General features: G+C 70.1%; 50 protein-coding genes and 4 pseudogenes (2 of these 54 cut by a window edge). 18 read left to right on the top strand and 36 right to left on the bottom strand.

From position 1 onward, the window contains the following. The 8 genes from lepB to proS form a co-directional block, all read right to left on the bottom strand. Positions 1 to 432, bottom strand: partial view of a signal peptidase I gene (lepB, locus tag AAFF41_RS33455; protein WP_343325106.1) — the 5' portion only. The gene continues 285 nt to the left of window position 1, outside the view; the window shows 432 of its 717 coding nt (coding positions 1-432); it begins with the start codon at positions 430 to 432; the stop codon falls past the left edge of the window. 45 nt (positions 433 to 477) lie between these two features. Further along, positions 478 to 828, bottom strand: a complete 351-nt coding sequence (gene rplS, locus AAFF41_RS33450; protein ID WP_054235359.1) for a 50S ribosomal protein L19 — start codon at positions 826 to 828, stop codon at positions 478 to 480. Between the two features lie 131 nt (positions 829 to 959). Further along, positions 960 to 1,781: a tRNA (guanosine(37)-N1)-methyltransferase TrmD gene (gene trmD / locus AAFF41_RS33445; RefSeq protein WP_319747224.1), complete on the bottom strand. Its 822-nt coding sequence runs from the start codon at positions 1,779 to 1,781 to the stop codon at positions 960 to 962. After that, positions 1,781 to 2,368 carry a ribosome maturation factor RimM gene (gene rimM / locus AAFF41_RS33440; RefSeq protein WP_319747222.1) on the bottom strand — a complete coding sequence of 196 codons (588 nt, stop codon included), beginning with the start codon at positions 2,366 to 2,368 and terminating at the stop codon, positions 1,781 to 1,783. Before rimM ends, trmD begins: the two co-directional genes overlap by 1 nt. A gap of 108 nt (positions 2,369 to 2,476) precedes the next feature. Further along, positions 2,477 to 2,716: an RNA-binding protein gene (locus tag AAFF41_RS33435; RefSeq protein ID WP_005479813.1), complete on the bottom strand. Its 240-nt coding sequence runs from the start codon at positions 2,714 to 2,716 to the stop codon at positions 2,477 to 2,479. Between the two features lie 2 nt (positions 2,717 to 2,718). Next, positions 2,719 to 3,147 carry a 30S ribosomal protein S16 gene (rpsP, locus tag AAFF41_RS33430; RefSeq protein ID WP_319747219.1) on the bottom strand — a complete coding sequence of 143 codons (429 nt, stop codon included), beginning with the start codon at positions 3,145 to 3,147 and terminating at the stop codon, positions 2,719 to 2,721. Between the two features lie 308 nt (positions 3,148 to 3,455). Next, positions 3,456 to 4,052, bottom strand: coding sequence for a hypothetical protein (locus AAFF41_RS33425; RefSeq protein WP_054235363.1), 597 nt, complete (start codon positions 4,050 to 4,052; stop codon positions 3,456 to 3,458). 251 nt (positions 4,053 to 4,303) lie between these two features. Then, positions 4,304 to 5,719 (bottom strand): proline--tRNA ligase, encoded by a 1,416-nt coding sequence (proS, locus tag AAFF41_RS33420; protein ID WP_319747218.1) that lies wholly within the window; start codon positions 5,717 to 5,719, stop codon positions 4,304 to 4,306. 198 nt (positions 5,720 to 5,917) lie between these two features. Between proS and AAFF41_RS33415 the strand changes: the two genes are divergently transcribed. Continuing rightward, on the top strand, positions 5,918 to 6,745 hold the full coding sequence (locus tag AAFF41_RS33415) for a class I SAM-dependent methyltransferase (protein WP_319747216.1): 828 nt from the start codon (positions 5,918 to 5,920) through the stop codon (positions 6,743 to 6,745). A gap of 169 nt (positions 6,746 to 6,914) precedes the next feature. Here AAFF41_RS33415 and ftsH read toward each other — a convergent pair whose 3' ends face one another. From ftsH to nsdA, 6 genes are all read right to left on the bottom strand, one after another. Then, positions 6,915 to 8,852: an ATP-dependent zinc metalloprotease FtsH gene (ftsH, locus tag AAFF41_RS33410; RefSeq protein ID WP_343325105.1), complete on the bottom strand. Its 1,938-nt coding sequence runs from the start codon at positions 8,850 to 8,852 to the stop codon at positions 6,915 to 6,917. A 150-nt stretch (positions 8,853 to 9,002) separates the two neighbouring features. Then, on the bottom strand, positions 9,003 to 10,556 hold the full coding sequence (gene ffh / locus AAFF41_RS33405; protein WP_054235367.1) for a signal recognition particle protein: 1,554 nt from the start codon (positions 10,554 to 10,556) through the stop codon (positions 9,003 to 9,005). A gap of 161 nt (positions 10,557 to 10,717) precedes the next feature. Next, positions 10,718 to 13,168 carry a [protein-PII] uridylyltransferase gene (locus tag AAFF41_RS33400; protein ID WP_319747209.1) on the bottom strand — a complete coding sequence of 817 codons (2,451 nt, stop codon included), beginning with the start codon at positions 13,166 to 13,168 and terminating at the stop codon, positions 10,718 to 10,720. 27 nt (positions 13,169 to 13,195) lie between these two features. Beyond that, positions 13,196 to 13,534 (bottom strand): P-II family nitrogen regulator, encoded by a 339-nt coding sequence (locus tag AAFF41_RS33395; RefSeq protein ID WP_054235369.1) that lies wholly within the window; start codon positions 13,532 to 13,534, stop codon positions 13,196 to 13,198. After that, on the bottom strand, positions 13,531 to 14,868 hold the full coding sequence (locus AAFF41_RS33390; RefSeq protein WP_319747206.1) for an ammonium transporter: 1,338 nt from the start codon (positions 14,866 to 14,868) through the stop codon (positions 13,531 to 13,533). The genes AAFF41_RS33395 and AAFF41_RS33390 overlap by 4 nt, the downstream gene beginning before the upstream one ends. Before the next feature lie 337 nt (positions 14,869 to 15,205). Continuing rightward, positions 15,206 to 16,681, bottom strand: coding sequence for a transcriptional repressor NsdA (nsdA, locus tag AAFF41_RS33385; RefSeq protein WP_319747203.1), 1,476 nt, complete (start codon positions 16,679 to 16,681; stop codon positions 15,206 to 15,208). 458 nt (positions 16,682 to 17,139) lie between these two features. Here nsdA and AAFF41_RS33380 point away from each other — a divergent pair, with 458 nt between their 5' ends. Beyond that, complete coding sequence (locus tag AAFF41_RS33380; RefSeq protein ID WP_319747200.1) at positions 17,140 to 17,802, top strand: bifunctional DNA primase/polymerase; 663 nt, start codon at positions 17,140 to 17,142, stop codon at positions 17,800 to 17,802. A 94-nt stretch (positions 17,803 to 17,896) separates the two neighbouring features. Here the strand turns inward: AAFF41_RS33380 and ftsY are convergent, their stop codons facing one another. Further along, positions 17,897 to 19,105, bottom strand: a complete 1,209-nt coding sequence (gene ftsY / locus AAFF41_RS33375) for a signal recognition particle-docking protein FtsY (RefSeq protein ID WP_343325104.1) — start codon at positions 19,103 to 19,105, stop codon at positions 17,897 to 17,899. 129 nt (positions 19,106 to 19,234) lie between these two features. Here ftsY and AAFF41_RS33370 point away from each other — a divergent pair, with 129 nt between their 5' ends. Together AAFF41_RS33370 and AAFF41_RS33365 are read left to right on the top strand one after the other, a co-directional pair. Further along, positions 19,235 to 20,704 carry a cytosine permease gene (locus AAFF41_RS33370; RefSeq protein WP_343325103.1) on the top strand — a complete coding sequence of 490 codons (1,470 nt, stop codon included), beginning with the start codon at positions 19,235 to 19,237 and terminating at the stop codon, positions 20,702 to 20,704. Positions 20,705 to 20,749: 45 nt separating this feature from the next. Beyond that, positions 20,750 to 21,721, top strand: coding sequence for an LLM class flavin-dependent oxidoreductase (locus AAFF41_RS33365; protein WP_319747192.1), 972 nt, complete (start codon positions 20,750 to 20,752; stop codon positions 21,719 to 21,721). 87 nt (positions 21,722 to 21,808) lie between these two features. Here the strand turns inward: AAFF41_RS33365 and AAFF41_RS33360 are convergent, their stop codons facing one another. The 4 genes and pseudogenes from AAFF41_RS33360 to AAFF41_RS33345 all read right to left on the bottom strand — a co-directional run bounded on the left by AAFF41_RS33360 (position 21,809) and on the right by AAFF41_RS33345 (position 28,314). Beyond that, positions 21,809 to 23,227 carry a sugar porter family MFS transporter gene (locus AAFF41_RS33360; protein WP_319747190.1) on the bottom strand — a complete coding sequence of 473 codons (1,419 nt, stop codon included), beginning with the start codon at positions 23,225 to 23,227 and terminating at the stop codon, positions 21,809 to 21,811. A gap of 253 nt (positions 23,228 to 23,480) precedes the next feature. Further along, positions 23,481 to 27,232, bottom strand: a pseudogene (locus AAFF41_RS33355) (AAA family ATPase). 214 nt (positions 27,233 to 27,446) lie between these two features. Then, positions 27,447 to 27,650 carry a hypothetical protein gene (locus tag AAFF41_RS33350; RefSeq protein ID WP_028802434.1) on the bottom strand — a complete coding sequence of 68 codons (204 nt, stop codon included), beginning with the start codon at positions 27,648 to 27,650 and terminating at the stop codon, positions 27,447 to 27,449. Between the two features lie 382 nt (positions 27,651 to 28,032). Beyond that, entirely contained in the window at positions 28,033 to 28,314 is a 282-nt protein-coding gene (locus AAFF41_RS33345; RefSeq protein WP_054235378.1) for an acylphosphatase, read from the bottom strand. A gap of 141 nt (positions 28,315 to 28,455) precedes the next feature. Between AAFF41_RS33345 and AAFF41_RS33340 the strand changes: the two genes are divergently transcribed. Further along, on the top strand, positions 28,456 to 29,451 hold the full coding sequence (locus AAFF41_RS33340) for a CAP domain-containing protein (protein WP_319747187.1): 996 nt from the start codon (positions 28,456 to 28,458) through the stop codon (positions 29,449 to 29,451). A gap of 20 nt (positions 29,452 to 29,471) precedes the next feature. Here the strand turns inward: AAFF41_RS33340 and AAFF41_RS52175 are convergent. Beyond that, a pseudogene (locus AAFF41_RS52175) lies at positions 29,472 to 29,660 on the bottom strand (site-specific integrase); the annotation flags it as partial. Between the two features lie 437 nt (positions 29,661 to 30,097). On the opposite strand from AAFF41_RS52175, the gene AAFF41_RS33330 reads away from it, so the two are divergent. The 3 genes from AAFF41_RS33330 to AAFF41_RS33320 all read left to right on the top strand — a co-directional run bounded on the left by AAFF41_RS33330 (position 30,098) and on the right by AAFF41_RS33320 (position 31,890). Continuing rightward, a complete protein-coding gene (locus tag AAFF41_RS33330) occupies positions 30,098 to 30,487 on the top strand; it encodes a hypothetical protein (protein WP_343325102.1) in 390 nt (129 codons plus the stop codon). Between the two features lie 224 nt (positions 30,488 to 30,711). Continuing rightward, on the top strand, positions 30,712 to 31,353 hold the full coding sequence (locus tag AAFF41_RS33325; RefSeq protein ID WP_343325101.1) for an SIMPL domain-containing protein: 642 nt from the start codon (positions 30,712 to 30,714) through the stop codon (positions 31,351 to 31,353). Positions 31,354 to 31,653: 300 nt separating this feature from the next. Continuing rightward, positions 31,654 to 31,890 (top strand): hypothetical protein, encoded by a 237-nt coding sequence (locus AAFF41_RS33320; RefSeq protein WP_316733527.1) that lies wholly within the window; start codon positions 31,654 to 31,656, stop codon positions 31,888 to 31,890. A 265-nt stretch (positions 31,891 to 32,155) separates the two neighbouring features. On the opposite strand, the gene AAFF41_RS33315 is transcribed toward AAFF41_RS33320, so the two are convergent. Next, on the bottom strand, positions 32,156 to 32,383 hold the full coding sequence (locus tag AAFF41_RS33315) for a hypothetical protein (protein WP_343325100.1): 228 nt from the start codon (positions 32,381 to 32,383) through the stop codon (positions 32,156 to 32,158). 484 nt (positions 32,384 to 32,867) lie between these two features. Beyond that, a complete protein-coding gene (locus tag AAFF41_RS33310) occupies positions 32,868 to 33,476 on the bottom strand; it encodes a flavodoxin family protein (protein ID WP_319747185.1) in 609 nt (202 codons plus the stop codon). A 101-nt stretch (positions 33,477 to 33,577) separates the two neighbouring features. Here AAFF41_RS33310 and AAFF41_RS33305 point away from each other — a divergent pair, with 101 nt between their 5' ends. Then, positions 33,578 to 33,991: a winged helix-turn-helix transcriptional regulator gene (locus tag AAFF41_RS33305; RefSeq protein WP_097286392.1), complete on the top strand. Its 414-nt coding sequence runs from the start codon at positions 33,578 to 33,580 to the stop codon at positions 33,989 to 33,991. On the opposite strand, the gene mutM is transcribed toward AAFF41_RS33305, so the two are convergent. From mutM to recG, 8 genes and pseudogenes are all read right to left on the bottom strand, one after another. After that, complete coding sequence (gene mutM / locus AAFF41_RS33300; protein WP_319747183.1) at positions 33,981 to 34,865, bottom strand: bifunctional DNA-formamidopyrimidine glycosylase/DNA-(apurinic or apyrimidinic site) lyase; 885 nt, start codon at positions 34,863 to 34,865, stop codon at positions 33,981 to 33,983. The two genes, AAFF41_RS33305 and mutM, sit on opposite strands and share 11 nt — an antisense overlap. A gap of 181 nt (positions 34,866 to 35,046) precedes the next feature. After that, entirely contained in the window at positions 35,047 to 35,904 is an 858-nt protein-coding gene (gene rnc / locus AAFF41_RS33295) for a ribonuclease III (protein ID WP_060895408.1), read from the bottom strand. A gap of 19 nt (positions 35,905 to 35,923) precedes the next feature. Further along, the gene (gene rpmF / locus AAFF41_RS33290; RefSeq protein WP_006139588.1) at positions 35,924 to 36,097 is read right to left on the bottom strand and encodes a 50S ribosomal protein L32; all 174 of its coding nucleotides are present in this window, start codon (positions 36,095 to 36,097) and stop codon (positions 35,924 to 35,926) included. 2 nt (positions 36,098 to 36,099) lie between these two features. Continuing rightward, positions 36,100 to 36,744 carry a YceD family protein gene (locus tag AAFF41_RS33285; RefSeq protein WP_319747181.1) on the bottom strand — a complete coding sequence of 215 codons (645 nt, stop codon included), beginning with the start codon at positions 36,742 to 36,744 and terminating at the stop codon, positions 36,100 to 36,102. Between the two features lie 172 nt (positions 36,745 to 36,916). Continuing rightward, entirely contained in the window at positions 36,917 to 37,990 is a 1,074-nt protein-coding gene (locus AAFF41_RS33280) for a F0F1 ATP synthase subunit B (RefSeq protein ID WP_319747179.1), read from the bottom strand. 99 nt (positions 37,991 to 38,089) lie between these two features. Beyond that, positions 38,090 to 38,599 carry a pantetheine-phosphate adenylyltransferase gene (gene coaD / locus AAFF41_RS33275; RefSeq protein WP_054235386.1) on the bottom strand — a complete coding sequence of 170 codons (510 nt, stop codon included), beginning with the start codon at positions 38,597 to 38,599 and terminating at the stop codon, positions 38,090 to 38,092. Continuing rightward, a pseudogene (gene rsmD, locus AAFF41_RS33270) lies at positions 38,596 to 39,186 on the bottom strand (16S rRNA (guanine(966)-N(2))-methyltransferase RsmD); the annotation flags it as partial. The pseudogene rsmD and the gene coaD, both read right to left, overlap by 4 nt. Before the next feature lie 36 nt (positions 39,187 to 39,222). Continuing rightward, a complete protein-coding gene (gene recG / locus AAFF41_RS33265; protein WP_343325099.1) occupies positions 39,223 to 41,445 on the bottom strand; it encodes an ATP-dependent DNA helicase RecG in 2,223 nt (740 codons plus the stop codon). 165 nt (positions 41,446 to 41,610) lie between these two features. Between recG and AAFF41_RS33260 the strand changes: the two genes are divergently transcribed. Continuing rightward, complete coding sequence (locus AAFF41_RS33260) at positions 41,611 to 43,449, top strand: HSP90 family protein (RefSeq protein WP_319747176.1); 1,839 nt, start codon at positions 41,611 to 41,613, stop codon at positions 43,447 to 43,449. After that, positions 43,446 to 46,505: a tetratricopeptide repeat protein gene (locus AAFF41_RS33255; RefSeq protein WP_319747175.1), complete on the top strand. Its 3,060-nt coding sequence runs from the start codon at positions 43,446 to 43,448 to the stop codon at positions 46,503 to 46,505. The genes AAFF41_RS33260 and AAFF41_RS33255 overlap by 4 nt, the downstream gene beginning before the upstream one ends. A gap of 84 nt (positions 46,506 to 46,589) precedes the next feature. Here the strand turns inward: AAFF41_RS33255 and AAFF41_RS33250 are convergent. Beyond that, positions 46,590 to 48,415, bottom strand: a pseudogene (locus AAFF41_RS33250) (DAK2 domain-containing protein). Positions 48,416 to 48,674: 259 nt separating this feature from the next. Between AAFF41_RS33250 and rpmB the strand changes: the two are divergent. From rpmB to AAFF41_RS33235, 3 genes are all read left to right on the top strand, one after another. Further along, on the top strand, positions 48,675 to 48,860 hold the full coding sequence (rpmB, locus tag AAFF41_RS33245) for a 50S ribosomal protein L28 (RefSeq protein WP_003993230.1): 186 nt from the start codon (positions 48,675 to 48,677) through the stop codon (positions 48,858 to 48,860). Between the two features lie 56 nt (positions 48,861 to 48,916). Beyond that, positions 48,917 to 49,507: an AfsR/SARP family transcriptional regulator gene (locus AAFF41_RS33240; RefSeq protein ID WP_343325098.1), complete on the top strand. Its 591-nt coding sequence runs from the start codon at positions 48,917 to 48,919 to the stop codon at positions 49,505 to 49,507. A gap of 267 nt (positions 49,508 to 49,774) precedes the next feature. Beyond that, positions 49,775 to 50,473 carry a tetratricopeptide repeat protein gene (locus AAFF41_RS33235; protein WP_343325097.1) on the top strand — a complete coding sequence of 233 codons (699 nt, stop codon included), beginning with the start codon at positions 49,775 to 49,777 and terminating at the stop codon, positions 50,471 to 50,473. Here AAFF41_RS33235 and AAFF41_RS33230 read toward each other — a convergent pair. Next, positions 50,406 to 51,371: a thiamine-phosphate kinase gene (locus AAFF41_RS33230; protein ID WP_054235392.1), complete on the bottom strand. Its 966-nt coding sequence runs from the start codon at positions 51,369 to 51,371 to the stop codon at positions 50,406 to 50,408. The genes AAFF41_RS33235 and AAFF41_RS33230 overlap by 68 nt on opposite strands. Positions 51,372 to 51,577: 206 nt before the next feature. Here AAFF41_RS33230 and AAFF41_RS33225 point away from each other — a divergent pair, with 206 nt between their 5' ends. Beyond that, positions 51,578 to 51,811, top strand: coding sequence for an Lrp/AsnC family transcriptional regulator (locus AAFF41_RS33225; protein WP_028802415.1), 234 nt, complete (start codon positions 51,578 to 51,580; stop codon positions 51,809 to 51,811). Positions 51,812 to 51,831: 20 nt separating this feature from the next. After that, positions 51,832 to 52,326, top strand: coding sequence for a DUF3515 domain-containing protein (locus tag AAFF41_RS33220; RefSeq protein ID WP_319747169.1), 495 nt, complete (start codon positions 51,832 to 51,834; stop codon positions 52,324 to 52,326). Positions 52,327 to 52,383: 57 nt separating this feature from the next. Here AAFF41_RS33220 and AAFF41_RS33215 read toward each other — a convergent pair whose 3' ends face one another. The 3 genes from AAFF41_RS33215 to AAFF41_RS33205 form a co-directional block, all read right to left on the bottom strand. Continuing rightward, positions 52,384 to 53,541, bottom strand: a complete 1,158-nt coding sequence (locus AAFF41_RS33215; RefSeq protein ID WP_319747167.1) for a D-alanine--D-alanine ligase family protein — start codon at positions 53,539 to 53,541, stop codon at positions 52,384 to 52,386. A gap of 137 nt (positions 53,542 to 53,678) precedes the next feature. Further along, complete coding sequence (locus tag AAFF41_RS33210; protein ID WP_343325096.1) at positions 53,679 to 54,689, bottom strand: NAD(P)H-dependent glycerol-3-phosphate dehydrogenase; 1,011 nt, start codon at positions 54,687 to 54,689, stop codon at positions 53,679 to 53,681. Next, entirely contained in the window at positions 54,686 to 55,492 is an 807-nt protein-coding gene (locus AAFF41_RS33205) for a lysophospholipid acyltransferase family protein (protein WP_319747162.1), read from the bottom strand. Before AAFF41_RS33205 ends, AAFF41_RS33210 begins: the two co-directional genes overlap by 4 nt. A gap of 145 nt (positions 55,493 to 55,637) precedes the next feature. Here AAFF41_RS33205 and cofC point away from each other — a divergent pair, with 145 nt between their 5' ends. Together cofC and AAFF41_RS33195 are read left to right on the top strand one after the other, a co-directional pair. Further along, on the top strand, positions 55,638 to 56,285 hold the full coding sequence (gene cofC / locus AAFF41_RS33200; protein WP_319747160.1) for a 2-phospho-L-lactate guanylyltransferase: 648 nt from the start codon (positions 55,638 to 55,640) through the stop codon (positions 56,283 to 56,285). 127 nt (positions 56,286 to 56,412) lie between these two features. Further along, complete coding sequence (locus AAFF41_RS33195; protein ID WP_343325095.1) at positions 56,413 to 56,616, top strand: hypothetical protein; 204 nt, start codon at positions 56,413 to 56,415, stop codon at positions 56,614 to 56,616. A gap of 91 nt (positions 56,617 to 56,707) precedes the next feature. Here AAFF41_RS33195 and AAFF41_RS33190 read toward each other — a convergent pair whose 3' ends face one another. Beyond that, positions 56,708 to 57,101: the 3' portion of an HU family DNA-binding protein gene (locus AAFF41_RS33190; protein ID WP_054235399.1), read on the bottom strand. It continues 266 nt past the right edge of the window; only the last 394 of its 660 coding nucleotides appear in the window; its start codon lies beyond the right edge, outside the window — the gene reads right to left on this strand; the stop codon is at positions 56,708 to 56,710.

Raw genomic sequence — 57,101 nt, 5'->3', positions numbered from 1 at the left:
GTTCACCTCGAGCCTCCCCTCCTTGTCGCAGCAGACCACGTGGTCTCCCCCCACACCGACGACGCGTTTGACGTAGTCGGCGTTCCCGAAATACCCGGTGCCGTCGAACACGACGACATCGCCGCGCCGCGGCTCAGCACCAAAACGGTACGCCAACTTGTTTACGAGAACGCGGTCTCCGATCCTCAATCCGCGCTCCATCGAGCTGCTGGGAATCTCGAACGGCTGCATCACGAAGTTGCTGAACAGCACCAGGAACAGCAGGCAGACCAGCACGGTCAGAGTGATCCGCCCACCTGGGAGCCAGTCGGCGGCCCGGTCCACCAACGCGAAACGCGACCGTCCCTCCGGCCCCTCGTCGTCCGAGATGTCCTCGGAGTCGGTGGGGCGGGAGGAGCGGTCGCGCTCCGTGTGCTGTGCTTCGGTGTCCATCGGAGCCAGATGTTATCCGGCGTCCATGTGAACCCCTTCGCGAGCTCAGTTGTCGCGCTTCTCCTTGATCTTCGCGGCCTTGCCGCGCAGGTCACGCAGGTAGTACAGCTTCGCGCGACGCACGTCACCACGGGTGACGAGCTCGATCTTCTCGACGATCGGGGTGTGCACCGGGAAGGTACGCTCGACGCCGACCGAGAAGGAGACCTTGCGGACCGTGAAGGTCTCGCGGACACCGGCGCCCTGGCGGCGGATGACTACGCCCTTGAACTGCTGCACACGGGAGCGGTTGCCCTCGATGACGCGGACGTGGACGTTGACGGTGTCACCCGGGCGGAAGGCCGGGATGTCGCTGCGCAGCGACGCGCTGTCGACGGAGTCGAGCAGGTGAGACATTTCGTCTGCTTTCTTCGCTGATGCCACAGGTCATCAACGGGAGCTAGTTTTCCAAGAGGGTGCCGCCGCGTCGGGACGGGCGTCGTGTCCCCCTGTGGCAGGGGCGCCCGGTCTACGCAGACAACAGCGGCCTATTCTTCCACGGCCTCTGGTCTGCGCCAAAATCGACCGTCGGGTTCCGGCTGCCAGCCCAGGATCGAGAGCATTTCGCGGTCCTTCTTGTCGAAGACGGAAGGGTCGCAGCGCTCGATGAGGTCGGGCCGGTTCGCCGCCGTACGGCGCAGGGCCTCGTCGCGGCGCCAGCGGGCGATCTTCCCGTGGTGACCGCTGACCAGCACGTCGGGGATCTCGCGGCCGCGCCACTCCGGGGGCTTGGTGTAGACGGGCCCCTCCAGGAGGTTGGCCATGGCGCCGGGGGCGAACGAGTCGTCACGGTGGGACTCGGCGTTGCCGAGAACACCCGGCAGCAGCCGCGCCACGGCCTCCGTGACGACGAGTACGGCCGCCTCTCCGCCGGCGAGTACGTAGTCGCCGATGGACACCTCGTAGACGGGCATCCGGGTCGCGTATTCGTCGATGACCCTGCGGTCGATGCCCTCGTAGCGGGCGGGCGTGAAGACCAGCCAGGGGCGCTCGGAGAGCTCGACGGCGAGTTCCTGGGTGAAGGGGCGTCCGCTCGGCGTGGGCACGACCAGGACGGGCCCGTGGGAGCCGGTCTCGTAGCCGTCGGCCAGGACGGAGTCCAGGGCGTCGCCCCAGGGCCCGGTCTTCATGACCATGCCGGGGCCGCCGCCGTACGGGGTGTCGTCGACCGTGTTGTGGCGGTCGTACGTCCAGTCCCGAAGGTCGTGCACGTGCACCTTCAGCTGCCCGCGCGCGCGTGCCTTGCCGACGAGCGAGACGTTGAGGGGTTCCAGGTACTCGGGGAAGATCGTGACGACGTCGAGCCGCATCAGGCGTCGGCTCCCGAGGAGTCCTCGTCGTCCTTGGCGGAGGCGTTTTCCGTGTCCCTGGAGGAGACGATTTCCGCCTGGTCGTCGATCAGGCCCGGCGGCGGGTCGATGACGGCCCGCTGCTCCTCCAGGTCGATCTCGGTGACGATCTCCTCGACGAAGGGGATCAAGACCTCGGTCCCGTCGGGCCGCTCGACGATGAACAGGTCCTGCGAGGGCAGATGGGAGATCTCCGTGATCCGTCCGACCTCCGTCCCGTCCTTGGTGACCACGTCCAGGTCCATCAGCTGGTGGTCGTAGTACTCGTCCGGGTCCTCGGGCTGCTGGTCCGGGTCCACCTCGGCGATCAGGAGGGTGTTGCGCAGCGCCTCGGCGGCGTTCCGGTCGCGTACGCCTGCGAAGCGCAGCAGCAGACGGCCGCTGTGCACGCGGCCGGTCTCGATGGTCAGCGGTCCGGCGGAGGCCGGATCGGTGAGCAGGACGGCGCCGGGCCCGAGCCTGAGTTCCGGCTCGTCCGTACGGACCTCCACCGTGACCTCGCCCTTGATGCCGTGGGCGCGGCCGACGCGAGCGACTACCAGCTGCACTGTGCTTGATCTCCTGTCGATGTACCTACGGCATGGGGTTCGGGGACGACTACGGGCCGGGGACGGCTCGAAAGCCCTCCCCGGCCCGAGCCGGTGCTGCCTGTTACGTCAGCGGACGTGGTCCACGTCGACGAGATCGACGCGGACACCTCGGCCGCCGATGGCACCCACGACGGTCCGCAGAGCGCGGGCGGTACGGCCGTTGCGGCCGATCACCTTACCGAGGTCGTCGGGGTGCACCCGGACCTCGAGAACGCGCCCACGGCGCAGGTCGCGCGAGGCGACCTGCACATCGTCGGGGTTGTCGACAATGCCCTTCACGAGGTGCTCGAGAGCCTCCTCGAGCATGCTCAGGCCTCGGTCGACTCAGACGAAGAAGACGCGGCCGGGGCCTCGTCCTTCTTCTCAGCCTTCTTCTTCTGGGTGATGGCCTCACCCTTGCCCGCGTCGTCGCCGCCCAGGGCGTCGAACGACGGGCGCGTCGCCTTCGGCTCGGCCACGAGCAGCGGAGCAGGGGCGGGCTCGCCCTTGAACTTCTGCCAGTCGCCGGTCAGCTTCAGGATGGCGAGCACGGGCTCGGTCGGCTGCGCGCCGACACCCAGCCAGTACTGCGCGCGGTCCGAGTCGACCTCGATGCGCGAGGGGTTCTGCACCGGGTGGTACAGACCGATCTCCTCGATGGCCCGACCATCACGGCGGGTACGGGAGTCGGCGACGACGATGCGGTAGTGAGGCGAACGGATCTTGCCCAGACGCTTCAGCTTGATCTTGACTGCCACGGAAGTGGTGTCTCCTGGTCTTGACGTGGTTGGGCACGGCGAGATGGCCGCGTGGGGTTGCGGTACCCGAGTGCCCGATGGACGCGTCAGCCGGAGGAGAGAGGGGTCCTGTGCGGCTGTCGAGTACAGCTAGCCATTGTGCCACACCCTGGCGGGTCGCCTTCACGGGGCAGCGTGCGGTGACCCCCGGCGCCGGATGCCCGGCACCGGGGGTCACCGCCGAGGTCGGCAGCGCACCCGGCTCGGACCGGGTGCCGCCGCGCGGGGCTGACTCCGACTGAGTACGGCTGCCACGAGCAGCCGTCCGCTCAGCTCGCCGCGGCGCCCACGACCTCGGGAATGCGGAACGGCTTCCCGCATCCTCCGCACACGATCGGCGCCTGCGCCAGCACGGATGGGACCACCCGTACGTTGCGGCCGCAGTCGCACACCGCCTTGACGCGGACGCCTCCCCCGGAGGAGCCGTGCCGGGCAGCTGGGCCCCGGAACGAGCGGGCCGTGTCCGCGGCGGTCGCGGCGGTGTGTGCCTTGAGGGCGCGTTGCAGCCGCTCGATCGTCGGGCGGTAGCGCCGCTTCGCCTCGGGGTTGAGCGTGACCAGGGAGAAGCCACTGCTGGGGTGCGGCTCCTCCGGGTGGTCGAGGCCCAGCTCTTCGGCGATGGCGAGGAATCTGCGGTTGTGGTACCGGCCGGCGCGCGAAGTGTCGCGGACTCCGCGGGCGGCGGCGATGCCATGGACTGCCTCATGCAGCAGTCGTTCGAAGGAGAGTTCGTGCCCGCAGGCGGACGACGACTCTCCGATCAGGGACTCTGGCGCGGCAAGATCGGGCAGTTCGGGGTGGTGCCGCTGAATGTCGGCCCACGCCCCTGCCAGCTCTGCGGCGAGAACAGGTGGTGTCGTGCTCACGTAATGACAACGAGCCGGGGGGCCTCTGTGTTCCTATTCCGGGGCATCCCAAATAATTTGCACGTACCCGTCAGTTGCCGCTGATGCGTCCGGACGAGGGCGGGTGCGCTGATCTGCGGAGAAGCCTCACAGCTCGCACCAAGCCGGTACGTAGTAACGCGTACGCCCCGGCGCGTAGAGGGTGTCCGCGCGCCGGGGCCCCTGTGGTCATCAGATGCGCAAGAGGCGTTTCGGCCTCCCTGCGGGCCTACTCAGTAAGCGCGCGCGACGACCGCGACGTTACCGGGTGCGTCGTCGGTGTCGGGCACCGACCCGTCCTCGGCGACCAGACACCGTACGGTCACGGAGTGCTCGGCGAGTTCGGCCTCGCCCTCTTCTCCGAGGTCGGCCCACGGAATGCGCGCCCAGCCGCCGGCGGTGGCCGTCTCGACGGCCTCCCGGATCGTCGACACCTCCGCGGTGCGGGACTCCCTGCGCTCACGCGACTGCTTCAGAAGCAGCGCCTGGTCCTCTTCGAGGACGGTGGGGAGCAGTTCCACCAGAGCGTCGATGGCGACCGGTTCCTTGCCGCCGGGGATACGGCGGGCCAGCATCGCGGTGCCGTTCTCCAGGTCACGGGGACCGACCTCGACACGGACGGGGACGCCCTTGAGTTCCCAGTCGACGGCGCGCCGCCCGAACGGGACGTCGGTGCGGTCGTCCACGTGGACGCGTACACCCGCCGCCTTCAACCGGTCACCGATTTCGCGGACCTTGGCCAGAACCGCCTCGTCGCCCTTGATCGCGAGGACGACGGCCTGGATCTGGGCGAGCCGCGGCGGGACGCGCAGTCCGTTGTCGTCGCCGTGCATCATCACCAGGGCGCCGATCATGCGGGTCGTCGAGCCCCAGGAGGTCTGCCAGACCAGCTCCTGCTTGCCTTCCTTCGACAGGTACCGGGTGTTGAAGACCTTGGCGAAGTTCTGGCCCAGCTCGTGGCTGGTGGCCATCTGAAGGGCCTTGCCGTCGCCCATCATGCCTTCGAGCGTGAGGGTGTTGATGGCGCCCGCGAAACGCTCCTTGACCGTCTTGCGGCCGGGGACGACATCCATGCCGAGGACGTTCAGCATGAAGTCCTCGTACACCTGGCGGTGGATGTGCGCGGCGAAGTCGCGGGCGTCCTCGTACGTGGCGTGCGCGGTGTGGCCCTCCTGCCAGAGGAACTCGGACGTACGCAGGAAGAGGCGGGGCCGCAGCTCCCAACGGACCACGTTCGCCCACTGGTTGATCAGCAGCGGCAGGTCGCGGTAGCTCTGCACCCACTTCGAGAAGTAGTCGTTGATGATCATCTCGGAGGTGGGTCGGACGACCGCGGGCTCCTCGAGCTCCTTGCCGCCGCCGTGCGTGACCACCGCGAGCTCCGGTGCGAAGCCCTCGACGTGGTCGGCCTCCTTGGTGAAGTACGACTGCGGGATCAGCAACGGGAAGTACGCGTTCTGGGTACCCGTCTCCTTGATGCGGGCGTCCATCTCCGCCTGCATCCGCTCCCACAGCCCGTACCCGTACGGTCGGATGACCATGGAGCCGCGCACCGGTCCGTTGTCGGCCAGTTCGGCCTTGGCGATCAGATCCTGGTACCAGCGCGGGAAGTCGTCCGCCTGGGGCGTGAGAACGGGTGCCTTTGCCATGGCGCGATGGTACGGGCACACGTTGCCGGCATGTGAATTCTTGTGCCGCGCGCGGACAGCGCGCAAGCAGCGCGCCACAACCCCTGGACGGCGCGACGAGTGCGGAGTTACCTGACATACGGGGAAGAGCGAGCGCACTGCACGGGGGCAAGGAAAACGGGGCGCAGCGGCAACTCTCGGCGGATTGGGGCGCTTTCGATGACACCTACGCTCGTGCGGCATCACCTACCTCACGCGGCTGCGCCGCCCCGGGTGGATCCGTGTGCACGCGCGCGTGACTGGGCCGAGATCCAGGAGCGGATGCTGGTGCCGCTCTACGAAGCCGTGTACGAGCGGCTCGAAGTGGGCGCCGGGACGCGGGTCCTCGGCCTGCGCTGCGGTACGGGGCTGGCCCTTCTGATGGCGGCCTCCCGGGGAGCGGCGGTGACCGGCGTCGACTCCTCTTCGCCCGAACGGGTGGCGCTCGCGCGGGAACGGTTACTGCCGGACGGGTGGGGCACACGCGCGCGTGGCGACGCCCGGATCGTGGAGGGGTCCCCCTCGGACCTCGCCGACCCGACGGCGGCCGCGTACACCCTGGTGACCGCGTTCGAGCCGATCGGGTGCGCGCCGGGGGACGCCGAGGAACTCGGGGAGTTGCTGTCGGCGGCGACTCCGCTCGCCGAGCGGGGGGCGGCCGTGGTGCTGGTCGGATGGGGGCCGCCGGAGCGGTGTGCCACGTCCGCGGTGCTGCCGGGCGAGGGGTGCGGGCAGGCTCCTCGCCGGGACGACCTGGAGGAGGTGGCCCAGCGGGCCGGGCTCCGGCCGGACGGGTCCGGGCGGGTGGCGTGTCCGTTCGGGTACGCGGACGTGGAGAGCGCGGTGCGGGGGTTGTTGTCGACCGGGCTGTTCGACGCGGCGGTCGGTGCGACGGATGTGGTGCAGGTCGGCAAGGAGCTGACGGAGGCACTGCATCCGTATCAGCGCGGGGACGGCACGGTGTGGATGCCGAACGTCTTCAGGTACTTGATCGCGCGCACGGGCTGAGGTCGTCGGATGCACGCCCCCGCCGCCCCTGCCCGTCCCATCCCTCGGGGCTCCGCCCCCGGACCCCGCCAAAAGATTGCGCAGTTCCCCGGGCCCCTAAGAAGGGGTGCCGGGGAACTGCGCGAGCAACCCCCGCCCACCCGCGGCCGAACAGTTTCGGGACGGAGTCTCACACCTCCTCCTTCTTCACGCGTGTCACGCCCGCGATCCGGTACGCCTGTGCCTCCTCCAGCGTCTCGTTCGCGAGGAGGGCCTCCGCGAGGGCGTTCAGTTGGTCCCGGTGGTCGCGGAGCTTCTGGCACGCCTCCTCGTAGCACTCGTCGACGATGCGCCGCATCTCGTGGTCGATGGAGTCGAGCGTGGCCGGCGCGGCGGCGAGGCCGTAGGCCTGCTGGGCGTCGCTCGGGAGGGCGGAGAGGCGGCCGACCCGTTCGCTCATGCCCCAGCGGGCGACCATGCCGCGAACGACGTTGGTGACCTGTTCGAGGTCGTTCTCGGAGCCGGTCGTGACGACTCCGTAGACGACGTGTTCGGCGGCCATGCCCCCCAGGGCACCGATGATCCGGCCGCGCAGGTACTCCTCGGTGTACGAGTACCGGTCGGTGTCCGGTGTCGAGAGCGTGACGCCCAGCGCGCGCCCGCGCGGGACGATGGTGATCTTGCGAACCGGGTCGGCACCCGGCTGCAGCATGCCGAGAAGGGCGTGGCCGCTCTCGTGGTACGCGGTCCGGCGGCGCTCCTCGTAGGGCATCACCAGGGAACGCTCCGCACCGAGCTGCACCTTCTCCAGCGCCTCGGAGAGGTCCGGCGGCGCCACCTCGGCCTGCTTGCGCTTGACGGCGAGCAGCGCCGCCTCGTTGGCGAGGTTGGCCAGATCCGCACCCGTCATGCCCGGCGTCGTGCGGGCCACCTGGGCCAGGTCCACTTCCGGGGACAGCGGGATCTCGCGGGTGTGGATCCGCAGGATCGCCTCACGGCCACGGCGGTCGGGGGGCGCGACGTTGACGATCCGGTCGAAGCGGCCGGGGCGGGTCAGCGCCGGGTCCAGGATGTCCGCACGGTTCGTCGCCGCGATGACGATGACGCCCTCGAAGCCCGAGAAGCCGTCCATCTCGGTGAGGATCTGGTTCAGGGTCTGCTCGCGCTCGTCGTGCCCGCCCATCGCCGAGCCGCCGGCCCGGGACCGCCCGATGGTGTCGATCTCGTCGATGAAGATGATCGAAGGGGCCACTTTTCGGGCCTCGGCGAAGAGTTCCCGGACCCGGGACGCGCCCACGCCCACGATCATCTCGATGAACTCCGATGCCGAGGCCGAGAAGAACGGAACGCCCGCCTCCCCCGCCACGGCGCGCGCGAGAAGGGTCTTTCCCGTGCCGGGCGCACCCGCGAGGAGCACACCGCGCGGCATCTTCGCACCCATCTTGCGGTACTCGTCCGGATTCTTGAGGAAGTCGACGATGTCGTTCAGTTCGCCCTCGACCTCGTCGATTCCGGCCACGTCGGCGAAGGTCGTGCGCTGGGCGCCGGGCTGCAGTTCGACCGGTTTCGGGGGTGCCTTGCGGCCGAGCATGCCGCCCGGGCCTCCGAGGCCCGTCCGCAGCCGCCGGGCGAAGAACATCCACAGCACTACCAGGAGCACGATCGGGGCCAGGGAGATCAGCAGGTTGGAGAGGAAGCTGCGCTGCTGGACCACTGGTGAGGCGGTCACCGTGACCTGGTGTTTCTCCAGGTTCTGCCAGAGTTTGTCGTCCGCGAAGGACGGGCGCTGGGTCTTGAACTTGGTGTACTTCGCGCCGCCGTCCGGATTGGCCTGGGCTGTCTTGAGCTGGCCCTGGATCGCGTCGCCCTTGGAGTAGATCTTGGTGACGTTGTCGTTGTCGACCTGCTTGCTGAACTCCGTGTACGAGATCGTCGGCTCGGTGCCCTCGTTGAAGAAGGACAGCACCAGGAGGGCGATCACGAACACGACCAGGACGGCGACGACGAGGCCGATCCAGCCCCCGGGCATCTTCCTTCTCCCGGAGGGCGGACCGGTCGAGTCCGCTGGCGTTCCCTCGGTACGCCACGGCTGGTCAGGGTCCTTGCGCGGCGGCACAGGGTTACTCATATGAGGACGTTACGACACGAAATACTCGCCAGCATGCGCAAAAAACTGCCGCTGGGGGCACCCCTCCGACGAGGGGTGCCCCCAGTGACGTACGAGAACGACCCCCGTACCGAGGAAGCCGTACGGAAGCCCCGGTACGGAAACGAATCGTCAGCCCATGAACTTCTTGAACTCGTCCGGCAGCTCGAAGTCCTGAGCCTGCTGGCCGGCCGGCAGGCCGAAGGCGCCGCCCGGCTGGGCACCGGCCTCACGGCGGGCCGCGGCCTCTTCCTCCTGCTGCTTGCGCTTCATCGGGTTGCCGGAGCGCTGCTTGCCCTTGGCCACCTTCTGCTTCTTCTTGGCCCGGCCGGGGCCGCCGCCCATGCCCGGGATTCCGGGCATTCCGGGCATGCCGCCGCCCTGGGCCATGCGGGACATCATCTTGCGGGCCTCGAAGAAGCGCTCGACCAGGTTCTTGACCGCGCTGACCTCGACACCCGAGCCCTTGGCGATACGGGCGCGGCGCGAGCCGTTGATGATCGTCGGCTCCTGGCGCTCGCCCGGCGTCATCGACTTGATGATGGCGGCCGTGCGGTCGACGTCGCGCTCGTCGAGGTTGTTGATCTGGTCCTTGATCTGGCCCATGCCCGGGAGCATGCCGAGCAGCTTGCTGATGCTGCCCATCTTCCTGACCTGCTCCATCTGGGCCAGGAAGTCGTCCAGGGTGAAGTCCTGGCCCTTCTTGGACGCCAGCTTGGAGGCCATCTTCTCGGCCTCTTCTTGGCTGAACGTCTTCTCCGCCTGCTCGATCAGGGTGAGCAGGTCACCCATGTCGAGGATGCGGGAGGCCATCCGGTCCGGGTGGAAGGCGTCGAAGTCGTCGAGCTTCTCGCCGTTCGACGCGAACATGATCGGCTTGCCGGTGACCGAGGCGATGGAGAGCGCGGCACCACCGCGGGCGTCACCGTCGAGCTTCGACAGGACGACGCCGTCGAAGCCGACGCCGTCGCGGAAGGCCTCGGCGGTGTTGACCGCGTCCTGACCGATCATCGCGTCGACGACGAAGAGGATCTCGTCCGGGGAGACGACGTCGCGGATGTCCGCGGCCTGCTTCATCATCTCCTGGTCGATGCCGAGGCGGCCAGCGGTGTCCACGATCACGATGTCGTGGACCTTGGTCTTCGCGAACTCCATGGAGTCCTTGGCGACCTTGACCGGGTCACCGACGCCGTTGCCCGGCTCGGGGGCGTAGACGGCCACACCGGCGCGCTCGGCGACGACGCTCAGCTGGTTCACGGCGTTCGGGCGCTGGAGGTCGGCGGCGACCAGCAGCGGGGAGTGGCCCTGGTCCTTGAGCCACTTGCCGAGCTTTCCGGCGAGCGTGGTCTTACCGGCACCCTGAAGACCCGCGAGCATGATCACGGTGGGCGGGTTCTTGGCGAACCGCAGGCGGCGGGTCTCGCCACCGAGGATCGTGACGAGCTCGTCGTTCACGATCTTCAGGACCTGCTGGGCCGGGTTCAGCGCCTTGGAGACCTCGGAGCCGAGGGCGCGCTCCTTGACGTTCTTGATGAAGGTCCGCACGACCGGCAGGGCCACATCGGCTTCGAGGAGCGCGATACGGATCTCGCGGGCCGTGGCGTCGATGTCCGCCTCGGAGAGCCGGCCTTTCCCGCGGAGGTTTTTGAAAGTCGCGCTCAGGCGGTCTGAGAGGGTATCGAACACGGTGGCGTCGGTCCTCGGAGTCGGGGGCGGTTGGGTTGCCCTCCAGGGTATCTGCCCGAAAAGGGTTGGTGTCCCCTGCCCGGTGCGAATACCCGACAGGGACCACGGTCGATGGACGGAGAAAGGACCGCGAGGTCACTCCCGCAGCATCTGCCACGAGGTCATCCCCGCAGCATCTCCTCCAGCCCACGCGCCACCGAAACCGCCTCCTCCGCCGGCAGGGGCGCGCCCTTGGGGCCGGTCACGTAGAAGGCGTCCACGGCGTTGGCGCCGAGGGTGGAGACATGCATGCTACGCACCCATACGCTCGCGTCCTCCAGGGCCCGCCCGATGCGGTGCAGCAGGCCGGGAGCGTCGTGGGCGCGGACCTCGATGACCGTCGCGTGGCGGGAGGCGGCGGAGGCGACCGTCACCCGGGGCGGCGGCGCGATCGTGCCCCGGCGGCGCGGATAGGCGGCGTCGCGCTCGGCGAGTCGGGCCGCGATGTCCAGGGAGCCGTCCAGGGAGCGCACCAGGTCGGCGCGCAGTCGGGCGGCCTGCGGCAGGGAGCCGTACTCCGCGGCGACCCGCCAGTTGAGCAGCAGCACCGAGCCCTCGACGCCGTCGGGCAGGTCCAGGGCGCGCAGCTCGGCCGTGCGCACGGTCAGGCGGTGCATCGCGAGGACACCGGCGACCGCGGGGAGCACTCCGGGCTGGTCGGGCACGGCGATGAGCAGTTCCACGCCCAGGGGCTCGGGATCGCCGGTGGGCTCCTCCTCGGTGGGCGGTTCGGTCTGCGCGCGCAGTGCCAGTACGGGGCCTCCGGTGCGGAACGCCTCGATGGCGAGCCGCTCCTGCTCGGCCGTGGGCGCGGCGGCCTCGGGCTCCTCGGGGGCGTCTCCGGCGAGCACGGCGGCGACCCGTTTGACCAGGTCGGCGACGAGGGATCCGCGCCAGGAGGACCAGGCCGCGGGCCCGGTGGCCAGCGCGTCCGCCTCGGTGAGGGCGTGCAGCAGTTCGAGGGTGCTCTGCGATCCGACGGCCTCGGCGACCGAGCGGACGGTCGCCGGGTCCTCCAGGTCGCGTCGGGTCGCGGTGTCGATGAGCAGCAGGTGATGGCGTACGAGGGTGGCGAGCACCGCCACGTCGGCGCGGTCGAAGCCGATGCGGGCGGCCACGTCCCGGGCGATGATCTCGCCGGCCACGGAGTGGTCGCCGGGCCAGCCCTTGCCGATGTCGTGCAGCAGGGCGGAGACGAGGAGGAGGTCGGGGCGGCCCACACGGCGGGCCAGCTCGGAGGCGCGGACGGCCGTCTCGATGAGGTGGCGGTCGACGGTCCAGATGTGCACGGCGTTGCGCTGCGGGCGGCAGCGCACCCGCTCCCAGTCGGGCAGGAGCCGGGTGATCAGGCCCTCGGCCTCCAGTGCCTCCCAGACCTCGATGGTCGGGCGGCCCGAGCCGAGCAGCGTGACGAGCTGTTCCCGGGCCTCGGCCGGCCAGGGCGTGGGCAGTGGGCGCGCGACGGCGGCCATGCGCCGTACGGCGTGCAGGGAGAGCGGAAGCCCGGCCTGTGCGGCGGCGGCCGCGGCACGCAGCGGGAGTACGGGGTCGCGCTCGGGGCGTGCGGCGCGGGCGAGTACCACCTCGCCGTCCATCTCGACCACACCCTCGGCGAGCGGTGAGCGCTCCACGGCGGGCTTGGCACCGCCGCCGAGCATGGCGCGCAGCCGTGGCCGCACAGCGCGCGACTTGAGCACGCGCCCCACCTCGCGCCAGGTGACGTCACTGGCGTACGACACGACGCGCGCGGCCTCGTACACCTGGCGCAGCAGGGTGTCGGCGTCCAGGAGTCCGAGTTCGGCGGCGACCTGGTCCTGCTCCTGGAGCGCGAGGCGGTCGGTGGCACGGCCGGTGGTGAGGTGGAGGGCGTCGCGGACGTCCAGGAGCCTGCGACGGGCGTCCGCGAGGCCCTCACGGGGCGCGTCAGCGAGCCAGGAGGCGGCGACGGCACGCAGGGCGGTGGCGTCGCGCAGGCCGCCGCGAGCCTCCTTCAGGTCCGGTTCCAGGAGGTACTGCAGCTCGCCCTGACGCTCGGCGCGCTCGGCGCACAGCTCCTGGAGTTCGGGGAGGCGTTTCGGCGCCTGGTTGCGCCAGTCGGCGAGGACGGCCGTACGCAATCCGGCGGTGAGGCCGAGGTCGCCCGCGATGTGGCGGGCGTCCAGCAGGCCGAGCTGCACCTTGAGGTCCCCGCCCGCGGTCTTGCGTGCCTCGCCGGGCGTACGCACCGAGTGGTCGAGGGCCAGGCCCAGGTCCCAGATGGGGTACCAGATGCGGTCGGCGAGCGCGGCGACCGTGCCGGAGTCGGCGCCGTCGTGCAGGAGCAGCAGGTCGAGATCGCTGCGTGGCGAGAGTTCTCCGCGGCCGTAGCCGCCGACGGCGACGAGCGAGACGCCGCGCAGTCCGTCGGCACCCGCGCCGAACAGGCCCGTCAGCCATTCGTCCGTGAGGTCGGCGAGGGCGGCACGGCGCGGCGGCCCGGACTGCGCCCCCTCCTGGAGGAGGCGCAGCCGGGCCGCCGCATAGCCGCTGGGTCCCGAGTCCTCTGCTTCCGTACGCATCTCCGTACTCGTCACCCAGTGGCTCCTGTTCTGATCTTCTGTTTAGAGCGCGTCCGGGCCGCGCTCGCCGGTCCGGACCCGGACGGCCGTCTCGACCGGGATGGACCACACCTTGCCGTCACCGATCTTGCCGGTGCGGGCCGCCTTCACGACGACATCGATCAGCTGTTCGGCGTCGTCGTCCTCGGCCAGCACCTCGATGCGGATCTTGGGGACCAGGTCGACGGTGTACTCGGCACCACGGTAGACCTCGGTGTGTCCCCGCTGCCGACCGTAGCCGCTGGCCTCCGTGACCGTGAGACCGTGCACCCCGAAGGCCTGCAGGGCCTCCTTGATCTCGTCGAGCCGGTGGGGCTTCACGACGGCGGTGATGAGCTTCATGCGTCCACCTTCTTGCTCTCCGTACCCGCGAGGGCGGAAACCGAGCCGCCGACGATGCCGCCGCCCGCTCCACTGAAGTCGTATGCGGTCTCGGCGTGCTCGGCCTGGTCGATGCCTGCGATCTCCTCGTCCTCGGTGACCCGCATGCCCATCGTCTTGTCGATGATGAAGGCGAGGATCGCGGAGACGACCAGGGAGTAGCCGAGGACGGCGAAGACACCGGCGCACTGCTTCCAGAACTGGGTGAGACCGCCGCCGTAGAAGAGGCCCTCGACGGTGGACTGGCCCTTGCCGCTGGCGAAGAAGCCGATCAGCAGGGAGCCGATGACACCGCCGACGAGGTGCACGCCGACCACGTCGAGGGAGTCGTCGTACCCGAACTTGTACTTGAGGCCGACGGCCATGGCGCACACGACACCGGCGATGGCGCCGACGGCGATCGCGCCGAGCGGGGAGACCGCGCCACCGGACGGGGTGATGGCGACCAGACCGGCGACCGCGCCGGAGGCGGCGCCCAGCGTGGTGAACGCGCCGTGGCGGATCTTCTCGTAGATGAGCCAGGCCAGCATGGCGGCCGCGGTGGCGATCTGCGTGTTGACGAACATCAGCGCGCCGACACCGTCGTCGTTGCCGAGCCACGAACCGGCGTTGAATCCGAACCAGCCGAACCACAGCAGACCGGAGCCGAGCATCACCAGCGGAAGGCTGTGCGGACGCATCGGGTCCTTCTTGAAGCCGACACGCTTGCCGATGACCAGGATCACGCCCAGGGCCGCGGCACCCGCGTTGATGTGGACCGCCGTACCACCGGCGAAGTCGATCACGCCGAGGTCGAACGCCCAGCCGCCGGTGCCCCAGACCCAGTGCGCGACCGGGAAGTAGACGACCGTGGCCCACAGCGCGATGAACAGCGACCACGCCGTGAACTTCACCCGGTCCGCCAGCGCACCGCTTATCAGCGCGGGCGTGATGATGGCGAACATCAGCTGGAAGACCATGAAGACGAAGATCGGGATGGTGTAGCCCGGCCACAGCTCCGTGAGGCCGATGTTGCTGAGGCCGACCCAGTTCGAGGTCCAACCGATGAACGAACCCTTGTCCGTGCCGAAGGCGAGCGAGAAGCCGTACAGCACCCACAGGATCGTGATGATCCCCATGCTGATGAAGCTCATCATCAGCATGTTCAGGGTGCTCTTGACACGGACCATGCCTCCGTAGAAGAAGGCGAGGCCGGGGGTCATGATCAGCACCAGGGCGGAAGCGATGAGCATGAACCCGGTATTGGCGGCCGAGAGCTTGGGAGCTTCTGCGGCTAGCGTGATGGCTGGTGCCATCGGCGTCTCCTCGTCGTTGGTACGGCCCCGTGCGGGCGAAGCCTGAGCGGTCATGAGGGGTGGGCCGGTTATGCGCCATGAGATTGACGCAGCGCGGTTTCCGTCGACGCCCCTCGATGTTTCGCCGCAGTGACGAAGGCACCTCGTGTGTTACGCCTCCATGAACTGGCTGATACCGGGCGGAGCGATCGTTATCGTGGCGCAACCTTCCCAGAAGGCAAACGAACCGGCCACGGCTGGTCGTCCGATGACCTGGCATGGGGGAGCCGAGTCGGGCGGTTCGGGACGACCGGCCGTGGCCGGGGTACTGGGATCGGACCGCTTCCGCGGCCTGGGCTCAGACCGCTTCCGCGGTCTCGGGAAGGTCGGCGGCGAGCTGCTCGGTGAGGTCCACGACCTCGGCGAGGTCACCGAAGTCGCGGACGGCCGTGTCGACCGTCTTTCGGATACGAGTGTTGACGCGCTCGGAGCGCACCTTCTTGGCGATCGCCATCGCGTCCTTGGCCAATACCGCACTCTGCTCGGGCTCGCGCCGCAGCAGGTGCACGGTGGCCATGCCGATGAGATTGAGTGCGTACGAACGCTGGTGCTCGCCGTCCTTGGCGAAGAGGTCGACGGCCTGCTGCATCAGGGGCTCGGCGAGCGAGGCGTACGTGGGGCTGCGGCCCGCGACGTAGGCCAGGTCGCGGTAGGAGTGCGAGTTCTCGCCGTGCAGCTCGGCCAGCGAGAAGAAGCGGATCCAGTCGGGGTCCGGATCGTCCCACTCGTGAACGTCCTCGAAGCTGTCCTCGGCCATCCGGACGGCCCGCTTGCACTTTCCGGGCTGGCCCATGTTCGCGTAGGCGCGGGCCTCCATCGCATACAGCATGGCCTGGGTGCGCGGGCTCGCGCAGTCACGGCTTCCGTACTGCGCCAGATGGATGAGTTCGAGCGCGTCGTCGGGCCGGCCGAGGTGGATCATCTGGCGGCTCATGCTGGAGAGGATGTACGAGCCCAGCGGCTTGTCGCCCGCCTCCTTGGCGGCGTGCAGGGCGAGCACGAAGTATTTCTGCGCGGTGGGCTGCAGCCCCACGTCGTAGCTCATCCAGCCCGCCAGCTCGGCCAGCTCGGCGGCGACCTTGAACAGGCGTTTGCTGGTCGCCCCGGGCTGCGGCTCCTGGAGCAGGTCGGTCACCTCGTGCAGCTGGCCGACGACCGCCTTGCGGCGCAGACCGCCGCCGCACTGGGCGTCCCACTGGCGGAACATCACCGTGGTGGACTCCAGGAGGTCCAGCTCGGGCTGGGAGAGCCGGCCGGGGCGGCGCGCGGCGGCCGGGGACTCGGGCTCCTCCTGGGGCGCGGCGGGCGAGGGCACCAGCCAGCGCTGCATGGGCTCGATGAGGGCGGGGCCCGCGGCGAGGGCCAGCGAGCTGCCGAGGAAGCCACGCCGCGCCAGCATCAGGTCACTGCGCGAGTACTCGCTGATCAGCGCCACGGTCTGCGGGCCGGTCCAGGGCAGGTCGACACCCGACACGGACGGTGACTGGTGGGCGGCGCGCAGACCCAGGTCCTCGACGGCGACCACACAGCCGAACCGCTCGGAGAACAGCTCGGACAGGATGCGCGGAATCGGCTCGCGCGGATTCTCGCCGTCCAGCCAGCGGCGCACCCGTGAGGTGTCCGTGGAGATGTGATGGGCCCCCAACTGGCGGGCCCTTCGGTTCACTTGCCGCGCCAGCTCGCCCTTCGACCAGCCACTGCGCACGAACCACGAGCCCAACAGCTCATTCGGGCGCTTGTCAGCGTTCGTACCGCTTCCGCCGTTGCCGCCCACTGGAACGCCCCCATCCCTGAGACCACTTGTACGCTGCGTGCGCCAAGCCCTATCAGAATGCCGGTAAATACGGCCGCGCGTCCGGCAGTTCTCACCCTTCGAACGGGAAGCCGACTTGCCTCCGGCATACCCACGACTGCATACGTCCCCAGGACTCGTGCACTCAAAGTAATCCTACGATCACGCGTCCAGCCATGGCGATCCCGGAAACGCCACCATTCGCCACCCCTTCGAATGAACTCCTGATCGCCTGTACGCGATTCACTTGACATAGGACAGCCAGAAGTGGCGGAACGGTGCATTCGGGGGCGCGCGCCGCCGGGTACACCACCCGAAACGCTTCCGGGCGCCGCCGGGACCACGTCGCCAACCACGTGACATCCGGGGACGGGAACACACTGAGTGATGTTCCGCGTTCATGGCGTAACCGTCGACGCGTTGGACCCGTTGGAGGGGGCATGGGCTTCACGATCGGCAGCAGTCGGGGAATGCGCGAAAGCCGGCCCGGCACCCGCCGCCGCGGCCGCTCGTCGGAGTGCACCGCGGTGGCCGAGTTCACCGGGCTGTGGGGCTGGGACGTGGTCCCCGGCGCCCGGGCCGCCGCGGGCGCGTGCTCCTGCGGCAAGGCCGGCTGCCCCACGCCGGGGGCGCATCCGCTGGACTTTGCGCCCGTGCTCGAAGCGGGCGCCACGCTCGACGAGGTCTCCGAGACCTGGGGCGAGTTCCCGGGGGCCGCGGTGATGCTGCCGGTCGGCCGCGCGTTCGACGTCATCGAGGTCGCCGAGGCCGCCGGGCGCCGCGCGCTCGTCCGCCTCGAGCGGATGGGGCTGCCCACCGGGCCGGTCACCGCGACCCCGGACGGCCGCGCCCACTTCCTCGTCGCCCCCGGCGCCGCGGCCGAGCTCCCCGAGCTGCTCTACCGGATGGGCTGGGACGACGCCTCCCTCGACCTGCACGGCCTCGGCCCCGGTACGTACGTCACCGCCCCGCCCTCCGACCGCGCCGGCCTCGGTCCGGTCCGCTGGCTGCGCTCCCCCGCCCTGGACTCGGCGACGAAGCCGCCGCAGGCACGGTTGCTGCTGGGGACGCTGGCATACGTGGCGCACCGGTCGCGCGCGTAACGACACCGACGTACACAGCAAAGCGCCCGCCCCCCGAACTGCACCTCGGGGGCGGACGCTTCCTGAACCACCTACCAACTTCGGGAGGTGGGGGTCACTCTCCGATAAGGGCGTCAACGAACGCCTCCGGCTCGAACGGCGCCAGATCGTCCGCGCCCTCGCCCAGACCCACCAGCTTGACCGGCACCCCCAGCTCCCGCTGGACCGCGATCACGATGCCGCCCTTCGCGGTGCCGTCGAGCTTGGTCAGCACGATGCCGGTGATGTCGACGACCTCGGCGAAGACGCGGGCCTGCACCAGACCGTTCTGGCCGGTCGTGGCGTCGAGGACCAGCAGCACCTCGTCGAGCGGGGCGTGCTTCTCGACGACACGCTTGACCTTGCCGAGCTCGTCCATGAGCCCGGTCTTGGTGTGAAGTCGTCCGGCCGTGTCGATGAGGACGACGTCGGCACCCTCCTCGATGCCCTCCTTGACCGCGTCGAAGGCGATCGAGGCGGGGTCGCCGCCCTCGGGGCCCCGCACGGTACGGGCACCTACGCGCTCGCCCCAGGTCTGCAGCTGGTCGGCGGCGGCGGCACGGAAGGTGTCGGCGGCGCCGAGCACCACGTTCTTGCCGTCGGCGACGAGGACGCGGGCGAGCTTGCCGGTGGTGGTGGTCTTGCCGGTGCCGTTGACACCGACGACCATCACGATGCCCGGGGTGTCCAGGTTCGAGTCGGTCTTGACCGTACGGTCGAACTCGGGGACGAGAAGCTGCAGCAGCTCCTCGCGCAGCAGGGTGCGCAGCTCGTCGGGCGTCCGCGTACCGAGCACCTTCACGCGCTCGCGCAGCCGCTCGACCAGCTCCTGGGTGGGCTGCACGCCGACGTCGGCGGTCAGCAGCGTGTCCTCGATCTCCTCCCAGGTGTCCTCGTCGAGGTGCTCGCGCGAGAGGAGCGTGAGCAGCCCCTTGCCGAGCGCGTTCTGCGAGCGCGAGAGGCGGGCGCGCAGCCGCACCAGGCGCCCCGCGGTCGGCTCCGGGATCTCGATCGCGGGAGCTTCGAAAACGGGTTCGGGTTCCTCGACGACGACCGGCGCGGCCGAGCCGCCCGGGAGATCCACCTCCTCTATCGTCCGGCGCTCTTCGTCGTGCGGGATCTCGGCCTCGTCGCCGATGTGCGGCTCGGCGGGAGGGGCGGTGATGTCGGGCGTGGTGGGGGGCGCCGGGGGCAGCGGCTTCTTGCGGCGACTGCCGATGACGAGCCCGCCGAGTGCGCCGATCACGACCACGGCGATGACTACAGCAAGGATGACGGTTTCCATAACGCTCCCCAGTATCAGTCATCCCCCTCCCGGGAGGGGTTCTCCGTGTCATCGGAGGGATTCCGTGGCTTCCTCCGAGAACACGCCTGGCGAAAGCGTAAAAAACCACACAAAGTATGCTTAATTGTCATGAGGACCACCGCCGACCGCTCCGATGGCGCCCTCGGCACATCCACGCACCATGTTCTGGAAACCCGGGGCATCGAGCCCGTCCCCGACGCCGAGCGACACGCGAAGACCCGCGCACTGCTTCCCACCTGGATCGCCGCCAACATCACCGTCCTGCTGCTGACCATGGGCGCGGCCCTGGCCGTCTCCTACGGACTCAATGTCTGGCAGGCGCTGGCCGTCGGCCTCGCGGCGCCGGTCGTCTCGTACGGCCTGGTGGGTCTGGTCGGCATCGCGGGCAAGCGGGGCGGGGCTCCCGGCCTGACGCTGTCCCGCGCGGTCTTCGGCCAGCGCGGAAACCTCCTGCCGGGTTCACTGATCTGGATCGCCCGCTGGGGCTGGGAGACGATCAACGCGGTGACGGGCTCCTACGCCCTGCTCACCGTCCTGAACGTGCTCTTCGGCATCAGGAGCAATACGTTCCTGATCGTCGCGACGCTGCTGGCCTTCGTGGTCGCGACGTTCGCGATCTCGGGCCTCGGCATCAGTGCCGTCCGGACGTGCAGCACATGGGCGACGTGGCTCTTCGGCGGCTTCTCCGTGCTCGTCCTCGGGCACCTGGTCGCGGACACGGACTGGGGCAGGGTCTTCGGACAGCCCGCCGGCCCGACAGCCCTGATGATCACAGGGGTCGGACTGATCGCGGCGGGCGGCATCAGCTGGGCGCCGTCGGCGCCGGACTTCACGCGTTATCTGCCGCGTACGGCCTCGTCGGCGGCGATCGTGCGCAATTCGGTGGCCGGCGCCTGCGTCGTCGTACTCCCCCTGATCCTGATGGGAGCGGTGATGGCGGTCTCGACGCCGGACCTGGCCACGGCCGCCGACCCGGTCTCCTTCCTCGGCACGATCCTGCCGCTGTGGATCGCGGTGCCCTACCTGCTCATCGCTCTGGTCGGCATGCTGCTGATCAACGCGATGTCGATGTACTCGGCGGGCTTCACCGCGCAGACCCTCGGCATCAAGGTGTCGCGGCACCGGGCGGTCGCGGTCAACGCCGTGATCTCACTGGTCCTCGGCGGCGTCCTGATGCTGGTGGCGACCTCCTTCATGGGCTCGTTCATCGCGTTCCTGTCGCTGCTCGCGGTCGCGTTCTCGGCCTGGGTCGGCGTCTTCGGCGCGGACATGCTGCGCCGCGAGGCGTACGACGCCGGGGCCCTGCTCGACACCACGCGCACCAGCGCCTACTGGTACCGGGGCGGCTTCAGCCCGGCCGCGGTCGCCGCGTGGGCGCTCGGGCTCGGCTCGGGCCTGCTGTTCAGCACGTCCGACTGGTTCACCGGTCCGCTGGCGTCGAACAACCCCGTCGGCGAGTACGGCCTCGGCTGGGTGGCGACCGTCGCGGTCTCCTTCCTGCTGTACGCGGTGCTGCCGAAGCCCGCGGTGGCGCCTGTGACGCAACCCGCGAAAGGGCCCGCGACTATGGCTGTCTGACGTATCGTCAGCTACCGTCCCCCTCCACACCGAAGGGGGGCTTCCATGCCCGTAACCGTCGTGCGCTTCAACCTCGTCGACCCCGCCGCCACCCCCGCGTCGCTGAGCGCCCGCTACAAGGCGGCCATCGAGATGGCCGCCTACGCCGACGACCGCGGCATCACCACCGTGCAGACCGAGGAACACCACGGAGTCGCCAACAACTGGCTGCCCTCGCCGTTCGCCTTCGCGGGCGCGGTCTTCGGAGCGACCCGGCACCTCGCGGTCACCGTCTCCGCGGTCATCGGCCCGCTGCACGATCCACTGCGCCTCGCCGAGGACATCGCCGTGCTCGACCTGCTCAGCGGCGGCCGCCTGGTCACCGTCGCGGGCATCGGCTACCGGCCCGAGGAGTACGCCCTCTTCGACGTCGACTGGAAGCGGCGCGGGGCACTCCAGGACGAGCTCCTGGAGACGGTGCTGAAGGCGTGGACCGGCGAGGCGTTCACCTACCGGGACCGTACGGTACGGGTCACACCGCGCCCGTTCTCCGAGCCGCACCCGCTGCTGCTGGTCGGCGGCTCGTCCAGGGCCGCGGCCCGGCGCGCCGCCCGGCTCGGGCTCCCCTTCTTCCCCAGCGCGCACCTCCCCGAGCTGGAGGCGTACTACAAGGAGCGGCTCGTCGAGTACGGCACCGAGGGCTGGACCATGATGCCCGCCGCCGAGACCCCGCTGCTGCACATCGCCGAGGACCCGGACCGGGCGTGGGCCGAGTACGGCGGGCACTTCCTGCACGAGGCACGGACGTACGCCTCCTGGCAGTCCGGTGACATCCGCTCGGCGGTGAAGTCGGCTGCCACGACGGTCGAGGAACTGCGCGCGGAGGGCGTGTACCGGATCCTGACCCCCGACCAGTGCGTGGCGCAGGGTCTCGACAACCACGTGCTGCACCCGCTGTCCGGGGGGATGCCGATCGACGAGGGCTGGCGCAGCCTGCACCTGTTCTGCGAAGACGTACTGCCCCGGCTCGGGGATTGAGCCGGGGCAGTACGTCTTACGGGTACGAGGAGAGGGGCAGCGGGGACTTGGCCCTTCTCCTCGAGTCTCGGGGCCTCTTCAGGAGGCTCAGCCCATTTCCTCCAGCGTCTTGCCCTTGGTCTCCTTGACGTACTTGAGCACGAAGGGGATGGAGAGCGCGGCGAAGATCGTGTAGATCACGTAGGTCGCGGAGAGGTTCCAGTCGGCCAGCGACGGGAAGCTCGCGGTGATGGCCCAGTTGGCGATCCACTGCGCGGAGGCGGCGACGCCGAGGGCGGCGGCGCGGATCCGGTTCGGGAACATCTCGCCGAGGAAGACCCAGACCACGACACCCCAGGACAGGGCGAAGAAGAGGACGAAGACATGCGCGGCGATGAGGGCGACCCAGCCCTGCGTCGCCGGCAGCTTGCCGTCCACGAGGTCGTACGAGAAGGCCCAGGCCTCCAGCGCGAGACCGATGGCCATGCCCACGGAGCCGATGAGCGCGAGCGGCCGACGGCCGATCCGGTCGACGAAGATCATGGCGATCACGGTGCCGATGATGTTGATGATCGACGTCGTGAACGAGTAGAAGAACGACTGCGAGGGGTCGACGCCGACCGACTGCCACAGCGTCGAGGAGTAGTAGAACGCGACGTTGATGCCGACGAACTGCTGGAAGACCGAGAGGCCGATGCCGACCCAGACGATCGGCTTGAAGAAGAAGCTGCCGCCGAGCAGGTCCTTGAAGGTCGACTTGTGCTCGCTCTTCATGGCGTGCTCGATCTCGGCGACGCGGGCCGTCAGATCGATCTTGTCGCCCTCGACCTCCTTGAGCACCTCACGGGCGCGGTCTTCCTTGCCCACGGAGATCAGGAAGCGCGGCGACTCGGGGATCGCGAAGGAGAGCAGACCGTAGAGGACGGCCGGGACGACCATGACACCGAGCATGACCTGCCAGGCCTCGACGCCCATCAGCTTGCCGCGCTGGTCGCCGCCGGCGGCGTTCAGGATGCCCCAGTTGACCAGCTGCGAGATGGCGATGCCGACGACGATCGCGGCCTGCTGGAAGGAGCCCAGGCGTCCGCGGTACGCGGCCGGGGAGACCTCGGCGATGTAGGCGGGGCCGATGACGGAGGCCATACCGATGGCGAATCCGCCGATGATGCGCCAGAAGGCGAGGTCCCACAGCGCGAACGGCAGCGCGGAACCGACGGCGCTGACCGTGAAGAGGACGGCGGAGATCTGCATGCATCGGATGCGGCCGATGCGGTCGGCTATGCGGCCCGCGGTCGCGGCGCCGATGGCGCAGCCGATCAGCGCGATGGCGATGACCTGGGCCAGGGTCGCCGAGCCGATGTCGTAGCGGCTTCGGATCGCCTCGACGGCGCCGTTGATCACGGCGCTGTCGTAACCGAACAGGAAGCCGCCCATTGCGGCCGCCGCCGCGATGAAGATGACATGCCCGAGATGTTCGGGGTGAGCCGTCCTGGCTCCTGGTTGGGGCGCCTGCGCGGTGCTGGTCACGTGTAACTCCTCGGGCCACCCGGCCTCGCTGCCGGGGGTGTGGGGGCAAGCCCTTCGGTGGTGGTACCAGTGGCGCACAACTTCGCAGCCCCCACCACCTGAAGGTAAAAGCAACGTTGCAGAGACTATGCCTTCAAGTTTCGAAGTCAACAGTTCAGCAGCTGTGAATTTTCCGCACCCAAGCGGTCATCGCGTGTTCACTACTTGAACTCAACTAGAAGCCCAGGTCACGACCGGTGTGCACTACACGCATCTAGCGGAGCCGCTGGCTGATGACCTTCGACACACCGTCGCCCTGCATGGAGACGCCGTACAGCGCGTCGGCGACCTCCATCGTCCGCTTCTGGTGCGTGATCACGATCAGCTGCGAGGCCTCCTGCAGCTCCTGCATGATCCGGATCAGCCGCTGCAGGTTGGTGTCGTCGAGCGCCGCCTCCACCTCGTCCATGACATAGAACGGACTGGGCCGCGCCTTGAAGATCGACACAAGGAGCGCGACGGCGGTCAGAGACCTCTCCCCACCGGACAGCAGGGACAGCCGCTTCACCTTCTTGCCGGGGGGCCGTGCCTCGACGTCCACGCCCGTGGTGAGCATGTTGTCGGGGTCGGTCAGGATCAGTCGCCCGTCCCCTCCCGGGAACAGCCTGCTGAAGACACCCTCGAACTCGCGCGCGGTGTCCCGGTACGCCTCGGTGAAGACCTGTTCGACGCGTTCGTCGACCTCCTTCACCACCTGCAGCAGATCGGCCCGCGTCTTCTTGAGGTCCTCCAGCTGCTCGCTGAGGAACTTGTGACGCTCCTCCAACGCGGCGAACTCCTCCAACGCCAGCGGATTGACCTTCCCCAGCTGCGCGTAGGCCCGCTCGGCCGACTTGAGACGTCGCTCCTGCTCGGCACGGTGGAAGGGCCGGGGCTGGTTGCGCGGGTGCTCCGGGTCCTCGGGCAGTTCCTCGCCCTCGGCGGGGAGCGAGGGCGGCACGAGCTGGCCGGGACCGTAGTCCGCGACAAGCCCCGCCGGTTCGACACCGAGCTCCTCCAGCGCCTTCGTCTCCAGCTGCTCTATCCGCAGCCGCTTCTCGGCGCCGAGTACCTCGCCGCGGTGAACCGAATCCGTGAGTTTGTCGAGCTCCGCCTTGAGATCGCGGCCTTCGTTGCGCGCGGTGACAAGATCCCGCTCACGGCGGGCCTTGGCCGCGTCGGCGGCGGTGCGCTCCTCCTCGGCCCGGCGCAGCGACACCTCGACGTGCGCCAGGAGTTGCCGCGCTCCGGAGGCGACGGCCTCGGCGACCGCCGCCTCGTGCCGCAGCCGGGCCCGGCGCTGCTCCGCACGCGCGCGTGCCTCACGCTCCGCCCGCGCGGCCCGGTCGAGCCCGTCGGCCCGTCCCGCGAGTCCCTTCACCCGCTCCTCGTGCGTACGCACCTGGAGCCGGGCCTCCATCTCGGTCTGCCGCGCGTTGGCGCCGTCCGCGGCGAGCCGATCCCGTACGGCCGTGTCGGGCTCCTCCTCGACGGGCATCTCCTCGGCCACGGCGAGCCGCTCCGCCAGCTCCTCGGCCTCCTCCACGGCCCGGTCGAGCGCCTCCTGCGCCCGCGCCGCGGCGGCGGTGCTCCGCTCGGCCTCCCCGGCAGCGCCGCGCGCCTGCCCGGCCAGCCGCCCCAACTGCTGTGCCACGGACGACTTCTCACGCTCGGCGGCCCGCCGCCGCTCCCCCAGCTCCTCGACGAGCGCGGCCCGCTCCCCCGCTCCTCGGCGGCCCGGTGCTGCGCCGCGCCGAGTTCCTCGCACCGCACGGCGAGCTCCTCGAGCTCGGCAGCCGCCTCGTCGACGGACGCCTGCACCTCGAGGAGGCTGGGCGCCCCGGCGGACCCCCCGTGCGCGAAGTGCGCTCCGAGCAGGTCCCCCTCCGCGGTGACCGCGGTCACCTCCGGCCGCGCGTAGACCAGGTCCTCGGCGTCCTCGAGAGTGCCCACCACGACGATCCCGCGCAGCAGCCGCCGGACGGCGGGCATGAGCTCGGCGGGACCACGGACGAGGTCGGCGGCGTACGGCGGCCCGGTGGGGGCCGTCCGCGGCGCTACGTCACCGGAGGCGGCGTTCGGAGGCAGAGCCCCGGAGGCTGCCCTTGGGGTCACGTCGTCCAGAGAGGCCACGCCCGCGCCGCCGGATGCGTCACGCCCGTCGGGGTGACCGCCGATGGGCACCGCACCGGAAGCGCTGTCACCCGCCGCCCGGTGCTGGCCGGTGCCGTCGTTGCCCTTGGCCTCGCGTGCCCCCGCGTCCTCCGGAGCCCCGGCCAGCAGCAGGGCCGCGCGGCCGGCGTCCTGCTTGCGCAGCAGGCGGATGGCTTCGGCGGCCGAGGCGGGAGTGGTGACCGCGATGGCGTCCGCCGCGGCGCCGAAGGCGGCGGCGAGCGCGACCTCGTGACCGGGGGTGACGGACAGCAGCTCGGCCGCGGGACCGAGGAGCCCCGTGAGGCGGTCCCTGGACCCCAGGAGCGCCCCCGTGCCGTCCTTGCGGCGCAGACCGAGGGCGAGGGCCTCGTGGCGGGCCTGGGTGGCGGCGCGCCTGCGTTCCGCCGCCGTGGCCGCCTCACGGGCGGCGCTCAGCGCGGCCTCCGCCTCGGACAGCGCCCGCTTGGCCGCCTCGTGGCGCTCCGTCAGTTCCGCGTCGCCCGCGTCCAGGCCGTCGACCTCGGCCTTCAGCTGCTCGTACTCCTCCTGCGCGGCGAACGCCCGCTCCTGGGCCTCGTCCCGGGCGACGGCGAGCCGGTCGATCTCGGCCTGGGCGGAGGCGGCCCGCGAACGGGCGGCGTTGACCTGGCCGTTGAGGCGGGCCAGGCCCTCACGGCGGTCGGCGATGGCGCGGGCCACGTCCTTGAGGCGGCGCTCCTCGACCGCGAGCTCGCGCTCCAGTTCGGCCCGGTGCGCGACCGTGTCCTCCAAGGCGTGCTCCGCCGCCTCCAGGGCCGCTTCGAGCTCGGCCTCCTGTTCACGGATCCGCGCCGCCTCGCGCTCCATGTCCTCGGGGTCGCGCCCGCGCCGCTCCTCGGCGGGCGCCGAAGTGGCGCTTTTCACCCGCGCGTCGGCCAGCGAGATCGTGCCGCGCACCCGCTCGGCGAGCTGCGAGAGCTCGTACCAGGTCTGCTGGGCGCGCTGGAGCCGGGGCGTGAGCTGCCGGACCTCGTCCTCCAGGAGCGCCTCCCGCTGGAGCGCCTTCTTCAGTTCGGCCTCGGCGCTTTCCTTGCGTTCCTTGAGCGCGGCCTCGTCGGCGATCTCGGACTGGAGCGCCTGCCGCAGTCGTACGAGATCGTCGGCGAGGAGGCGCAGGCGGGCGTCGCGCAGGTCGGCCTGGATGACGGCGGCGCGACGGGCGACGGCGGCCTGGCGGCCCAGTGGCTTGAGCTGGCGGCGCAGTTCGTCGGTGAGATCCTGGACGCGGGCCAGGTTCGCCTGCATCGCGTCCAGTTTCCGCAGCGCCTTCTCCTTGCGCTTGCGGTGCTTGAGGACGCCCGCCGCCTCCTCGATGAACGCGCGGCGGCCCATCGGGTCGGCGTGCAGGACGGAGTCGAGCTGGCCCTGCCCGACGATGACGTGCATCTCGCGGCCGATGCCGGAGTCGGACAGCAGTTCCTGGATGTCGAGGAGACGGCAGGTGTCACCGTTGATCTGGTACTCGCTGCCGCCGTTGCGGAACATGATCCGCGTGATGGTGACCTCGGCGTACTCGATGGGCAGCGCCCCGTCGGAGTTGTCGATGGTCAGGGACACCTCGGCCCGGCCGAGCGGCGGCCGCCCGGTGGTGCCGGCGAAGATGACGTCCTCCATCTTGCCGCCGCGCAGCGACTTGGCCCCCTGCTCACCCATGACCCAGCTCAGGGCGTCCACGACATTGGACTTGCCCGAACCATTGGGGCCCACGACACAGGTGATGCCCGGCTCGAACCGCAGCGTGGTCGCCGAGGCGAACGACTTGAACCCGCGCAGGGTCAGGGCCTTGAGGTGCACGCCGCCGGACTCTACCTTTCGGGCCGGTCTCACTCCATGAACCCGCGGTTTCACCCATGAACGTGCAGGGCACACCAGACGTTAAAGAGAGCGGGAGGGCACACGGGGGAAGAAGAAGGGACGCCGAAGAGGCGTCCCTTGCAATTCTGACAGCTGACAACTTAGCGGTTGACACGGGCAGCCCAACCACTGCTGTCGTAGTGCGGTGCAGTGATCAGGTGAGCGCAGGCTCCGCCTGGGGTACGTCGATGCTCTCGAGAAGCGAGTCGTGAGAAGCGGCAGCCGCGAGCGCGTCGTTCTCGGCCTGAATCCGTACGAGCTCGGATTCGAGGTCCTGTACACGCTGCTGGAGCCGTCGCATCTCGGCGATGAGTCGCGGGTCGGAACCGCCGACGTAACCGAGAAGCGCCTTTGCCATGATGGATGGTCCTCCACACTGAGTGACCGACCGAAGCGGTGTGGGTCGTGAGGGAATCGCACCCGCGATGCTTGACACTTACTAAATTTTTGCTGCGGTTCCACATGCCAAACAGCTAAGGTGCGCGGGGCTTTCAGCGTCTCACCAAAAAGTTTGACGGTCAACACGATCACGCCCCGTATTGGCGGGCAACCCGCTGTCGCGCGGCCCTTCGGACGGCTGCGCTGCGACTCCTGCAAGACCCGGGGGGCGTGGAGATCATCCTTCTCTGCGGAGCCTGCCACGCTGAGCCGTTCTTGGCAACCACCAGGTCATTTCTGCTTCTGGCAGGTGCCGGTGGCATGCCATACCGCTTCCGCCAGGGCCGTTGCGCACGTCGCCGTCACCGGATCGCGAAGCCGTCGTAGATCCCTCGGGGCGTGTCCCAGATCTCAGTGACTCCGTCCACACGCCCGGGTGTGTCGTCCCCCTGGAGCCAGTCGAGCAGACCCTGGCATCCGGCCCGGGTTCCTTCCGCGACCACTTGGACCCGTCCGTCGTCCAGATTGAGAGCAAAGCCACTCAGGCCGCCGATCTCCAGCGCCTTGGCCCGCGTGAACCAGCGGAAACCCACACCTTGGACACGTCCGCGCACCCAGACGACCAGCCGCACAACCTCGTTCATGGGTGCACGCTAACCGGACAAAGTCTCTCGCAGCACTTCCTCCCCTCCCGCCATGCGGTACCGTCCCGACCCAAATGAGTCTCATATGAAACTCACTCTTTCGAGTGAGGGACGCTGACCAAGAACGAGGAAGGCCAGGAGATGGGACGCCACGGACGCTCCGCCGTCGGCCGCGCCGCCACGGGCCGCGCCACGGGGGTTACGGAGAACCACGGACCCCTTACGGAAAGTTACGGCCCGGAGAACCTGTACGGCTACGCCGCCGTCGCCGACCTCCCGCCGACCGCCGCCGCCCGCTCGCACCGCAAGCGGAAGACCGCGACGCCGGTACGCACCGGTCTGCTCGGCGTCTCCGCGGCCGTGGCACTGGGCACCGTGGCCGTCGCTTCCGGCGTGGTGCCCGGCACCGAGAACTACTCGCTCGGTGGTGGCAGCAACAACTCCGACAGCGTGCAGGCCGTGGGGTCCCCGTCCAGCCAGGAGACCCAGCAGGGCGGTACGTCGGGAAGCGCGAGCGCGGACGGCCGCGAGGGCACCTCGACGAGCCGTGACGCCGACCGTTCCGCGTCGCCCTCGGCTTCCGCACCGGCGTCGACCGCTCCCGTGACCTCGCCGGCCGCGCCGACGACGGCGCCGTCCCAGGCTCCCACCACCACCAAGCCGGGCAAGTCCGCCAACGGGAACAAGCCCGCGACTCCGCCCGGTCAGGCCTCGAAGACCAAGGCGCCCAAGACCACCGCCCCGGTCGACGTCTCCGCCGTAACGGCGGCCGAGACCGAGGTGCTCAAGCTGGTCAACGACGAGCGGGCCAAGGTCGGCTGCAGTCCGGTGGCGGCGAACAGCGCTCTGTCCGACCTCGCCCAGGCCTTCAGCGAGGACATGGCCGCGCGCGACTTCTTCGACCACACCGACCCGAGCGGGCTCAGCCCCTGGGACCGGGCGGCCAAGGCCGGGATAACCAGCCTCGGCGGCGAGAACATAGCCCGCGGCCAGGCCGACGCCGCCGCCGTCATGGAGGCCTGGATGAACAGCCCCGGCCACCGCGCCAACATTCTCAACTGCGACTTCAAGACCCTGGGCGTGGGTGTGCACCTCGGCACCGGCGGCCCCTGGTGGACGCAGGACTTCGGCTACTGAGATAGCCGCAGGTCAGCGCCTTATTCACTGCCCTGGGCCGTCTCGGGGCCGTCATCCGCAGGTTCACCGTCTCTGAAGACACGATCGACGGCGGCCCGGGTACGGGTCTCGCTCGACGGCATCAGGTGCGTGTACGTACGCAGCGTGAAGCCGGGATCATGGTGTCCCAGGTACTCGCTGAGCGCCTTGATGCTCTCCCCCGCATCAAGCCCCGGCTGCGCTCCGCTCCGCCGGGCGCGCTCCCGGCTCCGCTGCGGGCGCCGCTCCTGCCTTCGGCCCGCTCCGCCCGCGCTGCGCCGACGCGCGCCCTGGAGAGGGTTGGCCGGCGGCATGAGGTCAGAACCCATCGTGGCTGGGGCGGTCGGCTCCACGACTTTAGGCAGCCACCATGGGGCGAGCCTCGAAGATCATGGCCCCAACGTCGTGCTTTACCGGGCAGCTCAGGAGACTGCCCGACTCGCGATGAGCTTACGGGGCCATGATCACTCGCCCCATGGCAGCTCCCGCCCAAAGTCGCTCCACCAACCGCGTGATCATGTTCCGGCTCTAGATCGTCCGCCCAGTCGGCGGTACCTTGCCACCATGACTCACAACCGAAAGGGCAATGCCGCGTAGGCGCCCATCCGCCGTACGGGACGACCTCCCCGTGCGCATCTCCAGCCACTACTTCCGCTACCCGTATCCGCCGATCAACAGGCTGTCCGGGGCATGCGTAGCTCACATCCGCAGGCTTGAAAGCAGACGTTTCTGGCCAGACGACACGGCCAAAGCCTTTTGGCATTGGGCCGCCTTGGCACACGGCCCGCTGAAGAGGATGGCTGATCCCTTCACTTCCACCAGGTGCGGCATCCCTGAGTGCGGCTGCGATCCGGGCTACTCCCGCGATCACCTCGAAGCGATCATGCATGCCTTGCCCAAGAAGTCAGCACGCGAGCTACGCACGCTTGTCTGGGATCTCGACTCCAAGATCCTCAGACGAGCCAAAGTCATCCATGCCTATTCACCCGACGTTCCGTGGTGGCGAGATCAGCTATAGGTACCTGCCGAGGTTGCTCGTGCCCCATCCGTGCCCGATCGTGCGGGGTACCGCGGGGAACCACGGCGGCAAGCGGGCGCCGAGCAGCGCAACGGCCCCTGACCATTCGACTGGTCAGGGGCCGTTCACCTGCGGTGGGTGTGGGATTTGAACCCACGGTGACTCGCGCCACGACGGTTTTCAAGCCTGTTGCGGCGGTGGGACGTTACTGATTCGATCCTCGAATGGCAGAGATCAAGGAGCCCTGGGGGCTCAGCGTGCTCGGTGCAGGGAACGTGTCGGCGGAGCCCCGGCTCGCCCAGGCGAAACTTGCGGTTGACCTCGTGGCACCGACACCCAAAGAAGCCTTTGAACAGGCTGGAGCAGCAGTTGTCAGGCTGCGTACTGTGCTGCGAGAGCATGGAATACCCGACTCCGACGTATCCGGATCACGCCTCGTCCTCAAGTCGGAATTCAAGGGCTACGGCGCGGACCGGACGTTCCTGGGCTATCGCTGCGAGGCGACGTACACCGTGCAGACTGAAGCCCTTGATCGGCTCGAACTTCTGATAGAGGACGCCGTCCGGGCTGGCGCCAACCGCGTCGACGAGGTGCACTTCGACGTGCTTGACAAGCCCGCGCTCCGGGACGAAGCCCGCCGCAGGGCAGTCGGGGCTGCACGACGCAAGGCTGAGGTCTACGCGGATGCCTGCGGTGTGCGGCTTGGCCCTGTAGTGCATATTCAGGACGTTGACCCGGAGTCGGTCGGGCTACGCAGTCATGGGAGTCGCCTTGGAGGCGATCCTGAATCTGACGGTGTCTTCGCTCCTGGGTCGGTACGCGTCGAGGCCGCTGTGTTGCTCGGATTCAGCTTGCTACCCGACTAGGATCTTTCGAACCGATGCTCCAGGCCGACGCGAAGAGCCACGCCCGCGAAGACCGCGCATGGCGGCTGACACCAACGGCTGACACCAACGAGCGCGAACAGCAGCGGTCGGCGCCGGACCTCAGTGGACGATCGACCGAGGCGCAGGCCCGGTGGGTTGACGTCGACAGACCCCTGTGATGGACCTGATAAAGATGAGGCCAGACCTCAAAGGCTGGGACCACGCGGGGTGTCACCATCAACCGATGGGCGAAGCCCCGCCAGCCTTGACCTACTCTGGTCGCCCTGATCGGATGCTCCCATGGCCACGGACCCGAGCGAGTACGACAAGGCGATGCCGATCGTGGCGGCCCACCTGGCGAAGATCGAGCGGGCAGTCAGCCGGACCCGTTCCTCTCACGCCGGACAGTTGTACACAACCGTCAGGGAAGCCCTCGTGCAGGCACTGCGGGATGAAAATGCCGAAAGAGTCGTCCCTCAGGTCGTCGACGAGTTCGCCCGGCGGATCTCTGAGGAGCCAGACGCGCTCCCGTTCTGACATCCACACCTGACATCAACGACGGCGGACAGCAGCAGCCACGAGCGGCCCGTGGGAAGACCCGGCGCGGTGAGGTTGTGCTGTACAGCAGCGAAGTACAGCAACCACCGCGTTCCCGACCGACCACCACCGACCCCAGACGACCGATTGACGTGCCCGAGAGACCTCAGCGACCGCCCCGCCCATAGTTCGCATCTAGGGGCAGCAAATGCGTAAGGCCTTCAGCCGCGACAGGCGGAGCCATTGGGACCCTACGGCGAGTGGTTCAGCGGGTCGCAGCGCCGTACACCAGCATGGCCAGACCGACCACGAGGGCAGCGGCGCCTTGTGCCTGGCCTGCCCGAAAGGACCATGGGCCCTCCTCCTGGTTCACCTTCCATCTCCTGCGCCGAGCAAGGAACGCAAAGACCAGCACCAGCGTGCCGATGACGAGGAAGCCCAAGCCTCCGGCTATCGGGTCGTCGTTGATCTGCGGGGCAGAGGAGAGAAGCACGCCGCTAAAGGTAAGCCAACCCGAGCCCTACCCCTCAGCCACCCTGCTCAGGCCGCGGGCAGTGCCGGGCCGTCTCCGGGCCGTCCGAGGGTGCTCAACGACGACCAACGCTGACAACCGCCGACAGCTAAGTCGCAGGTCGCAGCGTTGATCGATTACGCGGCCGCAGGTCAGAGACCCGGCCCTTCACTTCTTCGGCTACTAGCCGACGGCCCGCCCCTCACGACACGACGAAGCCGCGCCCCTCGCTGAACGATGGGGGCGCGGCTTTGTCGTGCGGGCGTGTGGGCCTGTGCCGACGTGTGGGCGTGCCGGCGGCTTCGTCGTGTGTGCGTGGTGCGGGCGCGCAAAGGCTTGCGTAAACGCTTACGCAAGCCTTTGCGCTAACGTCGGCACGGGCTCACTCAGGCCCTTGCGCGACCGTTTCCACCGCGCGGCGCGCAACCGTTTACGCGAGCGCTTACGCAAACGATTGCGTAAGCGTTTACGCCGCCGCCCCGGCCACCGCCGCGCGTCCCAGCGCGACCACCCGCGCCGCCTCCGCGACCCGGCGCCCGAGGTGCTCCGCCGTGGCGATGTCGGCCTTGTGAACCGTCTCCGGACCCTCGTCGACATTGGTCTGGGCGGCGGCGCCGGCGAAGACGCCGAGGCGGTTGAGGTCGTGCTCGGAGGCCGAGGAGCTGTTCCAGCCCGGGTGCAGGCCGAGGTTGACCCAGTTCATGCCGTGCTGGGCGGCCAGGATCTGGAAGAACTGCAGGGTGTGCAGCTTGTCGCCGCTCTTGGAGCCGGAGTTGGTGAATCCGGCGGCGAGCTTGTCGCGCCAGTCCTGTCCGAACCAGCGCTTCGAGGACGCCTCGGCGAAGACGTGGAAGGCGCCGGAAGCGGTGCCCATGTAGGTGGGCGAGCCGAACACGATCGCGTCCGAGGCGTCGAGCAGTTCCCACTGAGCGTCGGTGATCTCGTCGACGTTGATCAGGTGCGTCTGCGCACCGGCCTCGACGGCACCGGAGCGAACGGCCTCGGCGAGGACGGCGGTGTGGCCGTAGCCGGAGTGGTAGGCGATGGAAACGACAGGGGTATTCGGGGTGCTCACGGTGGGGACTCCTCCAGGTGGTGACAACGAACCAAAGGAAAGCACTAACTTCTAGTTAGTGCAACCCTCTGGTTAGCGCTGCGTCGGAGTATGGTGAGCGCATGGAACCCAGCGTGCAGACCGCCGAGCGCGGTGAGTGTCAGGATCTGCCGTACAACGTGTTCGCACGCAGCTGCCCGTCCCGGGGCACGCTGGAGCACGTCACCGGACGCTGGGGATCACTCACGCTCGGAGCGCTGCACGAGGGCACGTTCCGCTTCAACGAGCTGCGGCGCAGGGTCGACGGCGTCAGCGAGAAGATGCTCTCCCAGACACTGCACGCGCTGGAGCGCGACGGCCTGGTGCACCGCGAGGCACAGCCCACGAACCCCCCGCGCGTCGACTACACCCTCACCCCGCTCGGTCGCGAGGTCTCCACGCGCCTGCTGACCCTCATCCACTTCGTCGAGGGCCGCATGGACGATGTTCTGGAGGCCCGCGAGCGCTACGACGAGACCCGCGCGGCTACGGAGTGACGCGCGGCGGGCGCTGGCAGCGTGGGCAGAAGTAGCTGGACCGGTTCATCCAGGCACGCCGTCGCATCGGCGTCCCGCACCGGCGACAGGGCTCGCCCTCGCGGCCGTACGCGTCGAGCGAGCGATCGAAGTAGCCGGACTCGCCGTTGACGTTGACGTACAGGCTGTCGAAGCTGGTGCCGCCGACGGCGAGGGCCTCGTTCATGACGTCGCGGATGTGTCCGAGGAGTTCGGCGGTGCGCGGCCGGGTGAAGCCGGCCACGGGGCGTTCGTAGTGCAGTTTTGCGCGCCAGAGCGCCTCGTCCGCGTAGATGTTGCCGACCCCGCTGATCAGCGACTGGTCGAGCAGGGCGCGCTTGATCGTCGTACGCCGGGCGCGCAGGGCCGTGTGGAAGGCCGCGTCGTCGAAGAGGGGGTCCAGCGGGTCGCGGGCGATGTGCGCGATGACGTCCGGCAGACCGTCCGGGGTGTTCTCGTGGAGGGAGAGCCCGCCGAAGGTGCGCTGGTCGACGAAGCGCAGCTCGGTGCCCTCCGCCCCGGCGGGGGCGGGCGTCCGGGTGTCGTCGAAGCGGATGCGGATGCGCAGGTGCTTCTCGTCCGGGGCGTCCTGTGGCTGCACCAGGAGCTGGCCGCTCATGCCGAGGTGCGCGAGGACGGAGAACGGGGAGTCGTCGAGGGGCAGCCAGAGGTACTTGCCGCGGCGCATGGCCGGTCCTACGCGGTGGCCCTCGAGCGCCTTCGCGAACCCCTCGGGTCCGGCGAGATGCCGCCGTACGGCGCGCGGGTGCCGTACCTCGACCGAGGTCACGGTCCGCCCGCTCACCCACCGCGCCAGGCCGCGCCGCACGACTTCGACCTCGGGCAACTCGGGCACGGGACTCCTCCGGAGGGGCGGGCGCGGGAACGACGCCCGAAGATTACCTCGTGCGCGTGTCACCCGGACGGAGCCCAGGACGCACGGACACCACACACACGTCAGGCCCCTGTCGCGGCGCGGACGCTGCGACAGGGGCCTGATGCTTACGAAGGTGCTGTTCGAAGGTGCTACGAAGGAATCAGGCCGTGGCCGAGTCGCTCGTCGGAGCCGAGGGGGCGTCGGTGGTCCCCTCGGCGGCCTGGGCAGCCTGCTCGGCGGCCTGAGCCGCTTCCTCGGCGGCCTGGGCCGACTTCGCGCGTTCGTCCGCGGCGGCGCGGATGGCACGCCACGCGGACTCCGCGGCCTGCTGCTCCGCTTCCTTCTTGCTGCGGCCGGTGCCGGTGCCGTACGAGACGCCTCCGACGCGGGCGGCAGCAGTAAAGGTCTTCTCGTGGTCCGGGCCGGTCTCCGAGACCAGGTACTCGGGAACGCCGAGCCCCTCGGTCGCGGTGAGTTCCTGGAGACTGGTCTTCCAGTCCAGGCCCGCTCCCAGATTCGAGGACTTCTCGATCAGTGGGTCGAAGAGCCGGTGGACGAGTTCGCCCGCCGCGTCCAGACCCTGGTCGAGATAGACCGCGCCGATCACCGCTTCAAGGGTGTCGGCGAGGATGGATGCCTTGTCCCGGCCTCCCGTGCCTTCCTCGCCCCGGCCGAGCCGGATGAAGAGGCCGAGTTCGAGGCCGCGGCCCACTTCCGCCAGCGCACGCGAGTTGACCACCGCGGCCCGCAACTTGGCCAGCTGGCCTTCGGGCAGGTCGGGGTGGGTGCGGTACAGCGTGTCCGTGACCACGAGGCCGAGCACGGAGTCCCCGAGGAACTCCAGGCGCTCGTTGGTCGGCAGACCGCCGTTCTCGTACGCGTAGGAACGGTGGGTCAGCGCACGCACCAGAAGGGCGGACTCGAGCTTGTACCCGAGCCGCCCTTCCAGAAGCGTGTGGGACGAGGCTGTGTTGTCCGCCTTTTTCTTGGCGTTTGGGTCCGCCTTGGCGTCAGACATCAGACCTCTCACCAGCCGCTCAGACCTCGAGGACCTGGCGCTTGTTGTAGGTGCCACAAGCAGGGCACGCGATGTGCTGCAGCTTGGGCTCGTGGCAGCGCTCGCACGCAACCAGGGTGGGGACCGCAGCCTTCCACTGCGACCGGCGGTGGCGCGTGTTGCTGCGCGACATCTTCCGCTTCGGAACAGCCACGGCTACTTCTCCTGCTTCTCGTCGACGCCCGCTTCGGCGCCGCTCATCTCGTCCTTCTCGCCATCTTCAAGTGAACCGGCGAGTCCCTGCAGTGCCGCCCAACGGATGTCGACGGCGTCGTGGTGGTGGTCCGGGTCGTCCGCGAGCCGGGCTCCGCACTCGGAGCACAGGCCGGGGCAGTCGTCCTGGCACACCGGCTGCATCGGCAGTGCGAGCACCACCGCATCACGCAGCACGGGTTCGAGGTCGAACAGGCCGTCCTCGATGAAGAGCCTGTCCTCGTCTTCCTCGGCGTCGTCGGCCGGCTCCGCTTTCACACGGCCCCGGTCGTCGGCGTCAGGGTACGAGAACATCTCCTGGAATTCCGCTTCGAGCTGCTGCTCGAGCGGCTCCAGACACCTTACGCACTCCCCCTTGACCCGTGCACGGGCGGTGCCTGTGACAAGCACCCCTTCCATGACCGACTCAAGGCGGAGTTCGAGCTCCACCGGGGCGCCTTCCGGCACTCCGATGACTCCTTGGATCCCGAGATCCTTGGGGGCGTCGATCGTGCGGGTCAAGCGCTGCAGTGCACCAGGACGCCGCCCCAGCTCGTGTGTGTCGAACACAAGAGGGTTGCGGTGGTCGAGGTGGGTGTTCAGAGCCATTCCTGCTTTCGATCTTCGAAGCTCAAGGGGATGCCACCCCTGGAGTTCCGTGGGCAGCGTTGATCGCGGACGTACACGCGACCGAAGAGCCAGGATACTGGACCTTTCGCTCTCGGCCCAATCCGGTGCCCAGCCGATGCCCGGACCGTGTCCGTCCGGCGTTCGTACGGGGTCAGCGGCCCTGTTCGTACGCCCGCAGCTGCTCGGCGCTGATCATGGTGGTGTCGAAGAGGCTGGTCTCGTCCAGGGCGTTCGCCATCGGGTTCAGGGCCCCCGGTTGCTGCTGCGGATAGTCCTGCTGCCCGCTCTGGTCGTACGCCGTCTGCTGGTCGTAGCCCTGCTGCTGCGGGTAGGCGGCGTACGGGTCGGCCTGCTGGTAGCCGTACGCGTCCTGCTGGGCGTACTGCTGCTGATAGCCGTAGGGGTCGGGCTGCTGCTGGTACGCGTAGGCGTCCTGCTGCTGACCGTAGTTCGGCTGGGCCGGCACCTCAGGGGTCTGCGCGGGCCGCTCGGGGGTCTCCGAGAGCTCGGCGAGGCCGGCCAGGTAGTCGGAGTCGCTGGTGTGGTGGCCGGGCGTCCCGTCCTCCGCGAAGGTGCCCAGCTCGCCCAGGTCGTCGCTGGCGATACGGCCGTGCAGCTTCTGGCGCCCCTTGCCGACGGCCTCCAGGGTCTTGGCGAGGACCGCCTCGAAGGCGCCGAGCTTGACGTCCACGTACGCGTCGGCGTCCCGGCGCAGGGTCTCCGGGTCGTGGCTGCGCTCGGGGGCGTCCTCGTCCTCGTAGCCCTGCTCGTCGGTGCCGGGGCCGGTGCCGAGGAGCTTCTCGCGGCCACGGCCGACGGAGCCCAGGGTCTTGGTGAGGACGACCTCGAAGTTGGCGAGCTTGGAGTCGACGTAGTCGTCGGCCTCCGCACGGATCTCCTCGGCCTCCTGGCGGGCCTCGGCGAGGATGCGGTCCGCCTCGTTCTGGGAGCGGCGGGCGACCTCGGTGTCGGAGATCAGGGAGCCGCGCTGGGCGTGCGCCGACTCGATGATCCGCTCGGCCTCCTGGCGGGCCTGCTCGACCATCTGCTCGCGGCCGCCGATCAGCTCCTCGGCCTGCGCGAGGGAGCCGGGCAGCGCCTGGCGCACCTCTTCGAGCATCGAGAGCAGCTCGGCGCGGTTGACCACGCACGAGGCCGACATGGGCATCGAACGGGCGCTGCCGACCGCCGCGACGATCTCATCGAGCTTCTTCTGCACGTCCACCGTGTGCTCGCCACTCTCTACAGCTGTGATGGAGACGGACGGGTCGACTGTACGACCACTCCCACCCCGCCCGACACCGGGTGACGCACTGTCAGGTCCTCAGCTCTTTCCGAGCCGTCCCTTGAGTGCCTCCAGGACGACCTCCGGCACCAGGTGGGAGATGTCGCCGCCCCACTGGGCGACCTCCTTCACCAGCGAGGAGGACAGGAAGCTGTAGGTGGGGCTGGTCGGGATGAACAGCGTCTCGACGCCCGAGAGGCCGTTGTTCATCTGGGCCATCTGCAGTTCGTAGTCGAAGTCGCTGACCGCCCGCAGACCCTTCACGATGGCGGGGATGTCGCGCTGCTTGCAGAAGTCGACGAGGAGGCCGTGGTAGGCCTCGACCTGGATGTTGCCGTACTCGGCGGTGACCTCGCGGATCAGCTCGATCCGCTCGTCGACGGTGAACAGGCCCTGCTTCGACTGATTGATCATCACCACGACGTGCACGACGTCGTAGAGCCTGGAAGCGCGGGCGATGATGTCGAGGTGTCCATTGGTGATGGGGTCGAATGACCCCGGACAGACGGCGCGGCGCAACTGTGGTCCCTCGCTCTCCGGTCCGGTCATCGTGCGTCTTCGCACGTAGAGGCGGCGCGACCGTACCAAAACGTCCCCTCGCCGTAGCGACGGGCCCGGATCGCGTCGAAACCGTCCGGCCAGCTGAATTCGCCGCCCCTGGTGCTGCGCTCCACGGTGACGAGCGCTTCGGCCGCGAGCCAGCCCTGCGTCCGGAGTGTGAGCAGAATCTCGCGAAGATCGTCGTCGGACACGGCGTACGGGGGGTCGAGGAAGACCAGGTCGTACGGATCCGTCGGCGCCGATCCCTGGATGATCTGCTCCGCTTTGCCCGATCTGACCTCGGCGCCGGGCAGGCCCAGCGTTTTCACGTTCTCGCGGATGATCCGGGCCGCGCGGGCGTCGGCCTCGACGAGGAGGGCGTGGCCGCCGCCGCGGCTGAGCGCCTCCAGGCCGACGGCGCCCGAGCCCGCGTACAGGTCGAGGACCCGCTCGCCCTCCAGCGGGCCGCCGAGCAGGGACTGCCAGGTGGAGAAGAGTCCCTCGCGCGCCCGGTCGGAGGTGGGGCGGGTGCCGGTGCCCGGCGGGACGGCCAGACGGCGTCCGCCGGCCCGGCCGGCGATCACGCGGGTCATGAGGGTCCTTTGCGCTGGAGGTGTGTCGGGGCCAGTCTCTCAGCCCTTGTCCAGGTACTGCTCGCGCTCCTCGTCGAGGAGGGCCTCCAGGGCCGTGCGCAGGCCGGGGAGGGCGGTGAGCTCGGGGTCGGCGGCGACGACCGCGGCGGCCTCCTCGCGGGCCTCGGCGATGATCTCCTCGTCCTCGATGACGGCGAGCATGCGCAGCGAGGAGCGGACGCCCGACTGGGCCTGGCCGAGCACGTCGCCCTCACGGCGCTGTTCGAGGTCGATGCGGGAGAGCTCGAAGCCGTCGAGCGTGGACGCCACCGCGGTCAGCCGCTGGCGGGCCGGGCTCGCCTCCGGCATCTCGGTGACCAGGAGGCAGAGTCCGGCGGCGGAGCCACGACCGACGCGGCCGCGCAGTTGGTGGAGCTGGGACACGCCGAACCGGTCGGCATCCATGATCACCATGGCCGTGGCGTTCGGCACGTTCACCCCGACCTCGATCACCGTCGTGGCGACCAGGACGTCCGTCTCGCCCGCGGCGAAGCGGCGCATCACGGCGTCCTTGTCGTCGGGCTGCATACGGCCGTGCAGGACCTCGACCTTGAGTCCTTGGAGAGGTCCCCCCGCGAGCTGCTCGGCGATGTCGAGGACGGCGAGGGGCGGGCGCTTCTCGGCCTCGTCCTCGGGGGACTTCTTCTTGGCCTTCTTCGGGTCGGCGGGTTCGTCGATGTCGTCGCCGATGCGCGGGCAGACCACGTACGCCTGATGGCCGTTCTCCACTTCTTCGCGCACGCGCTCCCACGCGCGCGTGAGGAAGTGCGGCTTGTCGGCGGCGGGGACGACATGGCTGGCGATCGGCGAACGCCCGGCGGGAAGCTGGTCGAGGACCGAGGTCTCCAGGTCGCCGAAGACGGTCATCGCGACCGTGCGCGGAATGGGCGTGGCGGTCATCACCAGGAGGTGCGGCGGCTGCTTGCCCTTGCCGCGCAGGGCGTCGCGCTGCTCGACACCGAAGCGGTGCTGCTCGTCCACCACGACCAGGCCCAGGTCGTGGAACTGCACCTTGTCCTCGATCAGCGCGTGGGTGCCGATCACGATCCCGGCCTCACCGGTGACGAGGTCGAGCAGCGCCTGCCGCCGCCCCGCCGCCCCCATGGAACCGGTGAGCAGCACGACCTTGGTGGAGTGCTCGGACCCGCCGAGCATGCCGCCCTCGGCCAGCTCGCCCATCATCTCGGTGATCGACCGGTGGTGCTGCTGGGCGAGCACCTCGGTCGGCGCGAGCATCGCGGCCTGCCCGCCCGCGTCGACGACGGCGAGCATGGCGCGCAGGGCGACCATCGTCTTCCCGGAACCGACCTCTCCCTGGAGCAGCCGGTGCATGGGGTGCTCGGTGGCGAGGTCGTCGAAGATCTCCTTGGAGACCTTCTGCTGGCCCTCGGTGAGGGTGAAGGGCAGCTTGGCGTCGAAGGCGGTCAGCACCCCGTCCGGCTTGGGCAGACGGGCCACGGCGGGGAGTTGGGCGTCGGCGTGGCGGCGGCGGGCCAGGGCGACCTGGAGGACGAAGGCCTCGTCCCACTTGAGACGGGCGCGGGCGTCATGGATGTCCGCCTTGGTGTGCGGGCGGTGGATCTTCACAAGGGCCTCGGGCAGGGAGACCAGGCCGCGGCCGTCCCGGAGGGAGTCCGGCAGCGGGTCGACGGCCTCCTGGGCGCTGAGCAGCACCGTCTGCACGGACTTGGCGATCTTCCACGACTCCAGCTTGGCGGTGGCCGGGTAGATCGGGATGAGCGCGCCCGCCCAGGAGTCGACGGTCTCGGCGGCGTCGTCGCTGTCGGCGCGCAGCGGCTCGTACGCCGGATGGGCCAGCTGGAGACGGTGGTTGAAGACGGAGACCTTGCCCGAGAACATCGCGCGGGTGCCGGGCAGCAGGTCCTTGTGGGGTTTGTGCACACCGTTGCCGAAGAAGACCAGCTGGAGGCGGCCGCTGCCGTCGGTGATGGTCACTTCGAGGCGCTGGCCCTTGCCGCGGGGCGCCTTGGCGGAGGCGAAGGTGAGCAGGCGCGCGTCGGCGACCTGGGCGACCACCGTGACGTGCTCGTCCATGGGCAGGTCGGCGAGGTGGGTGAGCTGCCCGCGCTCCTCGTATCTGCGCGGGTAGTGGTGCAGCAGGTCGCCGACGGTGTGCAGGCCGAGGTGCTCGGCCATCACCTTCGCGGTGGGGGGACCGAGCACCTTCTTCAGTGGTTCATCGAGCGCGGGCACGAGATCCATTGCACACCACACCACTGACATTGCCGTATACGTCCCGGAAATCCGCTGGTCAGACGGCTCGTTCCGGGCCTAGGATGACGCGCTCCGGCCCTCTTCGCGGTCACCGTCCCCCGGGACCGCCCGACCCCGCGCCGTCGCACGTCCCCCACCCTCGGCGCAGCGACGATGGACTCCCAGACCTCACAGCCATCACAGGCATCCCCGTCACCTCACACCTTCCAGGTCGACCTGCGTGGTCTGGTGGACCTGCTCTCCCATCACCTCTACTCCAGTCCCAAGGTCTACCTGCGCGAACTGCTGCAGAACGCCGTGGACGCGATCACCGCCCGGCGGGCTGAGCAGCCGGACGCCCCGGCCGCCGTGCGCCTGTACGCCGAGGGCGGCACCCTGCGTGTGGAGGACTCCGGCATCGGGCTCACGGAATCCGACGTGCACAGCCTCCTCGCCACGATCGGCCGCAGTTCCAAGCGGGAGGACGGCCTGCAGGCGGCGCGCTCCGACTTCCTGGGGCAGTTCGGCATCGGGTTGCTGGCGTGTTTCGTGGTCGCCGAACGCATCCGCGTCGTCAGCCGCAGCGCGCGTACGCCTGATGCGGCGCCCGTGGAGTGGACGGCGACCGACGACGGCTCGTACACCGTGCGCACGCTGCCGCACGAGGCCCGTACCGAACCGGGTACCACCGTGCACCTGGTGGCGCGCGCCGGAGCCGGCGAATGGCTCACCGAGGAGCGGGTCCGCACCTTGGCCCGGGACTTCGGCTCGCTGCTGCCGTACGACGTACGCGTCGGTGACGAGGCGATCGCGGAGCTTCCTGCGCCCTGGGACCGCGCCCATCCGAGCCCCGCCACCCGCAGGGTGGCCCTGGCCCGGCACTGCCACGACCTGTTCGGCTTCACCCCGCTGGACACGATCGACCTGAACGTGCCGCTCGCCGGAGTCCGCGGCGTGGCGTACGTCCTGCCGTCCGCGGTCAGCCCGGCCCAGCGCGCCGGCCACCGGGTGCACCTGAAGGGCATGCTGCTCACCGAGCGGGCCGAACAGCTGTTGCCCGACTGGGCGTTCTTCGTGCGCTGCGTCCTGGACACGGACAGCCTGCGGCCCACCGCCTCGCGCGAGTCGCTGTACGAGGACGAGACCCTGGCGGCCGTACGCGAGGCCCTGGGCGAGCGCATCCGGTCGTGGCTGACGGGGCTCGCGGCGGGCGACCCGGAGCGTCTGGCGGCCTTCCTGGCGGTGCACCACCTGGGCGTGAAGTCCCTGGCGCGGCACGACAACGAGATGCTGCGCACGATGCTGCCGTGGCTGCCCTTCGAGACGACCGACGGACGGCTGTCCCTGGAGGAGTTCGCGCTGCGTCACCCGGTGGTGCACTTCACGCGGACCGTGGAGGAGTACCGGCAGGTCGCGCCCATCGCCTCCGCGCAGGGCATCGGGGTGATCAACGGCGGCTACACGTACGACAGCGAGCTGGTGGAGGCGTTGCCGTCGGTGCGTCCGGGGACGGTCGTCTCGGAGCTGGACGCCGACACCGTGACGGCGCACCTGGACGCCGTCGACCCGGCCGAGGAACTGGCCCTCTCGGGCTTCCTGATGGCCGCCCGGGCCAAGCTCGACCCCCTGGGCTGCGACGTGGTGCTGCGCGCCTTCCACCCGCTCTCCGTGCCCGCCCTGCACCTGGACGACCGGGCGGCCCGTCACGAGCAGGCCCGCGCGGAGGCCGAGGATCAGGCCGACGACCTGTGGGCGGGCATTCTCGGCTCGCTGCGCGGCAGCGCGCCCCGTGCCCGCCTGGTCCTCAACCACCTCAACCCACTGATCCGAAGGATCAGTTCACTGCGCGACCCGGAGCTGATAGGCACCGCCACGGAGTCCCTCTACGGACAGGCCCTCCTCATGGCGCAGCGCCCCCTGCGGCCCGCCGACTCCGCGCTCCTCAACCGCGCGTTCATCGGCCTCCTGGAGTGGGCCACCCACACCGAGCCCGGGAAGGACGACCTCCGATGAGCCAGGCCATGGGCATGGACTTCGACACCCTGCGCCAGGCGATGGCGGACAACCAGGAGCAGCCGGAGGGTCCGGCACGCAACGCGCGCGCGGAGCAACTGCTCGTCGAGGCCGAGAAGCTGAACATCCCGCTCGCCGTGATCGAGGCGCTCGGGCATCAGCTGAAGGTCTACAACTACAGCTCCGAGAAGGACAAGATGTTCGTCCCCTTCGCGCGTCTGCTGCGCATGTGGGACGAGCACCCCGAGGACTTCGACGAGTACGAGACCCACTCCCTGCACTGGGTCTTCAAGTGGATGTCGGCCGGCATGCTCGACCAGCCGCACATCCCGCTCGCCTCCATAGAGAAGTGGCTCGGCGAGATGGAGCACCGTTACCGGCTGGCCGGGCACTCCGAACGGGCCGTGCGCGGAGCCGAGTTCAGCGTCGCCGCGCACCTGGGCGACCTGCGGCGCGCCGAGCGGGCGTACACCGCCTGGCTGGCCGCCGACCGGGACACCATGGCCGACTGCCACGCGTGCGAACTCCACAGCCAGGGGTGGTGGCGGGCGGAGCGCGACGCCGACGAGGAGGCGCTGGAACTGTGGCGCCCGGTTCTGGAGGGCGAGTACGCGTGCGCCCACGAGCCGCACACCGTCCTGGCGTCCTCCTTGGTCCCCCTGCTGCGTCTGGGCCGCCTGGACGAGGCCCGTGCCCATCACCTGCGGGGCTTCCGGCTGGTGCGCCCCATGGAGAGCATGCGCGGCGCGTACGCGGACCACGTGGAGTTCTGCGCGCTCTCCGGCAACGAGGCGCGCGCTCTGGAGCTGCTCGCGGAGCGGCCCGCCTACTTCACCGACTCCGGGGACCCGCGCAGCAAGCTCGACTTCATGGCCGTGACGGCCCTCCTCATGGACCGCCTGACCGGGCTCGGTCTCGGCGATCAGCCGGTGCCGGGACCGGCGGGCCGGGAGTGGACCGCGAGCGGGCTCGCTGTCCACGCGCGCGGGGAGGCCCTTTCCCTGGCGGCGCTCTTCGACGCGCGCAACGGCACGTCGTACGTCAGTGAGCGGGTGCGTGGGCGGATGGACCAGCGGCCGTTGGTCGAGCGCTTGCCGCTGGGGGTGCGGTCCCGGTCCGCGCGACACTTGTCGCCTTCGGGTTCCGCTGCGGGTTCGGGTTCCGCGGCGGCTTCGGCTTCGGCCCGATCGTCGGCCGCCTTCCTGGAGTCGGATGCCGACTCGGACCCGTCCTCGCTCCCGGCGCTGCTGGCCGAGGCGCGGCGGCTGTCCGCGACCCGGAGCCCGGACGCCGTCGAGGCGTGGGCGGCGGTCTCACGGGCCGCCGAGGGCCAGGAACTGGACGTCCGCGACCGCGCGGAGATCGCCGACCACGCGGCGATGGAACGCGGTCCCGAAGGCATCGAGCTCTTCCATGAGGCGGCCGCGCTCTACGCCGAGGCGGGCGATCCCGGCGAGGCGCTCGCGGCCCGCGCCCGTGCCGCGTACGTCCTCGCCCTCACCGGCGGGCCCGAGGAGGCGCTCGCGAGGGTCTCGGAGCTGTACGAGGGGGTGCTCGCCCTCCTCACGGACGGCGGGACGGGGGTGTCCCAGGCGGCGTCCGTGCTGGTGGGACGGGCGCGGATATTGATGCTGTTGGTGCAGGAGGACGCGGACGAGGGCGAGTCGGGGGCGACGGCTTCCGAGGGGACGGCTTCCGGGACGGCCGGTTCCGGGACCGCCGCGGACGAGGTCGTGGGCGCCGCCGAGGCCGCCGTGCGGGAGCTGCTGGCGCTGGCCGAGCCGCACCTCTCGGACGTGCGGATGGCCTCGCGGGCCGCGGAGGCGCGGGCGATGCTCGGGGAGCTCGCGGCGCACGCCGGGGACGCCGAGGCCGCCGCAGAGCTGCTCGGGCAGGCCGCGGCCGCGTTCGTGGCGGCGGGATTGCCGTGGTTCGCCGTCGAGTACGAGTCCCGGCTGGCCGGGATCGCCCGGCACCTGGGCGACGCGGAGGAGGCCGAGCGGGCCGCACGCGCGGCGCTGGAGCACGGAGGACCTCGCCTGGAGCCGATGGGCCACGCGCAGCTGCACCTGCAGCTCGCCGAGGTCCTGGGCGCCACCGGGCAGTTCGGGCCCGCCTCGGAACACGCCCTGGAGGCCGCGCACTGGGCCGACGAGGCGGGCGAGGGGCCCACACTCGGCGCCTGGGCCCGGCACCAGCTCGGCGGGTTCCTGCTCCGTCAGGGGCGGTGGGCCGAGGGCGCGGAGATCCTGGAGTCGGCGCTGCCCGACCTGACCACCGACATGCACGGTGACGGTGCGATCGTGCAGACGCGGTGGTGGCTCGGCGACTGTCTCACCGAGCTCGGCGAACACCGTGCGGCGGCCGAGCACTGGTTGCGGGCCGCGGACGTCGCCCGGCACTGGCCCGAGCAGCGTGACCACGCGATGCTCGCCCATCTCGCCGCCGAGGCGCTCGGCCACGCCGAACTGCCCGCGCAGGCCGAGCAGGCGTACGTGCGCGCCGGTGACCTGTGGCGTGACCTCGGCAACGTCCACGGTCGGATCCGGTCGCTGCGGGCCCGGGCGTGGGTCGCGTTGCGTACGGACTCGGGGCTGGACGGGGCGCGGGAGTCGATGGCGGCGGCGGTGCGGGAGTGCGAGGAGGGGCTTCGGGCGGTGTCGTCCTCCGTTGGGGCCGAGGTTGTGGAGGCCTCGGATGCCGTGGCGGGCTCCGATGCCGCGGAGCGCCGTCATCGCCTCGTCGCCGAACTCGGTCACACCCACCGGCAGTTCGGTGACCTGGTCGCCCGTTCCGTTCCGGACGACGCGGAGGAGGCTCTGGCTCACTACACGCGGGCCATCTCCGTCTTCGCGTCCCTTGGAGAGGACGCCCTCGACGCGCGCACCGGGGCCGAGCTCGCGGCGGGGTGGCTGGAGGCCGATCTGCTCCGGCCCGCGGCGGCCACCGCACGCGCGCGTGCGGTGCTTTCCGCGTACACGGGTAGGGACGGGGAGATCGCGCAGGCGCGTCGGGCCGAGGCGGAGAACATGCTGGGCATGACGGAGAAGGCGTGATGGAGAAGCAGCGGGACCGGTGACGGGGCGGGGCGGCGGGGGTTCCCGCCCCCGCCGCCCCTCCCCGTTCCCGTCCCCTGGGGGCTACTCCACCCCGATCAGCAGCAACGCGCCCTGTCGACCGCCCCGGTACGCCACCGTGTCCACGGCCAAGTACGACTCCCGGACCCGTGCTTCGAGGTGGGCGGCGATGGAGCCGGGAGCGTCGTCGCCCAGGACGAGGGTGACCATCTCCCCGCCGGCGGCGAGCATGCGGTCGAGGACGGTTTCGGCGGTGGCGGTGATGTCGGAGCCGATCACGGCGACATCGCCGTCGATGAGCCCGAGGACGTCGCCCGCCTGGCAGATGCCGGCCATGGTCCAGGACTGACGCTCGGCGACGGCGACCTCGGCGTAACGGGTGGCGCCCGCCGCCGAGGTCATGGCGACGACGTCCTCGTCGAAGCGGCGTTCGGGCTCGTGGACGGCGAGCGCGGCGATGCCCTGGACCGCGGAGCGGGTCGGGATCAGCGCGACCCGGACGCCTTCCGTACGGGCCTGCTCGGCGGCGGCCGCCGCCGTGTGCCGCAGGTCGGCGTCATTGGGCAACAACACCACCTCACGCGCGTGGGCCCGGCGTACGGCCTCGACGAGTTCCCCGCTCGCGGGCGGTTCCCCGGGCCGCGCGAGCACGGTGGTCGCCCCGGCCTCGGCGTACAGCCCGGCCAGCCCTTCGCCGGGCACGACCGCCACCACGGCCCGCTGCGCCCGCTCCCGGGGCGGCCGCCCGGCCGCGCCCGCCGTGTGGGCGTCGCCGAGCCCGAAGTGCGTGATCCGGATCCGGTACGGCCGCCCGGCCTCGACCCCCGCCTCCACGGCGGCACCGGCGTCGTCCGCGTGCACATGGACGTTCCACAGCCCGTCCCCGCCGACCACGACGAGCGAGTTGCCGAGGCGGTCGAGCCGGGCCCGCAACCGCGCCATGTCCGCGTCCTCCGCCTCCAGCAGGTAGGTCACCTCGAAGGCCGGGCCTTCTTCCCCGGTCGGCTGTCCACGCACACGCCGTTCACATCCACACGGCCCACGCCATCCACACGGTCCACCCCACTCACGCCGTCCATGCCATTCACGCGCGTGTGGACCTCGCCCGCCACCCGTCCGGCGCCCGGGGACTCCCCCGTGAACGTCTCCGCCAGTGCCGCCAGCACCGCCAGCAGCCCCCGCCCACCCGCGTCGACCACTCCGGCACGCGCCAGCACGGCCAGCTGGCCGGGGGTCGCCATGAGGGCCGCCCGTGCTCCCTCGTAGGCCGCGCACGCGACCGTGCCGCAGTCGCCCTCCGTGCCGGTGGCCGCCTCGGCGGCGGCCGTGGCGACCGTGAGGACCGTGCCCTCCACGGGGTGCGCGACGGCCTCACGTGCGGAGTCGGCGGCCTGTCGCAGGGCCAGCCGGAGGGCCTGTCCGTCGGTGTGAGCGCTCTCACCATCGGTCGCACCGTCGGTCTCACCACGGGCCTCACCACCGGCCTCACCGTCGGCGGCGAGTACCTGCGCCATGCCGCGCAGCAACTGCGCGAGGATCGTCCCGGAGTTCCCGCGGGCCCCGATCAGCGCCCCGTGCGCCATCGCCCGCACGGCGTCGGCGAGCGTGGGCAGACCAGCCCCCGAGACCTCCGTGGAAACCGCCCCGGAGGCAGCGGACCCTGTGGGACCGACGGCCCCCGTCACGGTCTCGTAGCCCGCGAAAACCGCCTCCACCGCCGCCGTCGCCGACTCCACCGTCAGATACAGATTCGTCCCGGTGTCCCCGTCCGCGACCGGGTAGACATTGATGGCGTCGATCTCCTCGCGCGCCCGCCCCAGCGCCTCCAGCGCGAGGCCGCACCAGGTGCGCACCGCGAGAGCATCCAATGTCTGCGGCACCTGCGGCACCTGCGCCTCCTTGAGCGTCTGGACGTGGCACGCAGCGTAGTCCCCGAATGGGTTACTGACGGTAGGGGACCCCAAGGAGGGCCGGGGTGAGCCCCGGGGCAGCCATGGTAGTTTCGTTCTCCGGACGCAGTCGTTGTATGCTGCTCCAGTTGCCCGATTCGATCGGGTCTTCCCCCTGGCACCGCCACTCAGATCCTAGATCTCGATTCCGGCATGCCGGGATCAACCGTAAGAGCATCTGAAGTCTTTGGAGTGACCCGTGGCTGCCAACTGCGACGTCTGCGGCAAGGGGCCGGGCTTCGGCAACAACATCTCGCACTCGCACCGCCGTACGTCCCGTCGCTGGAACCCCAACATCCAGCGCGTCCGTACCGTGGTGGGCGGGACGCCGAAGCGCGTGAACGCTTGCACCTCGTGCATCAAGGCCGGCAAGGTCTCGCGCTGACGCAACGCTAGCGCGCGGCCACTGCTGGTTCGCTTAAAAACCGGTCCACCTTCACGGTGGGCCGGTTTTTTGTTGTCTTCTTGCTTCCATCCGCTGTGCCGTGTCGGGCATGGGGTGCCCCACGCGCGCGTGGCCCCGTCTTCCGGAGCTGCCAGAATCTGCCGAATGCGCTTCGGCGTCCTGGGCCCCCTCGAGATCCGCACCACGGACGGCAGCTCCCTGGACCCCGGCTGCGCAGGCGGCTCGGCCCCGACACCGGGATCGAGGCCGACCCCACCGGTTACCGCATCGCCTTCTCTCCCGAGGCCGTCGACGCCCACCGCTTCGAGCGGCTCTCCCGCGACGGAACCGCGGCCCTCGCCCGAGTGCCCCGCCTCGAAGAGCTGAGGCTCAGTGCCTTGCAGGACCGACTCGACGCGGACCTCGCGCTCGGCGGCGGCCCCGCACTCGTCCCGGAGCTGTGGGAACTGCTCGCCGGCGCAGGCCCTGCGGCTGATGGCCGAGCTCTCCTGGTTCTGGCGGTTGCGCGGTCTCTACGGAGAGCAGGCGGCCACGGCCCGGGAGCTGCTCGCGGCCGTGGGCGCCGAGCCGCCCGCGGGTCTCGCGGAGGAGTACGTCCTGTGCGTGATCAACGCGCTCTCGGGTGAGAGCGGCGATCCGGCCGACCAGCGGCGCCTGGCCCGTGTCGAGGACGTCCTGGCCGGGCTGAGCCGACCCCTGCGGCTGCCGTTCACCGTGGTGCTGTGGTCGGTGCCCACCACGAACGACCGGGTGCGCGGGCAGGTCGGGGGCGACGCGTGGGGGCGGGCTCTTCTTGATGTCGGCCTCGGCTTCCAGGAGCAGTTCGCCGGGCGTCCGAGGAGTCGTTCGCACGGTCTCCGGCGGGTTTTCGCGCGACCGGGGACCGCTGGGGCATGGCGAACTGCCTCGACCCGCTGGGCATGTTCGCCGACTGGCGCGGGGACCACCGGCGCGCACTCGAACTGCTCGACGAAGGGCTCTCGTACGTCAAGGAATTGGCCGCTTCCGAGGAGACCTCGGATCTCCTGCGCACCCGTGCGACCGTGCTGCCGCACCAGGGGGAACTGGTCGAGGCGAGGGAGCACTTCAGCCAGGCCCTGACGCCGGCCCGCACCGTGGGCCTCGCCGACAAGCTGGCGGGTGCCCTGCGGGGCCTGGGCGTCGCCGCTCGGCTCGCGGGAGACACCGGCCACGCGCGTGCGCTACAAAGGCGCCCTGGGGGTCTGCGCCGCCAACTGGTACGGCAGGGGGAGAGCGTGCGCATCCTCATCGGCCTCGGCCGTTCCGCGGCCACGGAGGGGCGCCTCGACGAGGCGCGTGACTGGGCCCGTCAGGCGGCCGACCTCGCCGTCGAGAGCCCCGGAGTACGGGAACTCACCGAGTCCGCGGAGGCGTTGTCGGTCCTCGCCGACTCCCCCGAGCGCGCCGCAGTCCTGCTGGGCGCCGCCGTCGGCCTGCGTGGGGACCGAGAAGGCGGCCACCGGCATCGAACTCCGCGCGTACCCCGCCTGACGGGGTGGGCGGCTACGACTCGATGTCCCCGAAGTGGTCCCAACCGCCCTTGCTGGTCCAGGGCGCGCCGTCCACCGTGACCTGGGGCAGCGCCGAGGGGTTGAGGACCTCGCCGATCACCTTCCAGCGCGCGGGCAGCTTCACGTCCGGCGGGAAGGCCGCCACGATCGCGTGGTCCTCCCCGCCGGTCAGCACCCACTGGATGGGGTCGACACCGACGGCCTGGCCGATGTCGTTCATCTGGGAGGGGATGTCGATCGCGCCCGAACGGATGTCGATCCGCACCTTGCTCGCCTCGGCGATGTGGCCCAGGTCGGCGATCAGCCCGTCGCTCACGTCGCACATCGCCGTCGCGCCGAGCCCGGCGGCGGCGGGACCCGCGTGGTACGGCGGCTCGGGGCGGCGGTGGGCCTCGACGAAGGCGCGCGGTGAGCGGAAGCCGCGGGAGAGCACCGCGTGCCCGGCCGCGGACCAGCCCAGCCAGCCCGTCACGGCGATCACGTCACCGGGCTGGGCGCCGCCCCGGGTGACCGGCTCGTGATTGCGCAGATCGCCGAGCGCGGTGATCGAGATCATGATGGTGTCTCCGCGCACGACATCGCCGCCGACCACGGACGCGCCCGCGACCTGGCACTCGTCGCGCAGCCCGTCCATCATCTCGGAGGGCCAGGTGGCCGGGAGTTCGGCCGGGACGACCAGACCGAGCAGCAGCGCGGTCGGCACGGCGCCCATCGCGGCGATGTCCGCGAGGTTCTGCGCGGCCGCCTTGCGCCCGACGTCGTACGCCGTGGACCAGTCACGGCGGAAGTGCCGCCCCTCCAGGAGGATGTCGGTGCTCGCCACCACCCTGCGGTCGGGCGCGGCCACCACCGCGGCGTCGTCGCCCGGGCCGACCCGGACCGCCGGGGTGGTGGTGAGACGCGAGGTGAGCTCCTTGATGAGCCCGAACTCCCCCAACTCGCCCACGGTGCCCTTCATGATCGTACTGCTCCCTCTGCCGCTACCCGTGCCCGGTCGCGAGCCGTCTCTGTACTCGGTACGGTCGAGTTGACCGTCAACTTGTGCAGTCCGTGCACCCCGGCGCGCAAGCCCCAGCCACCGCGGGTCTCCCCGTGGCGAGCGGCGACGCGATACCGTGGCGTTCCTTTTCCCCACATGATCCTCGTGGCCGCCCTGGAGGTTCCGTGGTACAGGCGTACATCCTGATCCAGACGGAGGTCGGCAAAGCGTCGACCGTCGCCGAGACGATCAGCAAGATCCCGGGGGTGATCCAGGCCGAGGACGTGACAGGACCGTACGACGTGATCGTGCGCGCCCAGGCCGACACGGTCGACGAACTCGGCCGCATGGTGGTCGCGAAAGTCCAGCAAGTGGACGGCATCACCCGTACGCTGACCTGCCCGGTGGTGCACCTCTAGCCCCCGTCTACCCTTGGCCGGTGAACTTCTCCCGTCACCGGCACACCGCTCTCTTCGGGCCGCCCGTTCTCGCCCTGTTGATCGCCGCCACAGGCTGCTCCTCAGCAGACGACGGCGGATCGGCCGCGGTTCCCAGCCCGGGGGCGAAGGTCACCGGGCTGTGTCAGAACCTGGACAAGGTGCTGCCGCAGAAGATCGACGGCCTCGACCGGAACGATCCCGAGCCCCGGTCCGCGCTGACCGCGGGCTGGGGAAGCCCGGCGATCATACTGCGCTGCGGTGTCGAACGACCCGCGAAGATGAGCGACCAGAACGCGCTCAGCGGCGAGGTGAACGGCGTCGGCTGGCTCATGGAGAAGCAGGACGACGGCTCGTACCGCTTCACCACGAGCCTGCGGCGCGCGTATGTCGAGGTCAGCGTGCCCAAGAAGTGGGTCCAGCGGGACGGGTCGAACGCGCTCGTCGACCTGGCCGCGCCCATCAAGAAGGCGATCCCCGAAGGGATCGCCGACTGACGTACACACGTGCGCGCGGGGACGTGCGCCCTGGAGCGGAGCCCCGGTGTCCCAGGTCTACCGAAGCCCCGTCGGGCGGCGCAGCGCCGCCCCGATCAGGCGGTCCACCAACTCCGGGTAGGCCACGCCGCTCGCCTCCCACATCTTCGGGTACATGGAGATGGGCGTGAAGCCCGGCATGGTGTTGATCTCGTTGATCACGAACTCGCCGTCCTCGGTGAGGAAGAAGTCCGCGCGCACCAGGCCCTCGCAGGAGGCGGCCTCGAAGGCGTCGACCGCGAGCCGCTGGACCTCGGCGGTCTGCTCGGAGGTCAGCGGGGCGGGCACGAGACCGGGCGTCGAGTCGATGTACTTCGCCTCGAAGTCGTAGTACGCGTGCGACTGCACGGGCGGGATCTCCGCGGGCACGCTGGCGCGCGGACCGTCCTCGAACTCCAGCACCCCGCACTCGATCTCGCGGCCGCGCAGCAGCGCCTCCACGATGATCTTCGGGTCGTGGCGCTGGGCCTCCTCGATCGCCTCGTCGAGGCCTTCGAGGGAGTCGACCTTGGTGATGCCGATCGAGGAGCCCGCGCGCGCGGGCTTGATGAACAGCGGCCAGCCGTGCTCACCCGCGAAGTCGATGATCTTCTTGCGGGCGGCGGACTCGTCGCGCTCCCACTCACGGGGCCGGATCACCACGTACGGGCCGACGGACAGCCCGAAGGAGGTGAACACGCGCTTCATGTACTCCTTGTCCTGGCCGACGGCCGAGGCGAGCACACCCGCACCGACGTAAGGGACTCCGGAGAGTTCCAGGAGGCCCTGGAGGGTGCCGTCCTCGCCGTAGGGGCCGTGCAGCACGGGGAAGACCACGTCGACCTCACCCAGGGCCTTGGGGACCGATCCGGGCTCGCTGTAGACGACTTCGCGGTTGGCCGGGTCGACGGGGAGGATCACGCCGCCCTCGCTCGACTCCGCGAGCTGCTCCACGTCCGGCTGACGCCGGTCGACGATGGCCATCCGGTCCGGTTCGTCGGCGGTGAGCGCCCAACGGCCGTCCCGGGTGATGCCGATCGGCAGGACGTCGTACTTCGTCCGGTCGATGGCGCGCAGGACGGCGCCGGCCGTGACCACGGAGATCCCGTGTTCGGAGCTGCGGCCGCCGAAGACGACGGCCACGCGCGGCTTGCGAGGCGGCTGCTCAGGGCTCTGGGGGAGGTTCTCGGTGCTCATATCGCGTTGAGAGTACCCGTTGGTACGGCGCTGAGTCAGCGCCCCACCGCGGCCGTTGTCCAACGTCGCACGGGTGGTCGCTCAGCGTCGTACGAGCCGTTGCGGAGCGTTGATTCCCGGCGCCGCGGCGTCGCTCCTCAGCGGCGCTCGGCCTTGGCGCTGCGCCCCATCAGCTCCTTGACCGCGACGACCGGCGACTTGCCCTCGTGGACGATGCCGACGACCGTCTCGGTGATGGGCATGTCGACGCCGTGCCTGCGGGCCAGATCCAGCACCGACTCACAGGACTTGACGCCCTCGGCGGTCTGCTTGGTGACCGCGATGGTCTCCTGGAGGGTCATGCCCCTGCCGAGGTTGGTGCCGAAGGTGTGGTTGCGCGACAGCGGCGAGGAGCAGGTGGCCACCAGGTCGCCGAGGCCCGCGAGTCCGGAGAAGGTCAGCGGGTCGGCGCCCATGACGACACCGAGTCGGGTGGTCTCGGCGAGTCCGCGCGTGATCAGCGAGCCCTTGGTGTTGTCACCCAGGCCCATGCCGTCCGCGATGCCGACGGCGAGACCGATCACGTTCTTCACCGCGCCGCCCAGCTCGCAGCCCACCACATCGGTGTTGGTGTACGGGCGGAAGTACGGGTTGTGGGTGGCGGCCTGGAGGCGCTGGGCGACCGCTTCGGAGGTGCAGGCGACCACGGCGGCGGCCGGCATCCGGGCGGCGATCTCACGGGCCAGGTTCGGTCCCGTGACCACGGCGATACGGTCGGCGCCGACCTTGGCGACGTCCTCGATGACCTCGCTCATCCGCATCGCGGAACCGAGTTCGACGCCCTTCATGAGGGAGACCAGGACCGTGTCGGGCTCCAGCAGCGGCGTCCACTCGGCGAGGTTCCCGCGCAGGGTCTGCGAGGGCACGGCGAGCACGGTGAAGTCGGCGTCACGCGCGGCCTCGGCGGCGTCGGTCGTCGCCCGCAGGTTCTCGGGGAGTTCGACGCCCGGCAGGTAGTCCGGGTTCGTACGCGTGGAGTTGACCGCCTCGGCGAGCTCGGCGCGCCGCGCCCACAGGGTGACCTCGCACCCCGCGTCGGCGAGCACCATGCCGAAGGCCGTACCCCACGATCCGGTCCCGAAGACGGCCGCCTTGACCGGCTTGCTCACGTGCTCTGCCCCTCTTCCTGCTGTGCCTGTGCCTGCCGCTGGGCCTGTGCCCGCTCCTGAGCCCTCTCCTGGGCCCGGGTACGCCTGCGCTGTTCGATCCGTACCTGGCGCGGGTCGTAGGGCGTCTCAGGGGCCTTCTCGCCGCGGAGCTCCTCCAGCTGCGCGGTGATGGCGGCCATGATGACCTCGGTGGCCTCCTTCAGGAGGTCCGGGCTCATCTCCTTGTCGTAGAAACGCGACAGGTCCACCGGAGGGCCCGCGAGAACGTGGTGGGTCTTGCGCGGAAGGAGGTTGGGCTTCTTGGCGTACGGCGGCAGCAGTTCGTTGGCACCCCACTGGGCGACCGGAATCACCGGGCACTTGGTCTGCAGGGCGACCCGGGCGGCACCGGTCTTGCCGGTCATCGGCCAGCCGTCGGGGTCGCGGGTGAGGGTGCCCTCGGGGTAGAACGCGACGCACTCGCCGCGCTCCACGGCGTCGATCGCGGCCCGGAACGCGCTCAGCGCGTCGGTGCTCTCGCGGTACACGGGGATCTGTCCGGTGCCGCGCATCGCGGCCCCCACGAATCCCTTCCTGAAAAGCCCGGCCTTGGCCAGGAAACGCGGAACACGCCCGGTGTTGTACTGATAGTGGGCATACGCGAACGGGTCCACATGCGAATTGTGGTTCACCGCGGTGATAAATCCGCCCTCAGCCGGAATGTTCTCCATTCCGCGCCAGTCCCGCTTGATCAGAACCACCAGTGGCGGTTTGCAGAGGACCGCTGCGAAGCGGTACCAGAAGCCGATTCTGCGGCGGGGCACGCGGACACCTTCCTCTTAGGGCCTGGGGGGCCGCACAAGTGTCGCCCCAGGCCGCCTGTCTGTCGAGAACACCGTACGCCCCGACGTCCGGACCGCCAGGGGTGCCGGGTCACAATGGGCGCGACAAGGGAGGAACGGAGCGCTCGTGCAGTGGACCTTGGTCATCCCCCTCAAAGCCCTCTCGCGGGCCAAGAGCAGGCTCTCGGACACCGCCGCCGACGCGGTGCGCCCCGGACTCGCCCTCGCCTTCGCGCAGGACACCGTGGCGGCCGCGCTGGCCTGCGCGGCGGTCGGCGATGTGGCGGTCGTCACGGACGACGTGCTGGCCGGGCGGGAGCTCGCCGCACTGGGAGCGTGGATCGTGCCGGACGAGCCGGGAGGCGGTCTGAACGCCGCGCTGGCGCACGGAACGGCGGCCGTACGCTCCCGGAGTCCCGAATGCGCCGTGGCCGCCCTGAACGCCGATCTGCCCGCGTTGCGTCCCGTGGAATTGGCCCGGGTACTCGATGCCGCCGCCGAATTCCCGCGTGCTTTTCTCTCCGATGCGGCCGCAATCGGCACCACTCTGCTGGCCGCATCTCCCGGCCGGGAATTGCGTCCCGCCTTCGGCACCGATTCCCGAGTACGCCATCGCGCCTCGGGAGCCGCGGAACTCCTCCTCACCGCGGTGGATTCCGTACGCCAGGACGTGGACACCGGCGACGATCTGCGCGCCGCGCTCGCCCTGGGGGTGGGCCCACGCACGGCCACACTGGCGGCGAAACTCCTGATCCCGGGCCAACCGGGCACCTGAACGCCCTGGGGCCCGTCCGGCGGATCACACCGGATACGCGGGCCCTAGCCGCGTGAACCTGCGTTCGCCGGAGCCCGGTCCGCCGGACCCACCGGCGGCGTACACCGGCGCTGGATAGGCTTTCGGCATGCAGGCGACCGCGTACACGTACGACCCCGACACCCGTAGCGGACAGGTGCTGCTCGACGACGGCACGCCGGTGCCCTTCGACGGCGCGGCGTTCGACGCCGGCGGGCTCAGGCTGCTGCGCCCGGGACAGCGCGTGCGCATCGAGACCGAGGGCGACGGCGAGGTCCGCCGGATCACCCTGGTGACGCTCCAGACCTTCTGACCGGGCCCTCCCGCCAGGTCCCGGACACGCCGCGGGCCGGGCTCCCCGTGGGAGTCCGGCCCGGCGCGTGGGTTGTGCTGCGTCCCTGCTTCTAGCGGGCGGTGGCCTTCTTGGCGGTGGTCTTGCGAGCCGTCGACTTCTTGGCGGGGGCCTTCTTGGCGGTCGCCTTCTTCGCCGGGGCCTTCTTGGCCGTCGCCTTCTTGGCGGTGGTCTTCTTCGCCGCGGTCTTCTTGGCGGTCGCCGTGGTCTTCTTGGCGGTCGTCTTCTTGGCGGTCGCCGTGGTCTTCTTCGCCGCGGTGGTGGTCTTCTTCGCGGCCGTCTTCTTCACGGCGGCGGTGGTCTTCTTCGCGGCCGTCGCCCTCTTGGCGGTGGTGGCCTTCTTGGCCGCGGCCTTCTTCACGGTCGCCGCGGCGCCGCCGGTCAGGCTGCCCTTGGGCGCCTTCTTGACCGCGACCTCGCCACCACGCGGGAGCTTCTTCGAGCCG

Origin of the sequence: Streptomyces mirabilis, from assembly GCF_039503195.1 — a bacterium.
Classification (GTDB): domain Bacteria; phylum Actinomycetota; class Actinomycetes; order Streptomycetales; family Streptomycetaceae; genus Streptomyces; species Streptomyces mirabilis_D.
The sequence above is the reverse complement of the archived record's forward strand: the minus strand, read 5'-3'. Positions and strand labels throughout refer to the sequence as shown.

Coding starts and splice junctions, on each gene's coding strand:
- rplS (WP_054235359.1), bottom strand. CDS start 828: ATGTCTCACCTGCTCGACTCCGTCGACAGCGCGTCGCTGCGCAGCGAC.
- trmD (WP_319747224.1), bottom strand. CDS start 1,781: ATGCGGCTCGACGTCGTCACGATCTTCCCCGAGTACCTGGAACCCCTC.
- AAFF41_RS33435 (WP_005479813.1), bottom strand. CDS start 2,716: ATGCTCGAGGAGGCTCTCGAGCACCTCGTGAAGGGCATTGTCGACAAC.
- proS (WP_319747218.1), bottom strand. CDS start 5,719: ATGGCAAAGGCACCCGTTCTCACGCCCCAGGCGGACGACTTCCCGCGC.
- AAFF41_RS33415 (WP_319747216.1), top strand. CDS start 5,918: ATGACACCTACGCTCGTGCGGCATCACCTACCTCACGCGGCTGCGCCG.
- ftsH (WP_343325105.1), bottom strand. CDS start 8,852: ATGAGTAACCCTGTGCCGCCGCGCAAGGACCCTGACCAGCCGTGGCGT.
- AAFF41_RS33395 (WP_054235369.1), bottom strand. CDS start 13,534: ATGAAGCTCATCACCGCCGTCGTGAAGCCCCACCGGCTCGACGAGATC.
- AAFF41_RS33390 (WP_319747206.1), bottom strand. CDS start 14,868: ATGGCACCAGCCATCACGCTAGCCGCAGAAGCTCCCAAGCTCTCGGCC.
- AAFF41_RS33380 (WP_319747200.1), top strand. CDS start 17,140: ATGGGCTTCACGATCGGCAGCAGTCGGGGAATGCGCGAAAGCCGGCCC.
- ftsY (WP_343325104.1), bottom strand. CDS start 19,105: ATGGAAACCGTCATCCTTGCTGTAGTCATCGCCGTGGTCGTGATCGGC.
- AAFF41_RS33370 (WP_343325103.1), top strand. CDS start 19,235: ATGAGGACCACCGCCGACCGCTCCGATGGCGCCCTCGGCACATCCACG.
- AAFF41_RS33365 (WP_319747192.1), top strand. CDS start 20,750: ATGCCCGTAACCGTCGTGCGCTTCAACCTCGTCGACCCCGCCGCCACC.
- AAFF41_RS33350 (WP_028802434.1), bottom strand. CDS start 27,650: ATGGCAAAGGCGCTTCTCGGTTACGTCGGCGGTTCCGACCCGCGACTC.
- AAFF41_RS33345 (WP_054235378.1), bottom strand. CDS start 28,314: ATGAACGAGGTTGTGCGGCTGGTCGTCTGGGTGCGCGGACGTGTCCAA.
- AAFF41_RS33340 (WP_319747187.1), top strand. CDS start 28,456: ATGGGACGCCACGGACGCTCCGCCGTCGGCCGCGCCGCCACGGGCCGC.
- AAFF41_RS33325 (WP_343325101.1), top strand. CDS start 30,712: ATGGCAGAGATCAAGGAGCCCTGGGGGCTCAGCGTGCTCGGTGCAGGG.
- AAFF41_RS33320 (WP_316733527.1), top strand. CDS start 31,654: ATGGCCACGGACCCGAGCGAGTACGACAAGGCGATGCCGATCGTGGCG.
- AAFF41_RS33305 (WP_097286392.1), top strand. CDS start 33,578: ATGGAACCCAGCGTGCAGACCGCCGAGCGCGGTGAGTGTCAGGATCTG.
- rnc (WP_060895408.1), bottom strand. CDS start 35,904: ATGTCTGACGCCAAGGCGGACCCAAACGCCAAGAAAAAGGCGGACAAC.
- AAFF41_RS33285 (WP_319747181.1), bottom strand. CDS start 36,744: ATGGCTCTGAACACCCACCTCGACCACCGCAACCCTCTTGTGTTCGAC.
- coaD (WP_054235386.1), bottom strand. CDS start 38,599: ATGACCGGACCGGAGAGCGAGGGACCACAGTTGCGCCGCGCCGTCTGT.
- recG (WP_343325099.1), bottom strand. CDS start 41,445: ATGGATCTCGTGCCCGCGCTCGATGAACCACTGAAGAAGGTGCTCGGT.
- AAFF41_RS33260 (WP_319747176.1), top strand. CDS start 41,611: ATGGACTCCCAGACCTCACAGCCATCACAGGCATCCCCGTCACCTCAC.
- AAFF41_RS33255 (WP_319747175.1), top strand. CDS start 43,446: ATGAGCCAGGCCATGGGCATGGACTTCGACACCCTGCGCCAGGCGATG.
- AAFF41_RS33235 (WP_343325097.1), top strand. CDS start 49,775: ATGGCGAACTGCCTCGACCCGCTGGGCATGTTCGCCGACTGGCGCGGG.
- AAFF41_RS33230 (WP_054235392.1), bottom strand. CDS start 51,371: ATGAAGGGCACCGTGGGCGAGTTGGGGGAGTTCGGGCTCATCAAGGAG.
- AAFF41_RS33215 (WP_319747167.1), bottom strand. CDS start 53,541: ATGAGCACCGAGAACCTCCCCCAGAGCCCTGAGCAGCCGCCTCGCAAG.
- AAFF41_RS33195 (WP_343325095.1), top strand. CDS start 56,413: ATGCAGGCGACCGCGTACACGTACGACCCCGACACCCGTAGCGGACAG.